Source organism: Roseibacillus ishigakijimensis (assembly GCF_016595415.1).
Classification (GTDB): domain Bacteria; phylum Verrucomicrobiota; class Verrucomicrobiia; order Verrucomicrobiales; family Akkermansiaceae; genus Roseibacillus; species Roseibacillus ishigakijimensis.
Genome location: NZ_JAENIO010000016.1, coordinates 1 through 57,671, shown reverse-complemented (window position 1 = coordinate 57,671; position 57,671 = coordinate 1). Strand labels below are relative to the sequence as shown.

The window sequence follows — 57,671 nt, the reverse complement described above, 5'->3', positions numbered from 1 at the left end:
TTGAAACGCGCTTTCGGTATCGACCTCCTGCTCTCCCCCGAGACCGCTGACGAGGTCTGGGAGCAGGCCAATGAGCGCCTGGCTGCGGCGGACTTCTCCGCCCAGGGCCTCTTGGAAAAATTCGACGTCGCCGCTGTGGGCACCACGGATGATCCCACTGACGGTTTGGACCACCATGGAGCCCACAACGCCAGCGACCACCGGACAAAAATTTACCCCACTTTCCGGCCCGACAAGGCGCTGGCGGTGGATCGACCCGACTTTTTCAGCGCCTGGGTGCAATCCTTCGGAGAGCTCATGGGCAAGGAAGTCGCTCACGTCCAGGACCTCTTGCCCCTCTTGGAACAGCGTCACGGGGAATTTCACGAAGCCAACTGCCGACTCTCTGACCACGGTCTCAGTGCCCTCCACGGCCAGCCTTGCAGCCTGAATGAGGCCGAGCGAATTTTTCAAAATTCTCTCGCCGGGGTCGCCGCCAGCCCGGAGGAGCAAGCGGCCTTCGCCGCCCTCATCATGCAAAATGCGGGCCGCTGGAATGCAAAACGCAACTGGACCATGCAGCTGCACCTCAATCCCCATCGAAACCCGAACTCGCGGCGTTTTGCCGAATTGGGGCCGGACAGTGGCTTCGACACCATCGGCGATGTTTCCCAGGGAGGCATTTTGGAGTTTCTCGACCTCCTGGATCAGCGGGAAGAGCTGCCCAAAACCATCCTCTATACGCTCAACCCGCGCGAGAACCCCTTCTTTGCCGCCGCCACCGGCTCCTTTTGCGAAGCGCCCACTCCCGGAAAAATCCAATTTGGGGCCGCTTGGTGGTTCAACGATACCAAGCAGGGAATCCTCGCCCACCTCGACGCCCTCTCCTCCCTGGGCCTCCTCTCCCACTTCGTCGGCTTCCTCACCGACAGCCGGAGCTTTCTGTCCTATCCCCGCCACGAATACTTCCGCCGCATTTTGTGCAACCTCATCGGCAGTGAAGCTGAGGCCGGCGAGATTCCGAGCGATCTCTCACTGCTGGAGCCCCTCATCCAGGGACTCAGCTACACCAATTGCGCCAAGTATCTCAACTTGCCCCAACCCTGAAAGCGTGCCTCGGCGGGGAAGAGGGCGAGCCGTGGCCCCGGATCCCCTACGGAAGTATGCGAAAGGCCACGTCCTCCGCAACGTAATGGATGCCACCGATGAACCACGTTTTCCGCCCCTCCCACCGCCTCCGGCAAGGCCGCCAGGCCTTGGCTCTCCTCCTTAGCCTCGCCTTCGTGTTGCCCCTCCCCGCCCAAGACGAGCCCACCCCGGCAGCCCGCGAGGCGCTCCCGCCCGTGCTCCTCATCGGCGATTCCATCTCGCTCGGCTACACTCCCTTCGTTCAGGAGCTCATGGCTAAGGAAGCAGCGGTGCGCCATCATCCGGGCAATGCCCAGCACACCGGCACCGGTCTGCGCAAGCTCGACGACTGGCTGGGTGACACCGACTGGGCAGTCATCCACTTCAACTGGGGCCTCTGGGACCTGTGCTACCGCCATCCCGAGTCCAAAGAACAGGGTCGACGGGACAAGGAGTCCGGCACCCTGACCACCCCCTTGGACCGCTATCGCGAAAACCTCAGCCAGCTCGTTGAACGGCTCAAGGACACTGGAGCCACCCTCATCTGGGCGGAGACCACCTATGTGCCTCCCGGCGAAGCCGGCCGCAAACTCGGCGACGAGCTCCGTTACAATGCCGTCGCCCGCGAGGTGATGGAAGAAAAAGGCATTGCCATCAATGAGCTCAACGCCCTCACCCGCAGCTTCACCCCCGATCTTTTCGCGGGCCCGGGCGACGTCCATTACACCCCCGCAGGCTCGCGGAAGCTGGCCCGCCAGGTCACCAAAGCCATCCGCGAAGGCCTCGCCGAAAGAACCCCGAAGGAAAGCGCGCAAGAAGCGACCCGCTAGCTGGTTCCACCCCCCCCTCCCTCAGAACTCCCTCCTCCGAATGGGCTCGGGATTAGTCCCCACGCCACGGGGCGCAAAGGATTTTTCACCATCGGCTGACTCGCCCTTCCGGAGGATCAGCCGATTTTTTTCACCACCACCCGCATGCCGTCCTCGCTCACGATGCGGACGGGAGTGCCCACTGGCAGAAAGTGACTTTCGGCAGTGACATCCAGAGTCTCCCCCTGAAAGACAGCCTTCCCGGCCGGACGAAGGTCGGTGCTCGTCTCCCCGGTCCAGCCAACGCGCGACTCGGCGAGGTGAGATTCCTCCGGGCCCTTTTCCCCACCCACCGTAGCGGGAAGGAAATGCTTCTCCAACCAAGGGATATTGGGAAGAAAGCGCATCAGGATGGCAAAGAGAACGATGGAGCCAAGCACTCCGAGGGAAAGGGAAAGCGCGGGTCCGGCAAAGAGATCCCAACCGTCTACCACCCCTCTGCCACCCTGCCAATCCTTCCATTGGAAGCGATCCACCATGGAGAAAAAGAGAGCTCCAAGAGCCATCAAAAGACCGGTGAACCCGAGCACAAAGGTCCCCGGGAGAAGAAAAATATCGACGATGATGAGCAGCACTCCCACTGCAAAGACCGCAGCCGTCTCGTAGCCCGAAAGGTTCCCGGCCACATAGTTGCCGAAAAAGAAGACCCCAAAGGCAATGATGGCAATGACGGCCCCGAGACCGAAACCAGGAGTTTTCATCTCCAGGTAGCCCGCTCCGAGCCCAATGAGAATGAGCACACCGCCAAAAGCCCCGATCCAGTAGGCAAAGCGCTCGAAGCCAGTCATCCGAGCCTCCACCACGGTAGCTCCCGTCAACCCTTCCTGGCGCAAGAGATCATCGACCGACTCCGCGATTCCTTTGGCCAGTAGCGGCTTGCCATTGAAATCGCTCGTCGCCTGTTGGGCCGTGAGGTTCAGCAATTCGCCCTCACCCACCACCACGTCGCCGAAGCGGGCCTCTTTTTTCACGATCATCATGGCCTCCACCACCGCGAAGTTGTGCCCCTTTTTCTCAGCCAGAGTGCGCACCACCGAGATGAGTTTGCCTTCGATCTTGGCCCGCATGGTCTCCTCAATTTCCATTCCGCCCCCGGCGACAACCGCTGCCGAGCCAATCGTGGACAAGGGTGCCATGTAAATTGTGTCAGTAGAAACAGCGATGAAGGCACCCGCCGAACTGGCCTCGATATTGACGAAAGCATAGGAGGGCACCTTGAGCCGGCCCAGGTCACGCATCATCAGTTCGGTAGTCTGATGGGCGAGCCCCCCGGGGGTATTGAGTTCGAAAACCACCGCCCGGGCTTTCTCTTGGTTGACCCGCTCCAAAGTGCGACGGAAGAATTTGAAAGCCTGCGTGTTAACCAAATCCTTCTCCCCAATTTTGATGACCACGACCTTACCCTGATAGCTCTCTTCCGAGGAGCGGCCCAAGGCATTGTTTTTCCCCTGTGACCATGCGGTCATGAGGAGGGCAAAAAGGACGAATGCGAAGCAAGAAATGCACTTCATGGCCGCAAGCTTACACCGCCCCCCTCTTTTTTCAGCTCAAAAGCGAGGCACGAAAAAGGGTTCGACAGCAGGGGCATTCTCAGGCATCTTTCTTTCGTCCGAGGGAGAAAGTCCATCGCTTACCGGCTTCTTCCACCTCGTTCAGCTCTGTTCGACCCGTCCGTTTGACGATTTTGGTCCACTTTCCTGAACTCCTCTGGACCTCACTCCTCCGTTTCTATGAACGCACCCTGCGGCTCCGGCCTGCACCTCCCCAACTCACAATTTCGGAATCTACCCTCTTGGCGTGGAGCCCATTGAGCGCCCCGCCCCCCTCAAACGACCTCCCCACTTTCTATTTCTCAAACTTATGGCCGACGAAATCCGCGAACTTTTTCCGAGCGACAGCAGCACGGAAGCTTTTGACAACGAAGCCTCCCCTGCCAAGAAGACTGCGACGGGCAAGAAAAAAGCGACCACCGCCCGCAAGGTGACCAAGAAGGCAACGAAGAAAACGGCCAAAAAAGCAACGAAGAAGACAGCGGCCAAGAAAGCTGCGGCTAAGAAAGGAGCCCGCAAAAAAGCGACCAAGAAGGCTAGCGAAAAAAATCCAGCGGAAGTTCCCGAGGAAAAAGCGACCGCTCCCAAAGCGACCGAAAAAGCGGTGGAGGCGGCCCCTCCAAAAAAGAAAGCCTCCCCAGCCCGCAAGGCCATTGCCACCCCCGCGCGCGCGGAGAAAGCGAGCGAACAATCTTCTCCTCCCGCCAAAAAAGCGGCCAAGAAGGCAGCCGCCCGTAAAATCCTCGCCGTTCCAGAGGACATGAAAGCGCGGAAGGAAAAGGAACCCGCCGCCGCTGAAACCCCTCCGGTTCCGGAAGAAAAGAAAGAGGAAATCCCGCGCCGCGATGGCCGCCCGATGGGTCGGGTAAAGGGCGGTCCGGTGGGCAAGGCCGCCGAGAAAGTGCGCGAAGAAGCCAAGGCCTCCGCTGAGCCGGAGAAGTCCGCTGGAGAAAAGAAAGAAAAACCCGCCGCTAAAGACACTTTTTCCGTTTCCGGTTTGCTCGAAACGACCCCCAAAGGTTTTGGCTTCTTGCGGGAACCCGGCGGCAATTACGAGCAATCGAAATCCGATGTCTTCGTGCCCCCGGACCTGGTGCAGACTCACGCCTTGCGCGCGGGCCAAGTGATCACCGGTGAAGCCCAGCAGGGCGCGCGCGGCCCCCAACTGGTCAGCATCCGCACGATCAATGGCCATGATCCCGAAGCGGCCAAAGCCTTTCCCCACTTTGATGAATTGAAAGCGATTTTTCCCGAAAAGCGGATCGGCTTGGAAACCACGCCCGAACGCTTCACCACCCGGGTCCTCGATATCCTCGCTCCCGTGGGACGGGGTCAGCGGGGCCTTATCGTTTCCCCCCCACGGGCAGGCAAGACCACCCTCCTGCTGCACATCGCGGAGGCGGTGCAAGAACTCCACTCCGAGACGCTCCACCTGATGGTTTGCCTGGTGGACGAGCGACCGGAAGAGGTGACCGAATTTCGCCGCCAGCTACCCGATGCCGAGATCTACGCCTCCTCCAATGACGAGCCCGCCCGCAATCACTGCCGCTTGGCGGAACTCTGCATTGAGCGAGCCAAGCGCTTGGTCGAGGCCGGACAGCACGTCTTCCTCGTGATGGATTCCATCACCCGTCTCGCCCGAGCCTACAACAACACCATGGGGGGAAATAAAAAGAAACGGGGCGGCCGGGGCATCCAGTCCGGAGGCATCATGGCCGGGGCCCTCGAGCAACCGCGCCGCCTTTTCGCCGCCGCCCGCAACACCCGGGAAGCCGGCTCGCTGACCATTCTCGGCACCGCCCTGGTGCAGACCAATTCCAAGGCTGATGAAGCGATTTTCATGGAATTCAAAGGCACCGGCAATATGGAACTGGTCCTCGACCGCCGCATCGCCGAGCACTTTGTCTACCCCGCGGTTGACCTGTTCAAGTCGGGCACGCGACGCGAGGAACTGCTCTTACCCGAGCACACCTTGCACAAAATCAACCTCATCCGCCGGGGCTTGGCCGGTCATCGTCCCATCGAGGCCATGGAACGTTTGCTCTTCTTCCTGAAAAAATTCCCCAACAATGCCCAGATGCTCATGGAAATCAAAGGCTGACCTCCGAACCGCTCACGGAGGCCAACCCTTGGGCCGCTAGGCGGCCACTTCCATCGTGGAATTTTCAAAAATCCAGCTGTCCGGCAGCAGGGAAAGCCGATCCACCACGCAGTCGGGTTGATAGGCGTAGTTCGCCAGTTCTTCCCGTGTAGTGTGACCGCTGAGGACCAGAGCGGTGCGATAGCCCATCTGCACGCCTCCCAGGACATCAGTATACATGGTGTCGCCCACCATGATGGTTTCGTCCGTGCGCAAGCCCAATTCTTTCCGGGCCATGCGCATCATAATCGGGCTGGGCTTGCCCACGCTGAAGGCTTCACGCCCGGTCGCTTTCTCGATCATAGCCACCATGGCCCCGCAACCGGGCCGAATCCCCTTCTCGGTGGGACAAGTGTAGTCCATATTGGTCGCGACCAGCTTGGCTCCTTTTTCAACGAGGCGCACCGCCTGCTCCACGAGTTCAAAGTTCAAGTTCCGTCCCTCCCCGATGACCACGTAATCGGGATCATCGTCGACAATGGAATACCCATTGTGATGCAGGGCATTGGCCAAGCCATTTTCGCCGATGACGAACGCGGTGCCCCGGGGCTTTTGCTGGGCCAGAAAGCGGGCCGTAGCCACCGCACAGGTGAAGATCTGTTCCACCGTAACCTCGATGCCGAGCCGATGCAGCTTCATCACGACATCACGCCGGGTCCGCTGACTGTTATTGGTGAGAAATAGATAAGGGATGGAAAGACGATCCAGCTTGGCCAAAAAGTCCTTCGTGCCCTCAATGAGTCGGTTGCCACGATAGACAACCCCATCCATATCCAAAAGAAATCCGACTGGTTTCACACCAGACAGGATTGCACGAGCCATGCCACTCTTTAGGCGCTTTTAACAAAAATTAGACAAAAAACACAATTTGTCTCAACTGGGTCAACACATTCTCAAACTTCGATCCGGCCATCGGCCACCACGAGGGTGCGGTCACCGGTTTTCGCCAACTCCCGATCATGGGTGACCACTACCAAAGTGGCTCCGATCCGATCGGAGAGGCCGAAGAGATGCTTCATCACCTCCGCCCCATTGCGAGAATCGAGATTTCCGGTAGGCTCATCGGCGAAGATGATTTTTGGCTCGTTGGCCAACGCGCGGGCGATGGCCACCCGCTGTTGCTCACCGCCACTCAACTCGGCCGGCAGGTGGTCGAGGCGCTCGCCCAGCCCCACTTGGGTGAGGAGTTCAGTGGCGCGCTCGCGCGCATCGGCCCCACCGATAAGGGCGGGGATCATGACGTTTTCGAGGGCGCTCAGTTCGGGCAAGAGAAAGAAGCTCTGGAAAATGTAGCCCAGGGTCTCGTTGCGGAAGCGCGCCTGTTCCTTGCCGGGCAACGTGTAGATATTTTGCCCGGCAATGGTCACCGCGCCTTGTTCCGGGCGTTCCAGACCAGCCAGGGTATACATCAGGGTCGTCTTGCCCGCCCCGGAAGGACCGCAGAGAAAAACCTTTTCGCCAGCCTCCACCTGGAGATTGACCCCCCGCAGAACTTCGAGGGATTTTTTTCCCAGCAGGTAGGAGCGGTGAAGATCGTGAGCTTCGATGAGTGCCATGAGTGATGCCCGATAAGCGTTTCTAGGCCAGCTCCTCGCCTTGCCAAACGCCGAAATTACGGAATTTGCGGTAGCGTTCTTCGCGCAGCTCTTCCTTGCTCATCGCGCTCAGCTCCTTAAGGTGTTGCAAAAGCACACGCCGCAGGCTTTCGGCAGTGGCGGCGTGATCATGATGCGCTCCGCCTTCCGGCTCTTCGATGACCCCATCGATGAGGCCCAGCTCGTTCAGGTCGGGAGCGGCCAATTTCATGGCCTCCGCCGCCTCGGGGGCATGCTTGCGGTGCTTCCAGAGAATGGCTGCACAGCCTTCCGGGCTAATCACGGAGTAATAGGAGTTTTCCATCATCAGCACCCGGTTGGCGATGCCGATGCCCAGGGCTCCTCCTGAGCCCCCTTCTCCCAGGACCACGGCAATGATGGGAACCGTCAAGGCCATCATATCGCGCAGATTGGCGGCGATCGCTTCCGCAATATTGCGCTCCTCGGCCCCGATGCCAGGGAAGGCTCCCGGGGTATCAATCATGGCTACGATGGGAAGCTTGAAGCGCTCCGCCATTCTCATCAGGCGCATCGCTTTGCGGTAACCTTCAGGATGGGCGCTGCCGAAGTTGTGTTCGAGATTCTCCTTGGTGTTGCGCCCCTTCTGATGACCCACCACCACGCAACGATAATCGCCGATCCGGGCCAAACCCGCCGGCATGGCCCGATCGTCTCCCACCAGACGATCGCCATGAAGCTCGCAAAACTCGTCAAAGGCTTTCCCCAAGTAATCGAGGAAGAAAGGCCGGTTGATGTGCCGGGCAATCTGCACCCGCTGCCAAGGGCTCAGATTCTCGTAAATCCGTTTCCGCGTCCCTGCCAGCTTCTCTTGCAGGGCCTGCATTTCATCCCCAAGGTCCAAATTTTGCTCTTCGGCCTTCACTCTCAGTGCCGCCAGCTCAGCTTCGAGCTCGACGATCGGTTTTTCGAATTCCAGTGGTTTTTCCATCCCCAAAAGTTTCTGTTACTGCTCGTTTTTATCCATCAAGATCTCAACTTCGTTCCCTACCCGCAAAAGGAGGGCCAGCTCTTCGATATCCGCTCGCTTGAGAAAAAAGCCGTTTCCCTCCGGCAATTCATCCGCCATCTCCGGCACGGCCCGAATCTGCCACCCCTTGTGATTGAGCCAAATGATTTTTTGAGACTCACGGTAGGAGTCGGCGCTGGTGGTCACACTTTGCGTTCCCACCATCCCCTTCTTGTCCTTGACCGAGGTTTTGATGACCGCTTTTTCCTGTGAGGGCAATCGAAAGCGCTCGATGGCATACTCCTTCACAAACTCATCACGGCGAGGATCCTCGGAAATCTGGCGTCGAACGGTCAGCGCCTGGCGCTTGAGGTCGATGCGGAGATTGAAATTGAGCGCCACCAGATAGAGTTCGTCTCCGGGATGGAGCTGGAGGCGATGCAAATTGTTGATCACCATCATACAATCGAGCGTGGTCTCGTATTTTTTGGCGATATTGAGGGGAAACTCGCCCCGCGTCACAGTGTGCTTCACCTTCCAAGCATTTTCCCCGGGAGCAAAAATCTCATCGAGGTAAATTTCCCCCAGAATGCGCCGCGCTTCCGAGGCGGCGGCCGAACCGGGACTGAAATTGATGATGAAGTGAAGCTTCTCCTTGGCGTCCTCGAGCTGCCCAGTAGCCAGCAGCTCCGCCGCCCGCTGAAAGGCACGATCCCCGGGCTCGACATCGGGGAGCTCGGCTGCCTGCAAGCCCAGCAAAGTCTCCTGCCGGTTCAGCTCGGGTTCGTAATAATGACTCCGGGCCCAGTCCAATCCAAAAAAAAGAAGAGCGAAAACGCTGAGCACCAGGAGGGCCGCCAGACTTTTGAAAATAACGGAGATTCTCATAACGCGCTTCTTCTTCTACTCTCAAAGGAGACCTTTTCTTTTGAAATCGAAAAGGTTGATCCCCTGCGACTTCGTAATCATCTCCATGGCAAAGCGCAAAAGGCAAATCTCCCAAGCGTCATCCACCCCTTCCAGGACCGCCAGCATGGGCCGCCCCTCTTCCCGGGCACTGTCCAAGAGACGGCCGCGCACCGACTCCAAGGGTTCGTGCACCAGGTCGGACCGCACGTCACTGCGCTTGAAGTGGAAGCCGTATTGAAGAATCTTGGGCATCTGCCCCTCTTGCTCCATCCAGTCGAAAAACTTCTTGGCATTCTCGCCAAATCCCTCGGTGGCAATCTCTTGATAGCCCTCGGGTCGGATAATCTGGGGCTGTGAGGCCTCGAACTCCCCCGTGCGCACCCTCACCTGCCCCACCGAATCCATCAGCTCGGAGATGAGCTGGAACTCGAAGCGAGTAGAACCAAAGGTATCGATTCGCCGATCCGGTTCGTAGAGCACCTTGGTCGTCTCCAAGGCATACTGCACACTGTCAGGGGAATGAGAGCTCAAGAGTTCGTTGCTTGTTGGGTATCAATCCGTCTCCCGCGAAGAAGGACGCCCTTCTTCTCAAGAACAGAAAAGGCGGACCCGGTTGGGATCCACCTCTTGAAAACTGGGTTTCAGGTTGTGTGAATCTTACTCGGTCGCGCCTTCAACATACGCGAGAATCTCACCCATGCTCGTGAGTTTTTCCGCTTCGTCGTCGGGCACTTCGATACCGAATTCTTCCTCAATGGCCATGACCAACTCAACGGCGTCGAGAGAGTCTGCACCGAGGTCTTCCATCAATTTGGCATCCTTAGTCACCTGATCTTCGTTCACGCCGAGTTGCTCGACGATGATATCCTTGATTCGTGCTTCGTTCGTTTTGTCGGACATGGGGTCTCTTTAGTGGTTAATGGTGTGGAGAGAGAGGATTACTTGGCGGGGAGAAGCTTGGCAATGGCGAAAATCAATCCTCGCTGTCATTTGTCGCCTCCTGCTTTCCTTCCGGCCTTGTCTCCTCGTCCTCCTCATCGGGAGCCAATTCGATCAACTCGCCGTCGAAATTCTCCAAAATGCGTTCATACAGACGCTGGGCAGGCTCGCCTTCCTCCTTCTTGAACTGCCCGTAGACCATCCCGTCGACCTTGCTCTTCTGCTCTTTACCATCCCGCTCGTAATACAGGGTGGCCAGACCCTTGGTGTCCCATTTGCGAGCATCGATGCGCTTGATGGCGGAAAAGGGAATCAGCTTCCCTCCTGGGGGAATATAGCCTTCACCGGTCACCCGCATGGTGCGCCCCAGGGTGCGCAGGAGGAAGAAAATGGCCACCAGGAGGAGAATGGTGCAAAGAATGCCGATGTAGAGCTGTTCCTTGATTTTTCGTTCACTCTTCAGTTCATCGGGGGCCTTGTCTTCCCAGGCCCGTCCCCCGGAGTTCGTAAATTTCTTCCAACCGGGAGGAGCGGCGATGTTTTTGCCCGCTTCGTAGAGTGGCTGATAGGTTTCGTAGTCGGCCAAGATTTCCGGCCAAGTGGTCGCTAGGTCCGTCTCGGCCGGCACCACGGGAGCCACTTTTTCCACCTTTTCCCCATTCTTGTCGATGGGTTGAAAGACCTTTTGCGCGCTGGCATAGGCCTCCCATTCGGCAGCACTTTTTCCGAGCTGCTCATGCTCCGCAAAGTCCTCCTTGGCTTGCTCGAAGGCCAGGTAGTAAAAGCGCTGCACATTCTTCTCCGGGTAGCCCCACTTCCAGTCTTTGAAGAACATGAAGGCCCCCACCGCAAACATCACCGCCATCGCTGCCGCTCGCCAAATGAACCACTGGGTGGGCTTGCATACCAATTCGTCGGAATCATTCATGAAATTGATCGCCAGTGTGCGAGTTCTGGCCCGAATGGCAAGCCCATCATGCCACGGATCGCGCCCCCGCCGGAGAGGACTCAGAAAGTGCGCACTCGTGGTTTACCTGTCGCCATCCCGCGATACTCTCTCCCCCACACGCATCCCATGACCACCGACGACCTGCGGGCCCAGCTCGCCACCATCAAATACCCCGGATTCTCCCGCGACATCGTCTCCTTCGGCCTCGTCAAACTGGCCGAAATGGTTGACGACGTGGCTGATATCCACCTCCAAATCCAAACCCGCGACGCCGAGATCCCCCGCAAGATTTTCAACGACATCCACGCCCTGCTCGACTCCCAGCTCGGTGGGCCGGAAAAGGTCAAGGTCGGCATCGACATCAAGGATCCCCCCGCCCAAGGCGACTCCGGCGCAGTCAAGCAGAGCCTTCCCGGGGTGAAGCACATCATCGCGGTCGCCTCCGGCAAGGGCGGCGTGGGCAAGTCCACTGTCTCGGCCAATCTCGCGGTCTCCCTCGCCAGCCAGGGGCTCAAGGTCGGGCTCTGTGACTGCGACCTCTACGGACCCTCCATCGCCCACATGTTCGGCGTCTCCCACCACGACCTGACCTCGGACGAGAACGAGAACATCATTCCCATCGAAGCCCACGGCATCAAGCTCATGTCCATGGGCTTTCTCCTCTCCGACAGCTCGCCGGTGATTGTGCGCGGCCCGCTCGCCAACCGCTACACCCAGCAATTCCTCAAGCAAGTAGCCTGGGGCGAACTCGACGTCCTCGTCCTCGATCTCCCTCCCGGCACGGGCGATATCCAGCTCACCATCGTGCAATCGGTCGCGCTCACCGGTTCCGTCATCGTGACCACTCCGCAGGAGATCGCCCTCATCGATGCCCGCAAGGCCGTGACCATGTTTGCCAAGGTCAATGTCCCCATCCTGGGCCTGATCGAGAACATGTCCTGGTTTGAATGCGACCACGGCAAGCGCTATCCCCTCTTCGGCTCCGGCGGCGGCGAACGCGAAGCGGCCCGTCTGAAGGTCCCTCTCCTCGCCCAAATCCCCTTGCAACCGGAAACCTGCCAAGGAGCCGACGCCGGCCAACCCGTAGCCTTGCAGAGCACGGATACGCCCTACCATCAAGCCGCGCAAGGCCTGCAGGCACGTCTGGACAAGCTCCAAGGCGTTTAGGACAAATCCGCCCGACTACCCCGGTCCGAAGAGCAGTCCTTCTCCCCCCAGCGGCCTCCATTTGCCTCCTCCCCACTCTTACTGCTCTCCGGCCCCCGGCCCGAGCCGTGGGAACAGAGTTTCACTGGGAGCGGGTAAGGCCTTTCCCTCGAATCCATAGGGCCACAGCACCGTCCTTACCTGCAACAAACTAACACGTTCCCCCATCGCTTTGCGGCAAAGCAGCCCCATGTCGGGAAGCTGATGAGCCAGGCAACGCAGCAAATCACAATCTATCCGGATTTCCCCCCGCCCCTTGCCCTCTGCCAGATTTGCCAAATTCAAAGCCATAGCCGTCAGAAGCCGCAAATCGGCAGGGCTCAAGCCTTGACCAGAGTCCACAATCTTTGCCGCCTCGAAGAAGGCAACGACTTCTTCCACCGTCGTGAAGGCAGCCAGCTCTCCCTCCGGAAAAATGATTTCCAAACGCGTCTCCTCTTCCCCGGCCCGCAGTTCATCGTCGTCGACAGGCCGTTCGACACCTGGCCCGTCTGTAGCTCCCTCGGCAGCAGACGAAACTTCGCGTTGGCAAATGGTATCAGCCATCGCCATGAGTTCGGATAAGGTCATCTCCGCGAGACCGGTCACCATGAATTGAGCCCCAGTTTTTCCTTGCAGCCAAGGCGCGGCTAGCAACCGACCCTGGTAAAAATAAGCCAAACGCTCCCGACCCGGCTCCAGGGCAGCTGTTGCTTTGCGCAGACGCTCCCCTCCCTCCTCATAGAGGTCAAACATGAGAACACCGGGGCGCGCATAATCAGGTGTGACCTGCCGAACATCCTTCTCGGTCACGATGGCCTCCGCTGCCACCAAAAGCACTTCTTCTCGCTCGTCGACGATCAGAGAGTGACGCTCCACGCCCTCCCCCGCAACCGCGACCACCCGGGAAATCCGGAAAACCTCACCCTGCCCGCCCCCAACGGAGAGCAGGCCAAAGAATACCAACAAGCACAAAACGGGCATCACTCCGAGATAACGAGAAGGCCTCCTGCCGACAATGTGATTTTTCTCACAAATTCACCAGCCACTCGAGAATGCTTTCCGCGGTCTTCTCGGAGAATCCCGGTAGCGCGGCGATCTCTTCCACCGTCGCCTCCCGCACCCGCGCCACGCTGCCAAACTTCTTGAGCAAAGCCGCCTTGCGCCGGGGCGAGACCCCCGGACAATCGTCGAGCAGACTCTCCTTCATCCGTTTGCGCAAGAGCAACTCGTTGTAGCCGTTGGCAAAGCGGTGGGCTTCGTCCCGGATGCGCTGCATGAGCTTGAGAGCCCCGGTCTCGTGCGACAGCAAAAGGGGCTCGCTCTCCCCGGGAAAGAAAATCTCCTCCCGTTGCTTGGCCAGCCCGACCACGGTCAACTCCCCCAAGCCCAGCCGATTGAGCTCCTCCACCGCCGCCGAAAGCTGGCCCTTGCCGCCATCGACAATGACCAGGTCGGGAATGGTGATAGGGCTTTTTCCCTCGCGGGCCAAGCGCCGCAAGGCTTCCAACGGGCGCTCCTGACTCTCGGCGACCTCGGGATTGGCCTCGCTATTCTCCGCCAGGATGCGGGCATAGCGGCGACGCACGACCTCGGCCATACTGGCAAAATCGTCCTGCCCCGTGACGCCCTTGATGCGATAGCGGCGATAGTTCTGGTTGTCGGGTGCTCCCCCGCGAAAGCGAACCATACTGGCCACGATGTGGGTGTCGGAGATGTTGGAAATATCGAAGCACTCCATGATTTCCGGCGGGCCCGGCAGCCCCATGAGTTCGCCGAGCTCGGCGAGGTCTTCGGTGGGCTTCACCGTGGTGGGCACCCCACGCCCGCGGGTGAATTGCCGGGTGGGGCTGAGGGTTTTCTCGAGATTCTGCATAATGTCGCGCAGCTTGGCCGCGCGCTCGAAGTCCATGCGGGCCGCCGCTTTTTCCATCTCCTCCTTCAGTCCCTTGAGCCGCTCGCGACGTCCCTTACCTTCCAGCAGAGTGCAGGCCTCTTCGACTCGGGCGAGGTAATCGGCTCGCTCAATTTTGCCCACACAAGGGGCGGTGCAGTTGCGGATGACGTCAGCGTTGCAATGACGGTAATCGGTCTCGCCCGGCACGCGGGGAGCACAGGTGCGCAAGCCAAACTCGCGATGCAGCCAGGCTAGCGTGCCCCGCAGAGCTCCGGAATGGGCAAAGGGGCCGAAGTAGCGCGCGCCATCGTCTTTCTTCAGCCGCGTGGTGGTGAACTTGGGCCAGGGCTCGTCGGGATTAATGCGAACGAGGAGGAAGCGCTTGTCATCGCGAAAGGCGACGTTGTAGCGCGGCCGATACTGCTTGATGAGCTTGCCCTCCAGCAGCAGGGATTCGGGCTCGTTGCGCACGACGTGAATCTCGAAGTCACAGATGGAGTCGATGAGCGCCCGGGTCTTGAGGTCGGCGCGCATTTTCTTGGAAGGCATGAAATAGCTGGAAAGACGCTTGCGCAAATCGCGGGCCTTGCCCACGTAGATGATGGAACCGAGGCGGTCCTTCATGAGGTAGACTCCGGGCTTGTGGGGCACTTCGCGCAATTGGGCTTTCAGATCGACGGCCATGGTTTCAGCGGGCGGACAGGATAGCACAGCCGGGGAATTCGGCAGGGAATTTCAAGGAAAGACTGGAACTTTGGCGGTTTTGACGCTCCTAGGGGAAGACGTGGCATCTGTTGGTTTCTGACAGGATGAATAGGATTTAGCAGGATTGACGCAGCTGTGCTTGGATGGGACAGAATTAACAGAATGGGACAGAATTCTTTTTAGGGGAGGTTTTGACGCTCCTTGGGGAAGACGTGGCCTCTGTTGGTTTCTGACAGGATGAGCAGAATTTGGCAGGATTGACGCAGCGGTGCTGGGATAGGACAGAACGGAAAAGACATATGATTAGATATGACTAATGACAATTACTGGCCAGCAAGTCTCCATCGCAATTGACGGGAAAGCCCGACGGATATCCGCACCATGGTTGTCCTTGGCCAGCTCCCCCGCTACCTCCGACCGTTAACCTTCGAATCCAAAGTCCTCGATGAGTTCGCCACCATCGGCGGCGGTGGTGGCGAGTTCGTCACAACGTTCATTCTCGGCGTGCCCGGCATGGCCTTTGACCCAATGCCAGATGACCTGGTGTTTGCTACGAAGCCGGTCCAATTCCTGCCAGAGATCGACATTGGCCAGTTTCTCGCCTTTGCCCCGCTTCCAGCCCCTTTTCTTCCAACCCTCGATCCACTTTTTATTGTTAGCATCAACGAGGTATTTGGAGTCGGAGTAAATTTCCACTTCGCAGGGCCGGGTGAGGGCGGCGAGACCAGCCATGGCAGCCCGAATTTCCATGCGATTATTGGTGGTGAGACGGTAGCCTTGGCTCAGTTCCTTGCGGAAGGATCCGCTTGTTAGAATGGTGCCATATCCTCCCCGCCCGGGATTGCCCCGGCAGGCGCCATCGGTATAAATCGCTACTTTGCTCATTGCCCTCCCCGGTGCTTGTCACCGGTTCCTTCCGGTCTGCAATCTTTTGCAGCTGCGGTCCAGTCTCCTTCCTTTCTTTTCTCAAAAATCGCGCAAAGAAGCCAAGATTGGACAGGGGGCAAGCGTATCCTCGTTCTGAGAAGGCAATCAGGCCCTCTCTTCTCCCATCTTTCCTGTTGTGATGAAATCCATCCTCGCGTTCCTCGCTTGCCTCCTCGGCACCATCCATTCTGTGGAGGCTCGTCCCAATATCGTTTTTATCTTTGCCGATGATTGGGGTTGGGGAGATCTCGGCTGCCATGGCCATCCCTTCCTCCGCACTCCCCATCTCGATCGCCTGGCGGCGGAGGGTTCCGATTTCCATCGTTTCACGGTGGCCAGCGGAGTGTGTTCACCCAGTCGAGCGGCCGTCCTGACCGGACATTTTCCCGCACGCTATCACATCGACGGGCACTTTGCTTGGGTGCCGAGCAATGCCAAGCGGGGCATGCCGGATTGGCTGGATCCCGAGGTCACCCTTCTGCCCCGTCTTCTCCAGGAGGCGGGCTACGCGACGGCCCACTATGGCAAGTGGCACCTTTCCAACAATATGATTCCGGACTCACCTCTGCCCAGTGCGTATGGCTACGACGATTACGGCGCCTTCAACTGTGCGGGAGAACAAATGCCCGTGCACGAGGACTCCCGGCGAGCGGTGACCTTCATGGAAAAAGCGGTGTCAAAAGAGACCCCATTCTTCATCAATCTCTGGGTCCACGAGCCCCACACCCCCTTTCACACCGTGCCAAAGTATGAGTGGCGTTTCCGTGAGTGGGAGAACGAAGCGGAGCGCATCTATGCCTCCGTGATTTCCCATGCCGATGACCGCATTGGCGAAGTGCTCGCGGCCCTCGATCGCCTCCAAGTTGCAGACAATACCCTGGTTGTTTTCAGCTCCGACAATGGCCCGGCCGGCAGTGGAGCCGGTGGAGAGCTGGAGCTGCAATATGACACCGCGACGGGGGCGGGATGGGGACTCGGGGCGGCGGTGGGCACGACGGGTGGTCGGCAAGGGCGCAAAGGCTCCCTCCTCGAAGGCGGCATCGGGGTTCCCTTCCTCGTCCGCTGGCCCGGGGTGGTGCCGAAGGGGCGGGTCGACAAGGAATCCCTGCTCTCGGCGGTCGACTTGCTACCCACCTTTTGTGAGGTGGCCGGGGTCAATCTGCCCGAGAACTACCGTCCCGACGGGGTGAGCCAGCTGTCGGTGCTGAAGGGAGGGAAGGCCCCCCGGCGCGAGAAGCCTTTGTTTTGGAAAATGGAGGGCCGGGGTTCCCCGCCCCAAGCCAAGTGGGCCTCCCATGCGGTCGTTCAGGATGAGTGGAAGCTCCTAAGCAACAAAAACAGCAGCCATTACGAACTCTACCGTCTCGGTAGCGATCCCTACGAAAGGGAGGACTTGCGGAGCAAACACCCCGGGGAAGCCCAGCGCCTCCTGAGGCTGCTCGAGGAATGGAAAAAGACCCTCCCCACCGCACCCAGCGGGGCCGTGTTTTCCGCCGAGCGCAAGGGCATCCGTCCCTGAGGCCGAGCTTGCGCAAAAGCCTCTCACCGCCGCAGCTCACAACAATGGGCGGCGAACCCGGCCCCAAAGGCGGTGAGCCAGTAGTGGCGGTCTCCCTCCGAAGCGCCCTCATTCAGGCGTTGCTCCAAGGCCATCATCACGCTGGGGCTGCTGCAGTTGCCGAAGTCGCGCATCACTTGCCTCGTTTCGGGCAAGTCCCGCCCGGTGGCTTCCTCCACCGCCAGCACCACCTCGCGTCCACCGGAATGAGAGAGCACGGCATCGGGCTCGCCACTGCGCGCGGCCCATAGCTCGCCCACCGCTTGTCCGGCCAGGGTGGGGACGCTGCGATGAAGCTGGTTCTTGAGAAACCCCCCGCTATTGACGAAGCGAATTTTCTCCCGCTCTTGAGGCAAATGACGAGTGGCGAATGCTCCAGCCTGCCACTGCCCGGCGCTCGCCCGCTCCTCTCCAGCCCAGATGGCACTGGCGGCAGCATCGCCGAAGAGGGCGGCACTGATGAGCACTCCGGGCTCGTCATTGAGATAAAAAGCCAGGGAGCAAGCCTCCACCGCCACCGTGGCCACGCGGGCCTGCGGATGGACGGCGAGAAAACCCTGCGCAGCCCGCCAGAGCGGCACCGCAGCCCCACAGCCGAAACCATTGACATCTTGCAAGAAGGCTTCGCCCCGCACTCCGGCAAGCTCGGCGAGGTGGCTGGCCAATCCGGGGCAAAGATAACCAGTGCAGGAGGAGACAAAGAGAGCGTCGAGCTCCCCCGCTCCCAACGCGGCTCCGTCGAGAGCCTTTTGCAAACTGGCCAAGGCCAGCCGGGGGGCCTCCCGCTCGTAATGTCGATTAAGTTCTTCCGGTCCGAGAGCAAAGAGGTCCAGGGGGTCAGGCAGGACAAAAGCGCGCCGGGCGATCCCAGAGTCGCCAGTGAGCACTTTTTCCAAAAGAGCACGGGAGCGGGGAGCCAGCGCACGCACCCGGGAAGACTCCGCAATCCGTTGCCAGACCTCGGATTGAGAAAAAACATGGGGCGGAGTGGCACTGGCGAGGGATTGCAGAAACATCAGGTCAAGAGTTGGTTAAGAGTGGCAATGGGAAGGCAACGACTCCGGGCGGCCCAAGCCAGAGAGCAACGGCCGAGAGGATGCAAAAGCACGGAGTGAAGACCCCGGGCCAGAGTGAGACGGTGGGAAAAACGCTTGGCGAGGAGGCTGCGGACTGCCTGCCGGGCCTCGGCCCACGAGCAATCCCCCCCAGCATAGCGCGACAGAGGACCCAGCGCGGACTCGGCGGCCTCCAGAGCCATAGACATGCCATTGCCAGTGAAGGGCGGCACGATGCGCTCGCTATCCCCAAGAGTGAGCAAATCGGGGGGATGGGACTGGCTGCCGAAGCGCAGACCAGAAACCCCGGTCAGCGAAGATTCGTCGGCCTCGGCCGCTTGCAAGCGCTGCCCGAGCCCCGTCAGTCCGTTGACCTGCAGATAATTTTCCAGCAAGGCGGAACCCTTGCCTTGCACCCCTCGTTGACGGTGAAAAAGCCCGCAGACATTGACGCGCCCATCCTCCACCGGGGTCAGGCCAAGGTAGCCGGCAGACCCGAGATGCATCTCCAGCCCAGCAGACAACTTGAGACCCTGGTAATGAGCCTTCAGCCCCAGCCAGGAGCTGTCCTTCTGCAAGAAGCGACCAGCGGCCCAGACCAAGCCTTCGCGAGGCTCTGCAACCAGGCGCGAGCGCTCATGAACCTCCGCCCCTTGCTCCCGGGCCCATGCCACGAGACGGCGGTCCATCTCCCAGCGGGAAAGCGCGCGCACGGGACGGCCCAAGGCCGATTGCGCCACCTTTTTTTCCCCGATAAACCAAACCATCTCGCGGTGGCAGAGCGCATCGGAAAACAAGGTGCTAAGCCCGAGGGCGTGCAGGGTGGACTCCCCCACTCCATTGAGAAACTCGCCGCAAAGCCGGTGGCGAGGATAGCTGCCGGCCTCGTGCAGGCACACCGCCACTCCCCGACGGGCCAAGGCCCCGGCCAAGGCCAGTCCGGCGATTCCTCCGCCTGCTATCTCAATGGTCCGCGCCTTCAAATTCCCTGCGACCCTCCCCCCGTTTCCTATCAGGTCAAATCAATTCGCTTCTTCCCGCCAAGCAAGGGAGCGCAGTCCCCCGCGCAGAGTCGTCCTCTCGCGCCATTGCCAATCGCCCTCCAAAGCGAGCAGCTCCCGCAGTTCCCCGCGACGGAAGCCCGCCCGAATACTCACCATCATGTCGTGTCGGGTGACGTCGTTCACGAAGGGAAAGAGCGTGCGGCCTTCCACCAGCGCCCAGGGCGAGCGCAGGGGTTCGGCAAAAAGCAGGAGACGGCTACGGGACAGCAAACGACCGAGTTCCGCCAATTGGGGTGAAGATAGGTGGTGAAGAATGAGACTGCCCACCACCACGCGCGCAGGCTGGTCTTGCCGGGGCAGAGTTTGCAGAAAATCGCCCTGCTGCCACTCCGCCCCCGGGGCGAGGTCGGCCGGGGCGGGCTGGAAATCAAAGCCGCAGCCGGGGTGACCCTGGCGTGCGAGGGCACGGAGAAGTTCGCCGTCCCCTGCCCCGAGCTCGCAGACCGCTTGACCCCGAGCCCGGCGGCGCAGCTCGCGCAAAATCCAGCGCTCATTGCCCATGAGAGCATTGATGAGGCGCAAATCGCGTCGACTGCGTTGCGCGCGCGGGTCGCTGGCGGGCAAATCATCCAGGATTTCCGGCTCGATCACCCGCTTCACGAGCCTCTCCTTTCCCGTCGCAGGATGGGGACAAAGACCTCTTCCGCGCCCGCCATTTTAACCTCATAGACAAAGGCCATGAGCTCGCCAAGACGTCCCGTTGGGAAGCCCTGGCGCTGAAACCACATCAGGTATTCGTCCGGCAGCGAGACGAGGAGACGGTCCTGATAGCGACCGAAAGGCATGCGGTAAACACAGAGGTCCTCGTAGATCTGCCGCCATTCCTCTTGATCGATGTCCCCGAATTCCATCATCTCGGGAGCATCGGGTGGCAAGGGCCGTCACGCAACTGCTTCCGCCTGGGTGAAGGCAAAAGTCTCGCGGGCATCGGCGACATGGCCTTCCACCGCTGCCGCAGCCACCATCACGGGCGACATGAGAATGGTGCGACCAATGGGAGAGCCTTGGCGACCCTTGAAGTTGCGGTTGGAGGAAGAGGCACAGATTTGGTCTCCCACCAGTTTGTCGGGATTCATGGCCAGGCACATGGAGCAACCGGCGGCGCGCCACTCGAAGCCCGCTTCCTCGAAGATTTTATCAAGCCCTTCCTGCTCGCAGAGAACAGCCGTGATTTGGGAGCCGGGCACCGCGATGGCCTTCACTCCTTCTGCCACCTTGCGGCCCTTGAGGTATTTGGCCGCTTCGCGAAAATCGGAAAGACGCCCGTTGGTGCACGATCCCATGAAGGCCACGTCAATCTTGGTGCCCTTGATGGGCGCGCCGGGCTCCAGCTTCATGTAGTCGAGGGCTTCGGCGGTGGACTCGTTGCGCTCAGGCACATTTTCCGAAACAAAGAGAGCGTGGTCCGGAGAGATGCCCCAAGTCACGGTGGGCTCGATATCAGCGGCATCGATGACCACGACATCGTCGTATTCGGCATCGGCATCGGAGGCGAAGGACTTCCAGCGCTCCACGGCCGCATCCCATTCTTCCTCCTTGGGGGCGTAGGGCTTGCCCTTGAGGAACTCGAAGGTTTTCTCATCGGGATTAACGTAGCCGCAGCGCGCGCCGCCCTCGATGGCCATGTTGCACACTGTCATGCGCTCTTCCATGGTGAAGTTGTCGAAGGTGCTGCCGGCATACTCGTAGGCATAGCCAATACCGCCCTTGGCCCCGAGGAGCTTGATGATGTGCAGAGTGACGTCCTTGGCGTAAACCCCGGGAGGCAACTCGCCATTGACCTCGATGCGGCGGACCTTGAGGGACTCCATGGCGAGAGTCTGGGTGGCGAGCACGTCGCGCACCTGGGTGGTGCCGATGCCGAAAGCGATGGCTCCGAAAGCTCCGTGGGTGGCGGTGTGGGAATCACCACAGGCAATGGTTGTGCCCGGCTGGGTGATCCCCTGCTCGGGCCCCACCACGTGGACAATGCCCTGTTTGCCGGACTGCAGGTCGAAATAGGTGACCCCGAAGTCATCACAGTTCGCGCGGATGGCATCGATCATCTTGGCCGCCAGAGGATCAGCGGGCTGGTCCTGATTCTCGGTCGGGACGATGTGATCGATGGTCGCGAAGGTGCGGTGGGGAAATTTCACTTTCAGGCCCAGATCGCGCAGCATGCCAAAGGCCTGGGGCGAAGTGACCTCGTGAATGAGATGGGTGCCAATGAACAACTGAGTCCGTCCGTCACCCAACTTGCCCACGGTGTGAGCATCCCAAACTTTCTGATACAAGGTCTTCGCCATCTTCTTGAAACCGCTTCGCGCGGGGCGGGAATGTGCACGACGAGAAAGAACTTTTCAAGAACCGCCTCGCAAGAAATTCCCGAAAAGGCAAGCTCGCCGGGGAAAACGGAGGCCCTTCCCTCCCCAGGAAGACGCCGGAAAGGGAACAGGGCGCCTATTCGAGCAAGTTCTCGGCAATGTGCACCGCATGGTCGCCGATGCGTTCAAGGGAGCGGGCCACGAACATGAGATGAATCAGTTCGCGGTAATTGGCGGGATTATCCTCGATGGCCGAGGTGAAGGTGCGACGCGCTTTTTTGTAGAGCTTGTCGATCTCGTCATCATCTTCGTTCAACTCCGCCACCAGGTCGGGATTGTTATCACTATAAGCCACAATGGCTTGCCCGAGAGCTTGGTCCGAGCGGAGATAGAGAGGCTCCAGCAAATTGACCTCCACCACTTCGCCGATGGCCAAAATCTTGGGCGTGCGCTTGGCAATCTTGACCACGTGATTGGAGACGCGCTCCAGGTTGGCCCCCACCTTCATGGAGCTGAGCACGAAGCGCAAATCGGAAGCCACGGGATGGAACCGCACGATGAGATTCATGGCATCCTCATCAATCCGGTGGGCCAGGTTTTGCATCTCATCCTGATTGGAAAGCACCCGGGCCACCTGGTCCAGCTCCCTCTTGAGAAGAGCATTGACGGAGTGACTGAGATTGGTGCGGCAGAGAACGCCAAGTTCGAGGACGTCTTCTTTCAAAGCCACGAGAGCTTCGTCGAAACTGGCCAAAATGTGTTTACCGGGCATGGATGATTTGCGTTGAGTCGTTGTCGTCATGGGGGAAAACCCCTAACCTAATAAAAATAATGTTCGCCTGTCTAGCATTAACCGAAGCGTCCACTGATGTAATCTTCTGTCTGCTTCTGGGTGGGCGTGCTGAACAAAGTGGAAGTGGCATCGTATTCGATCAATTTGCCCAGATAGAAAAAGGCGGTGTTGTCGGAGATTCGTGAAGCCTGTTGCATGCTGTGGGTCACGATCACGATGGTGTATTTTTCCCGCAATTCGGTGATGAGCTCCTCCACCTTGGCGGTGGCAATGGGATCGAGGGCCGAACAAGGCTCGTCCATCAGAATGACCCGTGGTTGCACGGCGATGGCCCGGGCGATGCACAGGCGCTGCTGCTGCCCGCCGGAGAGGCCAAAGGCACTGCTGTGAAGCCGGTCCTTGACCTCATCCCAGAGCGCGGCTCCCCGAAGACTTTTCTCCACGATTTCCTCCAGCTTCTTTTTGTCGTTATTGCCCTGGATGCGCGGCCCATAGGACACGTTCTCGAAGATGGACTTGGGAAAGGGATTGTATTTCTGGAAGACCATGCCCACTTGCTTGCGCAACTCGATGACGTCCACTTCAGGAGCATGGATATCCTGCCCCATGATTTTGATAGCGCCACTGGTGATGCGGGCGGTATCAATGAGGTCGTTCATGCGGTTGAAACAGCGCAGAAAGGTAGACTTGCCACAACCGGAAGGCCCGATGAAGGCGGTCACCTTTTTCTCAGGGATATCGAGCGAGATGTGGTCGAGAGTGTTGGTCTTGCCACCATCGTAGCTGAAGCTGACGTCCGTGCACTCGATCATGGTGCGGCGTCCTTCAATCTCGCCCACCGCGGGTTTGGCGGGCGTCTCTTCACCCAAAGTTGCAGTATCTTGATTCATCTTGATTACCATTTCAATTTACTCCGCATGCGGATGCGCAACCACACCGAAAGACCGGCGAAGGACATCACGAATAGCATGAAAACGAGGACCGCGCCATCCTGCATGGGGCGGGTGTATTCCGATTGCGGAATGCGCGCCGCAACGGTGTAGATGTGGTAAGGCAGGGCCTGCACCGATTGCGAAAGGAAGTCGAAAAGCCAGCCCAAGCCGGAGCGATTGATGCCCTCCCAGGGAAGGAGGGAGCGTTCCGCCAAGGCTGCAGTGAACATGATGGGTGCGGTCTCCCCCGCTACCCGGGTGATCCCGAGCACGGAGGCGGTGAGAATTCCCGGCAAGGCATAGGGGAGCACCGCCGTGCGGATGGACTCCCACTTGGTGGCCCCCAGGGCGAGGGAGGCCTCCCGGTATCCTTTGGGCACCGCCCGCAGCGACTCTTCACAAGCGGTGATGATGACGGGCAAAACCATGACCGCGAGAGTGAAGCCCCCGGCGAGCATACAAGTCCCCCACCCCTCGAAGCTGAGATACCAGCGGCCGTTCCAGACCGCTTTGGAACGGGTAGCGTTGGCCTCCCGGACAGCCTCCTTGATTGGGGTGCCTTTTGCGATATGGATTTCGCGCTCCACCTGCTGGCGGACGGGAGGCTCCGAGAAGGAAGGCCAGAGAGGCACGCGCACGGAATCCCGCACGGCCACCACATTGGTCACCTTGGGAGCGAGGAAAACGAAGAGCATGAGGCCAAAGAGGCCGAACACGATGGAAGGAACCCCGGCGAGGTTGAGAATGGCGAGGCGGATGGAATTCATCATCGAGCCCTGCTTGGCATATTCGCTCAAATAAACACTGGCCGAAACCCCCACGAAGAGAGCCACCACCATACAGATGATGACCAGCAGAGCGGTGCCAGCCAGAGGGCCAAGCACCCCGCCCGCCGAGTAGGAATGAGTCTCCTCCTGCACGCCCTTGAGGGCCTCCGGGTTCAGTTCCTTGATTTTGAAAGCGATGGTGGAAGGCATCTCGACCTGCCCCCGCTCTTGTAAGGTGAAGCGGATGCGTTGATCGGTCACAGTCACCGGGCGCTGGTCCCGCAAGGCCATTCCTTCCAAGCCAGCGGTAAATTCCTCGAAGACGCCTTTGTCCATCAAGCCTACCACCTCTTTGTCGACCGCCACGGTCACCTCGCCCGCTTCATGTTTTTTCTCGAAAGCAAAGGTCTTGCCAGTCGCCATCTCCAGGTCCCGCAGTTTGCCCAGAGAGAGGCGGTGATGGCCCGGGGGAACGACAAAGGAAACCCGTTCCCGCGGCACCTCCAAAGGAGTCACCCCAGCAAAGTCAAGCTGGGGATTGGAGCGTTCGACGAGCTCGTAATCCTTGGGGGGAAGCTCCAAGGTCGTGCCCTCGTTGATTTTGAGCACAAAGAGGGTTTCCGGACTATTGGTCAGAAAGCTGGTGCCATACTTGGCCAGGACGGGAGCCCCGCGCATGAGAATGGTCCCGAAGATGATGCCCGCGATGAGGAGGACGAACCAGGTGGCGGACCAGAGAAGGACCCGCTGCAGTTTTTCCACCTTTTGCAGCGAACTCTCGTGATGCGCGAAGGGATTCGAGTTCGCAGAGTCGCTTTGCGAATTGTTGTCGTCCGTGGTCATTTGTTACCGAAACGTTTGAGGATTTCCTGGGAAAGGGAGTTCAAGACTAGCGAGATGGTGAAGAGCACCATCCCGACCATGAAGAGGGCGCGCCAGTGCAGGGAACCCTGCTCCACCTCTCCGGTCTCCTGCGCGATGATACCGGTCATGGTGTGGGTGGGGTCGGTGAGGACACCCAGGCCCTCTCCCCACTCAGGCATGGCAATCTTATTTCCCGCCACGAGGAGAACCACCATGGTCTCGCCAATGATGCGGCCGAAGCCGAGGAGAACGGCCGCCACGATCCCGGAGAGAGCGGTGGGCACCACGACCTTGAAAATGGTTTGCAAGCGGGTGCTGCCGAGAGCCAGAGAGGCATCCCGATAGGCCTTGGGCACGTTGTTGAGAGCATCCTCCGCCAGGGTGAAAATGGTCGGAATGGACATGAAGGCCAGCAGAAGTCCGGCATTGAGGGCGTTCAAGCGCTCCTGCATGGGAAAGCCCGGAAGCCAGGCCAGAAACTCCCACTGGCTCATCTCCCGGAGAAAATCACCCAGCACGACAATGCCGAAGAAGCCCAGCACGATGGAAGGAATGGCCTGGATAAATTCGATGGTGGGCTTGATGAGATTCTGCTCCAGGGGGCTGGCAATCTGATTGACGTAGATCGCCGACGCGACGGAAAAGGGCACGGCAATCACAATGGCGATGATCGCGATAATGCAGGAGCCGGAGAAAAGCGGCAGGAGGCCGTAGACATCATTCCAGCTGGAATTGGTCACCCACTCGGTGCCGAGGAAAAAGGTCAGAATGGAACCACCCATGCCAATTTTCTCGTCGTGGGACCACTCCTCCGCTTTTTTGCCCAGGCGCTTGAACTGCTTTTCAAACCCCTCACGCACCTTGGGCAAGTCTTCGAGAATGGCATTGGATTGTTTGGCCGCAACCTCGTCTGGAATGGCTTTGACCAAGCGCCGGGTCGTCTGAAGCAGCTCCTGGCGCAGGGCCTGGTGCTCGTCCCGGTGGTCATAGACGGGCCGGGTCATCTCCTCCGGCTCGGGGGTGGAAAGATCGACCTCGGCAGCTTGCGCCAGCATCTCGGCCTTGCGTTCGGGGTCATCAGTGAGCTTGGCCCCATCTTCGAGGGCCTTCTTGCGCCGGGGAGCGGTGCGCGCTTTCTCCACCTCGTCGCGGTTCTCGGAGGTGATGGTGCGTAGTTTGCTCCACAACTCCTCAAGCGGAGCTTGGGCAGCCACCAGCTCGGTGACGGCAGTGCCGAATTGCTCATACTCGGCTTCAGCGGCAGCCTGCTTTTCTGCAATACGCGCTTCCAACTCGGCGAGCCAGGGAGAATCCTCCCCCGTCAGATCGCGCACCATGGCTTGCTTGATGCGATTGAACTGCTTTTCCTCGGGAGTGACTTCGCTGAATGTCAGGTCCGTCACACTCAGGTCCCCAGCCGCCCGGGCCACCGCTTCCTGCAAGGCCTGGCGCTTTTCCTCGACCTCCGCCTTGGCCACCTCATAGGCCTCACCCCCGATAAATTCGAGCACCCCGACTTGCTCCTCGGCCGCCGCGAGGGCATCGCGCTCACGTTCGACTTCTTCCCGCAGAAGGGTCTTCACCTCGCGACCCACTTCCAGAAGCGCGAGTTCATCGCGCACCACACTGCGCAGTTGGAGATTGTAAGCTTGGGTGGCAGCGGAGGTGATCTTGCGATGAGCCTTGAGCTCGGCATCCATGTAGCCGACATACTCTTGCCCAGTCTCGCGATAGGCCCGCAATTCTTCCAAATGACGGGGAAAAAAGAAAAAGGCTTCTTTTGCCAGAAAGGCGGAAATCAACAAGAGGACGATAATCGCCACCATGGCATTGCCGCCGAAAAAGTAGCGGATCATATCCTGCAGACCCAGCCCCATGAAACGGAAGCCTGCTTTCTTGCGGAAGGCTTTCGCCTCACCCTGCGCGGATTGTTCGGACATTGAAGTCTTGTGCTAGGTTGTCAGAGCCGTTTGTTCAACCCGGGAACGGCCACCCGGTCATTTTTTAGCGATCGCGCCCTCCCTGGGGAATCCTCGACCACCCGCCAAAGGGAGAAGAATCAGCTCTTTGGCAATAGAAACGCCTCCCCCGGGGAGGAGAGGCGTGGAGAAAAATTTCTTGGGTGGAAGCTTACTCAGCGGCCACGAAACCGACTTTTTCGATCACCTTCTTGGCGATCTCATCAGTCATGGCCCACTCGAGGAACTTGGCAGTTTCACCGCTGGGCTCGCCAACAGTGTAGTAGTAAAGCTTGCGGGAAAGAGGATACTCGGAGGGCTTTTCCAGGCCTTTGCCATCGACCGTCACGGGCACGAGACCTTCATTTTCCGCGTAAGCCAAACCGACGTAACCGATGCCATTGGGATTGCGACCGACTTCGGAAGCGATGGCTTCGTTGCCTGCCATTTTCTGGGTGGAGGACCCGTAGTCGCGCTTGTTCATCGCCAACTCCTGGAAGCTCTTGTAAGTTCCGGAAGAGGTGTTGCGGGTGTAGACTGAGATGGCACCTTTCTTGCCACCGAGCTCACTCCAGTCGGTGATTTCACCAGTAAAAATACCTTCCACCTGCTTTTTGGTGAGGTTCTTGACGGAATTGGCTTCGTTCACCACCACCGCGATCATGTCAATCCCGGCGACGTGCTCGACGAGCTCTTTGCCTTTCGCAGTGAAGGAGTCTTTCTCTCCTTCCTTGGCGTCACGGGAGCTCATTCCGATGTCAGCAGTGCCTTCCAGCAAGGAAGTGAAAGCAGTGGAGGAACCCTCGGCCGCAATCTCGAAATCGACTGCATTGCCTTTGGCTTTGTAGACCGCAGTCAACTGGGGAACCATCTTGGCACCCAGAGTATCGGAACCTTTGATGACCACCTTGGACTGACCCAAAGCGGTGCCGCCGAGGATGAGACCCGAGGCCAGAGTGGCGATTAGAGTTTTTACTTTCATAGTGTTACTTGGAATTCGGCCCTCCCGGTGATGGTTGGGACGGCGCAAACATGGACAGAATGCCAGTCGGCGCGCTCTCTTTTAAGTGACGATTTTGTCACATTAAAATCTCCCCTTTTTGCAACCGAAGCGCTAGCTCTGTGGCTCGCGTGACAATTTCGTCACAATTCCACGTCCACGCTTTTTCAACTAACGGAGTTTAAGTTTGTGGCACCCTAGTTAAAAACCATGCACATGAAGAACACGATCCTTCCTCTCAATTGCCTTGCCCTCGCTTGCGGCGGGTTGGCCTGGGCTGGCGAAGCCCCCCTTGCCCCGGCTCCCCTTCCGGAGACCCCGGTGGCCGAAAGTCCCGCCAGTTGGTGCGACGCCCTGCAGACGGTGGGAAAAACGCCCAGCGACTGGCTCAATCCGCTCGTGCAGGACTTCTCGGTCTTCGGCCGCTTCCAGTTCCAAACCGCTTGGATCGATGGAACAGACGCCGACGGCGATGATTTCAACGACAGCTACAACGAATTCCGCCGCGTGCGGGTGGGCGCGAAGGGCAAGTTCCTCAACTACTTTGACTTCAAGGGCAACATCAACCTGGTTTCCGATGGCCGCCCCAGTGGGGACGACTTGGACTGGGGTTACGAGGGCTTTGACGAAGCTCTCCTCGGGGTTGATTTGGCGAAAGCCTTTGGCCTCGGCATGGACAGCCTGCACCTCAGCTACGGTCGCCACAAGTTCGCCATTTCCCACGAAGCGAACGAGTCCTCCAAGAAGATCATCACCGTGGAGCGCTCCGCCATTTCCAACAAGATCTACGGCGCATTGCGTCCCACCGGGGTGAAGCTGGCAGGCAGCCAGGGACCCTGGGACATGCTCCTTGGCGTCTACTCCACCGAGCCAGAAGACGAGTTCGTGGCAGGATGGGAAGAAGCCCTCGTCTATCAGGCCTCGCTGGGCTATCAGGTCAGCGACGACTTCAGCGTGCTGGTGGACTTTGTCTACAACGATTCCGACGCCGAGGATGACAGCCTCTGGGGCTACCAGTGGGCCACTTCCGTGAGCGCGGTTTATGAATCCGGCCCCTGGGGTCTGGTGACTGACTTCATCTACGGAGACAATGGCAGCTCCGGCATGGGCCAGAATAACCCCGACCGCCAGGACGACTTCTGGGGTGTAGTGATCATGCCCCACTACTGGTTACTGGAGGATCGCCTGCAAGCAGTGGCCCGCTACCAGTATGCCGGCTCCTCCGCCGACGAAGGAATCCGGGTGAATAGCCGCTACCTGCGTCGCAATGACGACACCGACGCTGCCATCAATGGGGGCCGGGGTGACGAGCACCACAGCATTTATGGTGGTCTCAACTACTACCTCTGCGACCACAATGCCAAGATCATGGCCGGGGTGGAATACGACGACCTGAGCACCCCTGCCGGTGATGTCGACGCCCTGACCTTGTGGCTCGCCTTCCGCAGCTACTTCTAATGCCCGTCCGAGGTTCTTGCTGGTCAAATCCTGAAAGCAAAGCAAGCAGGCTTGGCTCGTCCTTTTCCAACCGGAAAGACGGCCTCAATTGACCAGAAAGAGAATCTGGAGTGGGTCTTTATCCATTCACAAAAAAGGTCGCGGGAGATTCGATCCCGCGACCTGACAAACAACCGGGGGGCGGTCCTTTCCGCCTTTCCCAATCCGGACCAGCCAATCTCCGGCCTTTATTTACCGGAATACTCGCTGGAAAATCCGTAACCGACGTTAGCGAGAAGAAGGTTGAGATTGTGGCGCAAGGCAGCCGCGACATCGGCTTCTTCCAGCTCGCTTCCCCGGAAGCGTCCCCAGAGATCGCGCGTCCCTGCTTCTTCCTCCTTTTCAGCCTTGGCGAACTCGCCATCCAGCTTTCGGAAAAGCTCCAGAACCATCTTCATGTGGGTGGATCGCCAATCCACCGAGCCGATCTCGCCCTCCGGCAACGCTTGCTCCTCGGTGCGCAGAACCTGACCGGTATCATAACGATTGCCATTCATGGTGAGTCGAATCTGGGAAGCCCCCACGTAACCGGCAGGGGTGAAAGTCAACTCCAGATAGGCCACCGCATCGGCCCGCAAGGCCGAGATATGCTCCACCCGCATGGAGACGAAAATGCCGCCATCAAGATTTCGCGTCACCGTCGGCACGTGGGTGCGGTAGGTGTGATTGTCGACGGTATAGGTCGCCGTCCGCTTTTTCGACCAGCCATTCAGCTTGGTCCCCAGACTCTCGACATCAATGCCGAGCCCGAAGGCAGAACCCAGGCTGGAAAGTCCCAAGGCTGCCAGAAGTGCTACAAATTTCATAGTATTCAAGTGATTTGATAGATTGTCAACGAGCTGGGATTAGAAGGCCACCCGGCCCCCAGTGTGCCAGAGCAGATTGTTGAAGTCGCCGTCACTCTCATTCTTGAGGAGCTGATACTCCAGCCCGGTAGAGAGAATGAGATAGTCCTGGATAAAGTGCCAATCGAGACCGGCATAGAAGGAGTGAAGCTCATCGGCGGCGAGAACCTTGGAATAGCCTTCCAGCGGTTGCGTGGCGTCGCCCCGGGCATCGGCCACCCCGATGCCAATGGAAAGGGCGCCATCATCATCAGTATCGGCATAGCTGTAGCGACCGACAAAGCGCAGCGCATCCTCGAAGAGCCAGTAGCGCCCGGTGAGGGTCATCCCCCAGGCGGTGGCAATATCCCCATTGGCCAGGATGAAGTCCCCGGCAAAGTCGAAGTCCCCGCTGCTCACCTCGATCCCGGTGGAGAGAAGATGGCGATAGCCCAGGGGCACGCTGCCGTCCCGCTCGGAGCTGGTGTTATATAGGTAGTCCAAATGCCAGCGCTGATGCCCCGGAGGAGCCTCCCCTTCTTCCTCACCGGCGGCCACCACTTTGTCCCGGTCAAAGGTGTAGCTCATATTGGCAAGCACGAAGCCGCCGCCCTCGAAGTCTGGCAGGTTCCGGTCGCGGGCCCCGCTGAACCAGCCCAAGCCGAGTTCCCACGGGCCATCAACCACGCTGACCCGGGTGCCCAAGGTATTGGCCGGGGCCACCTGCTCCACCAGCGGAGAAAGACGGGGTGCAATCCGCACGGCCGGGTCCTGCTTGTATTCCTGACTGAAGGGGGGACGGAATTTTCCCCCCTCGACTTGAAGAGCTTCGTTCACTTGCACGGTCGCCTTCAGGGTATCGACGCCCTGATAACCTTCTCCGTCGGCAACCACGCGTCCTTCCAAATCGGTGTTGTAAAAGGCCCGCATCATCCCGCCGAGGCGCACCCGCTTCAGCTGGCTCTCATCCAGGTCCTCGCTTTTTCCCGCCTTGGGCTCAAGACTGCCCTGGGCCATCCCCCACTCTGCCAGGCCATCGATGGCGACAGCCTGCACCACCCGTCCATTGGGATTATCGTAAACCAGCGCGGTGGGTGCGAGGCGATTTTTCCAGCGGGAAGAGTAGTCCCGGTTGTCTCGCAAGACCTCCTTCTCGGCCGCTTCTCCCACCCCGACTTCCTCTGCCCGCGACGCAGCCAGAATGTCGTCCACGGTCGCTTCTTCAGCCGTGATTTTGCCTTCTAGCAGGTCGAGGGCTTCATTAGCGGAAAGGCTGCCCGCCAGTCCCCCGCCGAGAGCCACCCCCATGCGGGCCGTTCTTAGAAAATTCGTTCTCATTTTAGTCTTCGTCGTCATTTGCTTCCGCTTCCCGCTTCTTCTCCTGCTCCGCTCGCAAGGCCGCTTGCTCGGCCTCCTCCCGAGCCCGGGTTTCCTTCTGGCGCTCGGCAAAGATGGAGACCTGTTTGGCAAAGCGGGAGAGCCCGTCGCTGGGCTTCAGCGCCAGAGCCCGCTCGATGTAGGGCATCGCTTCCACGAACTCGCGCTGCCGGACCAGCATTTGCCCGAAGCTCCGGTTGGCCAGATACTGGGTCTGCTCATCGGCGCTATTCATGGCCAGCTTGAACTGGGCCCGGGCAAGACCGATCAAGCGGATGGCTTCCTCTTCATCCGCAGCGTTCTCTGCCAGTTGCTCATGGTAAATGCCGTTTTCCACCAAGGCTTCTCCGTTGGAGGGGTCCAGCTCCAGGATCTGCTGCACCAAGCGTCCCACTTGCAGAGGGTCACCCTCACTCTTGGCGATTTTCACCTCGGTGAGGTAAAAGCTGATTTGCTGGCTGCGGGTGAGCTGCCCGCCTTTTTTCTCGCGCACGGCGGTAATGTATTTGGCCGCCTCCCGGGGGGCGCCGTAGTCAGCGAGAATGTTCGCCGTGCGCAGGCTTCGCTCGACATCAAGACTTTCGCTCTTAGCGAGCGCGGCGAGATAAGCCCCCAAGGCCAGCACCGGCTTCTTCTGGTCTGTGTAGATGTCCCCCAAGGTGTTGAGGGTGCTCTCGTCCGCCAGGTCCTTCAAGCGCATGACCTCAAAGTTCTCCGCCGCACGCAGGGGCTGCTCCATATTCAAGTAGCAATTGGCCTGCATTTTCCAGAAATCACTCGCTTCCGGATTCACCGCCAAAAGGTCTCCCAGCATGGCGGCGGCCTCGGGCCACTTCTCCTGCTGATAGAGCGAGAGCGTCAGCCCCGAACTCCATTGGGTCTCATCGGGATTCAGGAGATAAGCCTGCCGGTAAGCTGCTTCCGCCGCCAGAGGTTTGTTGTCCTGGGTGTAGGCATAGCCCAGCAAGCCATAAACCAGCTGATCCGCTTCTCCCAACTGGATGGCCTTCTTGAGATGGGGAAGGGCCTCGGCGACCCGATCCTGTCCCGCGTAGAGAAGGGCGAGATACTTGTGCGCCCGCCGGAAGTCCGGATGCCCCTTGATGGCAAGCTTGTAAGCCCGCTCGGCATCCTCCGTGCGGTCGTTCATGAAATAGAGCTGGGCCAATTGGAAAATGAGCGCGGGGCTCACCTCCTTGGGCGCGACTCCTTCCTCCACCGGATTTTTCCGCTTTTTGATGAAATCCACGATGCGAGCCTCAGCCTCCCGGAAACGGGCATCGGAAAACAGTCCCGCCAAATCGGCCAGCAACTCGTTCTCCTCCCGGTCCACCTTGGGTTCCACGGGCGAGAGAAAGCCATACGCCCCCACAAAGCCCTTGAGGAACTCGGGGCTGCGAAACTGCTCTTTGGGAACCCGCAGGGGGTCGGCGGCGAGGGGCCCCGCCAATAGTGCTGCTAGAAGTATCGTTCTCATTATGTCTTCACCCGAAAATTGAAAGGAATGGTGGCCGTCATCACCGCCTTGCGCCCGCCTTTGATTCCCGGCTTGAATTTCCAGCGCTTGGCCGCATTGAGGGCCGCCTGGTCCAAGGCCTGGAAGCCGGAGGATTCTTTGACGGAAGCATTGGTGACCACCCCGCGCTCATCGACGGTGACCAGCACGAGCACCTTGCCACCCTGCTTCTTCTTGAGCATCTCGCCCGGGTAACGCGGTGGGGGCTTGCTGGTGGGTCGGGGCGGGGTATCCAGATCGCCTCCCCCCAGAGCATTGGGATCGTCGGCCACTTCAAAATTGGGCTTCAAGTTCAGCATCATTTTACCACCCACTCCGGCACCGAGGTCGAAGGGGATGTCGGCGATGTCCATGGGCTCGGTCTCCAGGTTCAGCTCAGGCTCGGGCTCGGGCTCCTCCTCCGGGGGAGGCGGCTCCTCTTCCAGCTCGAAGTCTTCCGGCGCCTCTTCCACATAGGCCGCCTCCATGGTGGTGGTGACTTCCTCCTTCTTCCCCTCTAATTTTTGCATCAGCGGGATCACGTAAAAGACGAGAAAGGTGAACACGAGGCCACCCACGATGGCCGCAGCGATATTCAGGGGGCGGTTTCCCCTGGGCGGCTGGTAAACATGGCGGCTGGCGAGTCGGCTCATCGTCTTATCCTTGGGTAAAGGTCACCTTCTCTCCTCCGGCCTGCCGCACTTCATCATAGACCCGGGTGCGCACCCCATGGGGAGCCTGCGGATGGGCCTGAATGATGATGGGCGTCTCCTCGTCCTGCGAAATGGCGTTGCGCACCAGCGTCCCCACCGTGTCCATGGCGATGGCCTTGCCATCATGGCCCAGGGAACTGTCTTGGGCCACCGTGATCACCACGGTGCTGTTTTCCTGCACGGCAGAGACCGCCGCCGAATCCTCCGGCAAGGGCAAGGGCACGCCGTCCTCTTCCACGAAAACCGCCGTCACAATGAAGAAAATGAGCAGAATAAAGACACAGTCGATCATAGGCGACAAATCCGGTTCCGGATCACCCTCCTCGCTGCCTGAGCCCAGTCGACCTCTTCCAAACATCAGCTTTCAGTGGAAATAGTGATCCGGTGCTTCACCACCCCGGCCTCAAGGCACTCCTTGCCGACGTCGTCCACCAGTCCGGCGTGCGCGACCGCGTCGCCCTTGATGATGACGTGGGCCTCCGCTGGGTCCGACTTCTCCAGGAGCAAAGGCGTGACCACCTGCTGCACTCCGGCCAAGCCTATGCTCTGCCCATCATAGAAAACCTTGTTGTCCGCCGTGACGGCGAAAATGATGCTGTTCTTCTCCAGCCGCTCCGCACTCTGGGCATCGGGGTCATTGACCGGCACCTTGGGCTCTTTGACGAACACAGTGGTGACGATGAAGAAGATCAACAGGATGAAAACACAGTCGATCATGGGAGAGAGGTCGGGCTTGACCTCTTCGTCGCCGCCTGCCAGGGATGGACCATCGCGTAACATTTCAGAGAGATTTAAATTTTGTGGTGACCACGGCGGCCTGCAATTGGCTGAGCACGGTCGCGATCTGATTGCGCTTTTCCCTCACCACCAGGGCAAAGAACATTCCTGGCAAGGCCACCACCAGCCCGGTCAGGGTCGTGAATAGAGCCTCCTTCATGCCCTCGGAAATCATCTCCATCCCTTGCTTGCCCCCCCCGGCTCCCAGGCCGTCGAACATCGCGAGCATACCCATCACCGTGCCCAGCAGCCCCGTCATGGGTGCGGCTGCCACCAAGGTGGTGATGATGATCAAGCGCTGGTCAATCGATCGCACCAGAACATCGAACATCTCATCGAACCGCCGCTGCACCCGCTTCACCGAAATCTTGGGACCATGAACCGCATAGCGGATGATCTCCCCCACCCGGCCCTCCGCTTCTTCGGGACAGGCGATCCACCTCTCCCATTCTTCGCGCCGGGCAGTGGTGAGATTTCCTTTCTGCACGTAGATCACAGCCGCGATGGAGGTGATGTAAAGCAAGAGCGCGACCCCTGCGAGCGCGGCCATCACCAGCCCGCCCTCCCGAAAAATGTCGATGACTTCCTGAAAATTCGCTCCCATCGTCGTTCGCCCTACGCAGCCATTTCCTTCTCCTCGAAATCCTCCTCACCGCCGGGACCATTTTCCGGATCCCGGGGCTCTTTCTCTTCGAGCTCTGTGGTTCCGTTCAAAATCGCCAAAGCCACCCCCTGCGCGGTGTCAAAGCGGGAGCGGGCATAGCTCTTGAGCATGCCGTGGATGATGATGATGGGAATGGCAACCACAAGGCCCTCCGCCGTGGTCACGAGGGCGGCCCCGATCCCTTTGGAAAAGTTCTGGGCATTGCCCGTGCCATGAATCGCCATGGCATCGAAGGTCTGCATGATGCCGAGGACAGTTCCCAGCAGCCCCATCATGGGTGCCGCCGCCGCCACGAGGGCCAGAAAAGGCAGGAAACGCTCCAAGCGGGGTTGCACCGCACTGAGTTTCTCCAAAAGGGCATCTTCCAAAATCCTCCGCTTGCCATAAAAATTCTCCACTCCGGCTTCCACCATTTTGCCGGAAAGCCCCCGGATCGCCTCAGCTTGGGCTTTGGCGCTCTCCACCTCCCTCGCCAAGAGAGCGTCGACTATCTCGTTGACCTTGGCTCGCGAAGGGATGGTGAAATTGATGATCTCGATGAGCTTGAAGAGAGCGATGAGCAAGGCCACTCCGCCGAGAGCCAAGATGGCATAGCCCACCACGCCTCCGTCTTTAGCCCGGTCACCCAGGCTCGGGGTCTCATTCTTCGCCTTCAGGGCCTTCCCATTGGTGGCATCGATGGGCAGGTCCCCCGACCCGCTCTCCACGAGAGTCCGCATCTGCACGGCCTCCTCCCCTTCAAAAAGAGAAATCTGGGGAAACCCATTGCTACCCAATCCTGTCAACCCGGCCAAATCCTTGCCCTTGGCCGCAAAATAGCCCACTGGCCCCACCACCGCGAAGTCGCCATTAACGAAATCAGAACCCACCAATCCCCGACCGACGAAGCGACGCCCCCCGGCAGCCTCTTGCAGCCGCTGCGCGCCCACCTGGAGAGCTTCCAGCCGGGCTACCATTTCCGCCGCCAGGTCCTTTTCATGACTCGCCTCTTGGCGAGCCGCTTCGATCGCATCCTGATACAACTGCACTTCGGCCGGGTGCACGCGATTGAGAAAGCCTTTGGTGTAGCCATCGAGGACATTGCGGGTGTAGTCAAATTCACCCCGCCGACTGGCCAGCTCATCGTCCAAGCGCTTTTCCTTGCCCGCAATCTGTAGTTCCTGCGCAGTCAGCTCCCGCAGCTCTTTTTCCTTTTGACGATGCTCCGCCTCCAAGGTCTGCGCCTCGATGACGAGGGGACTTTCTTCCGCCGCGATGGCTTGCTCAATGCGCAGGTAGCCCTGCTGAGCGGATTCCAGATTTTGCCGCGCCTTGACGAGCGCGTCCCCGGAAGAGACCTGCCCCAGAGCAGCGCCCGCCGAGACGGTGAAAACGAAGAGAGAGAAGGAAAACTTGGTCATGAAATTCTCAATTAGCCGATTTAGAAAACTAGCGGGCCTTGCTCAGTCGACCGTGAGAGGCAGGGTCACCATTTGGGATTCGCCAGATTGATCGGCAGCCTGGTAAAGGGCCTGCACGCGCTCGGGAAGGCCTTCCCCACTGAGTTTCGCGAAGGTCCAGCCCTCGTCAGAGCTCCGGCCCACGAGAGCCACTTCAGCCGCATCATCCACCGCGTAGGCCACTGCGAGACCGAAATAGAGCACGTTCATTTGTTTCTCCACCTCGCCCACCCGCAGGGGATGGCTGACCGCCCACAGCTTGCTGTGGAAGCGCTCGCCCTCGGTGAGAATATGGACCAAGGGCTGGATGCGGGAATTCAATCCCAGCTTCTCCTTCTCATCCGGCTCGGCGGTGCGGTGCTCGGCCAACGATTCAATGGCTGCCTTCAGCTTGGGCGAGCCACTCTCACCACTGACATAAAACTCCGGCAACAAAGGGACCACCTGGGCCACCGCGGCCTCGACAGCGGGAAGACCGGCGCGGAGGGCTTCGCGGGCCTCGTTGAATTCTTTCTGCTGGGCCAGCTTTTCTTGGGAAGACTCATCCGCCAGTGCCAGGCGAGCTTCCATTTTGGCAATGTCGGCTTCGGCCTGCTGCAGCATCACCTCCATGCCCTCGATGGAATTCTTCAGCTCCTGTTGCCGGGTCGTCCAATCCGACTCCAATTCGTGAGTCTTCTCCACGGTCCCCATCCATTGGGAAATGACCGCCCGCAGTTCCACATGTTGCTCCGCCACCGATTGCGCGGCGGCGGGTAGAATGCCCGCCAGCAAGAGGGTGAGAGCCATGCCGGATGGAAAGATGGTGTGCATTGAGCGGCGGAAATAGGGAAGAGCGAGGCAAGTCACAATCGCGCTCAGGTGACGATTTAGTCACAAAAGCGGACTTCCCTCCGAAGAAAACCTCCACCTGACGAAAAATGAAGTCACCCCGCTTGGCGATCGGGGCCTCGACCTCCAAAAAAAAGGGCGACTCTCACGAGCCGCCCTTTTTTTCACATGTCCAGGAAAGTCAATCCGATCTCAGGCAAAAATCGAGGTCACCGGGGAACCCAGGCTTTCATCGGGACCGCCCATGCGGAAGGGACGTCCGCTGGGCGAGTAAATGACCTGCGAGTGGTCAAGTCCGAGGGCATAACCGATGGTGGCGTTCAGATCCTGCAGGGTCACCGGATTCTCGTCGGGCCGGTTGCCATTTTTATCCGATTTTCCGTAAGTGGTTCCGCCTTTGACCCCTCCCCCCGCGACAACCGTGCTGAAGCAAGCCGGGTGGTGGTCCCGACCATTGTTGTGCTCGGTAACGATGTTGGGAGAGCGACCGAACTCGGTCGCGATGACTACAAGGGTGGAATCGAGAAGACCTTTGTTGCTGAGGTCTTTGATCAAAGCCGTAAATCCTTGGTCGAGCACATTGGCGCGCGCTTCCACCGCAGTGAAGTTGTCGTAGTGGGTATCCCAGCCGCCGAGAGTGACTTCGACGAAACGGACTCCCGTTTCGACCAATCGACGGGCGAGCAAACATCCCTGTCCAAAGTTGTTTGATCCGTATTCCTCCCGCAGCTGGCCGGACTCGCGATTGATGTCAAAAGCCTCCAAATCGGCACTTTTCATCAGCTTGACCGCCTCATCGTAAAGGCTTTCGTAAGCCTTCACCTGTGGGACATTGTATTTCTCGTGGAATTTTTTATTGAGGGCATCGGCAATGGCCAAGCGCTTGTCGAAGTCTTCTTCGCTCACGGTGTGAGCCCTCTTGGAATCTTTCAGGCCCTCGTTGGCCCGGCCGAGAGGAACCCCCGCGTATTCCGCGCCCATGAAGCCGGAGCTGGCGATGCGAGGACTTCCTCCGACGGAAACAAAACCCGGCAGGGTGGCATTCTTGCGCCCCTTGAGCCGCACCACCCAGGAACCAATGGAAGGGTGGGTGATGGTGCCCCGTTGCGAATAGGAGCTGTGCAACATGTATTGCCCCTGCTCGTGGGCCCCCTGTTGCGAGGTCATGGAATTGATCACGCACATCTTGTCGGCCACCCCCGCCATTTTGGGGAGGTATTGCGAGAGCGCGAACTCGCCCTTGGTCGAGATTCCTTCCACCGGGCCTTGGACATCTTTGCCAGGCTTCAAGTCAAAGGTATCAAGATGGCTCATCCCACCTGCCATGTTGAGGAAGATCACATGCTCGGCCGGTTTGGCCCGTCCTTTGGCTGCTTGCGCGAAGGCCGGAGTGGCCAAAGTCGCCCCCAGCATGGGAGCCACCGTCACGCCCAGATAAGAGCGGGCGGCATTGATCATAAACTGGCGGCGGCCAAGCTCGTCGGCCTTATTAAAGTCATTGTGCTTCATAGTCTTCTTTCCTTCTCAAATTAGTTTTACTGAACGAACAAAAACTCGTGCGTCGACAAGAGTGCCGAGGCCAAGTTGCGGTAACTTTCTTGCGATCCGTCGATGACATCGCGCATAAGGAGCTTCATTTCCTCATCCGAGGGGGACCGGCCGAGAATGGCATAGTAGAGGTAGCGGACCTTGTCGCGGTCCGAACTTCCGGCTTCCAGCGCTTTGTAGAGGGCGGCATTGGAATTGCTCACCACCATGCTCTCCACGTGCCCGTTCATAATGGACAAGACTTGAGCCATGTTGGCTTCATTGGTGCCGGAATCGAGCAAGATGCGATCCGACTGCCCAAACTGGCGCAGGAAATGATTATTGGGAGCTGGCGAGGGTAACTCGGAGGCGCGCGCCAGTCCGCTGGCCGGTCCAGGGCGCGTGCTGCCCCGCATCATTTCCATGGAGGCCATTTTACCTTCGCCCCCTCCCTTGTATTTAATTTTCTGCAGCAGATCCTCCACGTAGGACCGGTATTCCTCCGCCGACCGGATGGCGAGCAGGTCAGCCGTCAGGCTCTCCATGGTCATCTCCCCCACCAAAACCGACTGATCGTTGTAGCGCACCACATTGCCAAATTCGCGCTTGGGCAGGTCGTCGGGATTGCCCTTTACGAGAGTGACCAGGGAATCCCAGACCTGCTCGGCAGTCATCCGCTCGAGCTGGCGCCCGTTAAAGGATTGCGGCACACCCGCATCAAAGGCCTCTGGATTTGCCTCGAACTGGAAAGTCTTCGTCAGCAACAAAATGTGCTGGAAGGTCTTCAAATCATACTGGATGTCCTTCATCAGGCGCACGAGATCCTTCACCAGAGCGGGAGAGACGGTGTCTTCCACATCCTTGAACTCGTCCACGGGCTCCCAAATCCCGCGACCCATGACCCGATGCCACATCCGGTTGACGATAGTGGCATTGAAGCGCGGATTATCGGGGCTGGAAATCCACTCGGCGAAAGTCTCGCGGGCATCGCCCTCGTCCCGGCGGTCCGAGGTGCGCACCCGATCACCAAAGGGCGTCTTGCCTCCAATCATTTCTCCCGGGTCCCCATCCCGGTATTGATAATCACTGGGCAACGGAATCCGCCCGCGGCCACCCCCACCCAGGGTCGGGTAGTGAATGTTGTCGCCCAGCCAATCCACCAGGCGCCCGAAATCCGAGCGTTCTTCCTTAGCATCCCGCACTTGGCGCCAGACTTGGTCCCACGGACCACTGTTGACTTCATGCTGATCGGCCACGAAGGCGGCCAAGTGGTAAAAGTCCATGCGCTCATACTCCCCGAAGGGATCATCATGGCACTGGGCGCATTCCATCCGGGTTCCAGTGAAAATGCGCATAGTATTGGCCAAATTGTCCAGCTCCATGCCCTTGTCTCGGATGAAGTAGCCAACCGCACCATTGCCCTCCGACCAAAGCGAGCCTTTGGACGCCAGTAAATCTTGAGCCATCTCGTCCCACGGCTTGTTCTCCGCCACCGACTTGTGAATGTATTCCAAGTAGGGGGAACTGGAAACCCGCCCCTCGTCAAAACTCTCTTGAGCCCGCAAAATATCGAGAACCCAATTGGTCATGTGGCTGCGATAACCATCGGAATTCATCAGATAGCCGACCAAGGCATCGCGCTTGCTTTCATCCTCAATTTCCAAGAAGGCGCGTGCCTCATCCAAATTGGGAATCCGCCCTGCGGCCACGAGGAAGCTGCGCCGCAGAAAAGTGGCATCGTCGACCACCCCGGGAACGGCCAACTTCTTGGCCTTATAAAGATTGGCCACATGTCGGTCCACCATGAGCGCAGATTTCTGCAGGAACTCGTCATCGATTTTCGGTTTGGAGCTCAGGCCCTGAGCCACCAGCTGGCAGGGCAAAAGCACGAGGGCGCACAAACTGCCCAATAGAAATGAGGGTTTCATCATCCACAACTTACGTGCCACACGAGTAAAGTTTAGAAAAAATGGCAAAGGCTCGCGAAATCTTTGCGATTAACAGTAAACTTCGCCGCAATTTGTTCAGAAAATGACTTTTTTTCGTTCGAAAGAACCCGCTTCGGACGTTTAGTCTGGCTCAGACTTATGAATCGACGTCATTTTCTAGCTACCGCCACCGCGACTGCCTTGGTCCCCCACCTCTTCGGCCAGGAAGAGAGCGAGCCTCTCTTCAAAATCTCGCTCGCCCAGTGGTCCAACCACCGCATGCTCAAAGCAGGCAAAATCAGCAATCTGGAATGGCCGGAATACACCCGGAAGACCTACGACATTCATGCTCTCGAATACGTCAATCAATTCTTCAAGGATAAGGCCGAAGACGAAAGCTACCTCGCTGAACTCAACAAGCGGGTCAGCGACCTGGGCATGAGCAATGTCCTCATCATGATCGATGGCGAAGGCCACATCGGAGCGAAAACCGAAGAAGGGCGCAACAAGACCGTGGATCAGCACAAGCGCTGGGTCACGGCGGCCAAAACTCTCGGCTGCCACTCCATCCGCGTGAATGCCTATGGCGACGGAAGTCCCGAGGAAGCCGCCAAACAAGTCACGGACGGCCTTCACAAGCTCGCCACCTTCGCCGCCGATCACGACATCAACGTGATCGTGGAAAATCACGGGGGAAATTCCTCGAATGGCGAATGGCTCTCCGGGGTGCTCAGTGCGGTCAATCTTCCCAACTGCGGCTCTTTGCCCGACTTCGGCAATTTCCACGGCTACGACCGTTATCAGGGCATCCGCGATCTCATGCCTTTCGCCAAAGGTGTCTCGGCCAAATCCCGGGAGTTTGATGAGGCGGGCAACGAAGTGCAGACCGACTTCCAAAAGGCGATGAAAATCGTTCTCGATGCCAAATACCGGGGCTATGTGGGAGTCGAATACGAAGGCGGGAAGCACTCCGAAGACGAAGGCATCAAGCTGACCAAGGCTCTCCTCGAAAAAGTGCGCGAAGACTACCAGGGCTGAGGAATTCTCTCCTCACCAGACCCAAACGACAGGGCGGAGCACGACTTTGACGTCTCCGCCTTTTTGCTGCTCATTTTCCTCAATCACCGTGGCCACTCCGTTCTCAAATTCAACCACCACTTTGGATTTTTCCTCTTGGGTGGTGTGGGTGTAGCGACGATAGACCGCTCCGGTATACGGATCGACAACGGGCTGATAGTGCTTCACCTCCTCATATTCGGCAAATTCCAGAGTTCCGCTGACCCCCTCTTTGCTCCGGCGCAGGGTCTTTTTCGTCGGCTCGCCCATCACCCGGCAAACCTCGTCGCGAGTCATGCCGAGTGCGATCTCGCCCTTGTCGATAAGCGCGCGCACTTCCATCTCGCGGGCATAGACCTCCTTCATGAGCTCCTGCACATTGCCCTCCCGGGCTCGCAGGAGTGAGGGCTTGACCCAGCCGATGCGCCCCTGCCCCTGCACCTTGCAGGCCCGGTTATCAAATCCAATCAGCTTGACCTTTCCCTCGGTAAGCACCCCCAATTTGCGTCCTCCAGTTTTGGTGGCGTAGACATGGGCGGGGGACGCCACGGTCAATTCGACCTCCTCCCCTTCTGGAAACAAGTCCGCCACATACACGACCTCCGGATCGCTATCGATGAGAGATCGGCGCACGGAAGAACGGTCCTCCGCCAGAGCCAGCAACGGAACAAGCAAGTGGACGAGAAGAGAAATCTTTGCGTTCATATCACACTCTACCGCCATTCAACGGCGGGAAAAACGGGAAAATTCAAGCCCCTCGAAAAAAACAGCCTCCCCCATCGTCCGGGGGAAGCTGTCGCGAAAAAACCAGCTGGCAAGATGAGCCCCTTAGCGGCCCCGGCGGGGAGGGCCACCCCCCCAGCCGCGATCGCCGCCACCGCCTTGGGCCCGCTCAATGAGACCCTCCACGAACTCTTGATCCACAATTCCACTGGATTGGAGAAAACTGGTCGCCGCTTCTTGATCCGCCCGCAGATAATTGATCGCGGCCCCACCGACAGCTCGCATCCGATCGCGCTCGTCGCCGATACTGGCCGCCAGATTGATGGTTTGCTCGGGATCGGCATCTTGCGCGGAGAAGACATAAGTCTGCACCGCACGATCGCGCACTTCGTTGTCCGGCAGGGTGCCAATCACAGCCAGGGCCTGCTCGGGATTGTTGCGGGCCAAGGGAGCCATGGCCTCGCGCATGGCATCGGCCTGGGCTTCCGGACTCCCATTGGCGAGGAGATAGCTCATCGCCTCTTCCGGGTTTTCATTGGCCCAAGGCTCGATCACATCGTCAAGAATGCGGTCGCGCTGCTCGCCCTCGGGCAGCAACTTCCATTTTTCCGCCGCCATCTCGGCATCGCGCTCGGCAAGCCCCTGCACCCCTTCGGCAAGCACGGAGGCCATCTGCTCCGCAGGCAGGCCCCGGGCCCAGCTTTCCATCGCATCCCAGTCTTGCTTCGCCCACTCATCTGCGAGGGAGGCATAGGCAGCATCCTTGGCTTCGCCGTCCAGACCATTGGCCATGGTGAGGGCCGCAGCCGGATCCTTCAAGGCCACCTCGCGAATGATATTTTCCACCGCGCCATTGGACTCACGCCCCTCCAGCGTCTTGGCCCAAGCCATGGCAGCTTCCGGGTCCTGACGGGCCCACTCGGTGGCGATCGTGCCCGCCGCCCCGCCACCACGGCGTCCGCCCATCATCTGGAACTCCTGTCCATTTTCGGCCAGATATTGGGCTGCGGCCTGTGGATCATTGGAAGCCCAACCCGCCAAAATCGCGGGACGGGCAAAAAATCCTTCCCGGCCCATTCCCTCGGAAAAGGCCAAGGCACCCAGCGGATCCACTTCCGCCCATTGGGAAAAGAGAAGATAAGAAGCCAACATGCGCTCGGAAAAAGGCAATTCGTCCAAACGCTCGGCCTCGGCCGCAAATTCAGCCGGATCGAGATTACCATAGAAATCCAGCATCAGCTGCACTCGCTCGGATTGGCTGGGAACAGCGTGAATGTCGGTAATCTTCCGGATCACATCCCGGCTGGTGGAAGTCTCGACCGCCACCACCCGGGCCCGCTCGGTCTTTGTCGCGGCGGCAGCACCATTGTCGCTGTCCCCCGAACTGGCGCCCCCGGAAATCACATAGCCGCCCACTCCCCCTAAGAGAAGCCCACCCACACCTACTGCAATGAGAGAGTTGTTCATATCTGGCCCTTGAACCGCCGGGCGCGGAAAAAGTTGCAAAAAAAATGCAGAGACGGGGATCGCCCGCCTCTGCACTCAAAGAAAAAACACTCGCGGCTCAAATCCGGGTCTCGATATCAGCCTCGAGAGCCGACCACATGGCCTCGAGCGACTCCCGCACGCCCACCTTGCTAGCCGCCAAATCCGCTGGCTGGGGCGCATCCTTGCCAAAGAGGTAATACTTGATTTTGGGCTCGGTGCCACTGGGCCGCACCGCGAAGACCCGGCCATCCTCCAGCTCGACGATGATCATGGCCTGCGCGGGAATCTCATCCCCTTCTTCGTCAAAAATAGTGTCGGTATTGAAATCCCGCACCTTGACCACCGGCACGCCAGCCACTTCCGTGGGCGGATTCTCGGAATAGCTCTTCGCCAATTTGGCGATCTTGGCCGCTCCCTCCGCCCCTTCCATGTAGATGGACTTCCCGATCTCGAGATGAACGCCGTATTCCTGATAGACCTCGTCCAGCAGGTCGGTGACCTTGACTCCCTTGCTCGCAGCATAGGCCACCAGTTCGGCGAACATGACCACCGCCCCATTGCCGTCCTTGTCGTGCACGAAATCCGCGCCGAGATAGCCGTAGCTTTCCTCGCCCCCAAAGACAAAGAACTTAGAGTATTCCAAGCGCAGCTTGCGGCTCTCCTCCTCACTGAGAGAGCGATAGTCGGTCACCTTGTCCTTGGGAATCGCCTCTTCATATTTGCGCAGCTTGGCCGCGATCCACTTGAATCCGGTCAGGGTGTTGACCACCGAAATACCGTTCTGGTGGGCAATGGTGTCTTGCAGAGTGCTGGTGACGAGAGTCTTAATCAGGACGGCACGGCTCCGGTTGGATTCGGTGAGCCAGCCCTTCTCGAACATCGTTTTGATGCGATACCAGGCCATCAGGGAGCCGATTTGGTTTCCGGTCAGCAGCTCCATCTCACCGGCCGCATTGCGCACGGCCACTCCCATACGGTCGCAATCCGGATCGGTGCCAATGACGGCATCAGCCCCTTCCTTCTTGGCCAAATCGATCGCCATTTGCAGCGCTTCCGCATTCTCAGGATTGGGCGACTTGACGGTGGGGAAACGGCCATCGGGGACTTCCTGCTCCGGCACGGTGAGCACCTCGAAGCCAAGCTTCTTCAGCAAAGGAATGGTGATGTGTCCGCCCGTGCCGTGAATGCTGGTAAAGACCACTTTGGCCGAGCGGCCATCCAAAAGCTCGGGTTGCAGGAGAAGAGTCTGGGTCTCCTGCATATAGACCTCATCCGCCTCCGCTCCCAGAACAGTGACCTTGCCTTGCTGATCCGCGGGCAGAGCTTCATAAGCCGCACTTTCCAAGGCATTGACCTCGCCAATGATTCCACTCGCGGCGGGCTCGACAATTTGCCCCCCGTCGTCGAGGTAAGCCTTGAAGCCATTGTCGTGGGAAGGATTGTGACTGGCGGTAAGAATCACCCCCCCGGCAGCATTGATTTTGCGAATCTGATAGGAAATCTGCGGAGTGGCCCGAGGACCTTCGAAGAGGTAGGCATCACAGCCCAGATCCGCACAGAGCTTGGCACAATATTCCGCGTAATCGCGGGAAAAGTGGCGGGTATCATGACCGATCACGAAGCGAGGCTTGTCCTCACTGCTGTTGGCCTTCACGTAGCGGATGAAGCCCTGCATGGCCCGACCGACATTGTGATAATTCATTGTCGCAGTCCCTTGGCAAGGATGCTCGGGACGGTCGAGAGGTCCCCCCGCTCCCTGCTCGGCGGCGGTCACCACCTTGCCGATGGTGCGCCCCCGCAAGCCCCCGGTCCCAAAGGCCAGGGTCTGATAAAAGCGATCATTGAGCTCTTCCCATTGCCCTTGCGCGACCAATTCGGCCACCGCAGCTTCCGCCACCCCATCGCCCGCGCCCCGCAAGTAGCTGGTGATATTGTCCTGTGAACTGGCGAGAACCTTTCCTTCTTTCACCGCCTCTTCCAACGCTGTTTTCCAATCGCTCATAAACGCCGTTGAGGCTAGCGGGATGCCACTTTTTGTCGATGACGAAGCCCGCCAAGGCTGCTTTCCCATTCAAAAAAAAAATCCGGTCCCTTCGCAGGAACCGGATTCTTCACTAAAAGAATGACGAAAAGGCTCAGGCGCTTTCCTTGACCTCTTCGGGAGTGGAATCAGCTTCCGGCTCGTCAGCCGCTTGTTCGCCAGCGGGAGCTTCGCCTTCTTCCCCTTCTCCCTCGGGCTTCGCCTTGGGAAGGGGAGCCGGCTCTTCCACCGTGAACTCGATGTCCACCGAGCGGTGGCTTTGGAAGCCGGTGCCCGCCGGGATGAGGTGACCCATGATGACGTTTTCCTTGAATCCGGTCAGTCGGTCAATCTTACCCATGGTCGCCGCTTCAGTGAGCACGCGGGTGGTGTCCTGGAAGGAGGCTGCCGAAATGAAGGACTCGGTTTCCAAGGACGCTTTGGTGATCCCCAGCAGGACGGGCTCCGCTTCAGCAGGCTTACCACCTTGCTCGGCGAGTTGCTCGTTCACTTTCTTGAAGGTCACCCGCTCCACCTGGTCACCCCAGAGGAAGTCGGAGTCACCGGGCTCGGTGATGCGGACTTTGCGCAACATCTGGCGAATCACGACCTCGATGTGCTTGTCATTAATCTCCACCCCTTGGGCACGGTAAACAGACTGCACCTCGGAGACCAAGTGCTCTTGCAGAGCCTGGGTGCCGCAGGCTTCGAGGAGATCCTCGGGAGCCACCGGACCCTCCGTGATTTGGTCCCCGCGCTTGAGAATATCTCCCTCGGTGACGATGATCTGGCGCCCCATGGGCACGAGGTGGTCGACGGACTCGCCGCTTTCCACGTCGGTGACGATGACCTTCTTCTTCCCGCGCACGGTGCCGCCGAAGGAGACTTCACCGTCGATTTTGGCGATGACGCAGGCGTCTTTCGGACGACGGCTCTCGAAGAGCTCGGCCACCCGGGGAAGACCACCGGTAATGTCCTTGGTCTTGGCCACTTTCCGCGGAGTCCGGGCCACTTGCGTTCCCCCAGCCACTTTCTGGCCTTCCTTAACCGAAAGGTGGGCGCCGACGGGAATGGAGTAGGCGGCGAGCACTTCCTTGCTCTTCGGATCCACAATCACCACCTGTGGGTGAAGGTCTTCCTTGTGCTCGGTGACAGTCATCCCCTTCTTGCCAGTTTCCTTGTCGGTCTCGGTCTGCACGGTGATGCCCACGATCATGTCGCGGAACTCCACCTTACCGGGCTTCTCAGCAATAATCGGCACGGAGTGCGGATCCCAAGTCAGAATCTGGGAACCTTTTTTGACCTCGGAGCCTTCGGCAGCCTGAATGATGGAGCCGATGACCACCTTGTGGGACTCCAGCTCGAGGCCGTCCTTGTCGCGAATGGAAACTTTTCCGTTCTTGTTGAGAACGACGAAGTTGCCATCGACATCTTCCACCACCCGGAGGTCGATGTAGGCGATGAAGCCGTTGTTCTTGGCTGCGATGAAGGGCTGCTTGGAAGCACCAAAGGCCACCCCACCGGAGTGGAAAGTCCGCATGGTGAGCTGGGTTCCCGGCTCGCCAATGGACTGGGCGGCGATAATCCCGACCGCTTCCCCAATTTTGGCCATGGCATTGGTCGCAAGATTCAGGCCGTAGCACTTCACACAGCAACCACGGTCTGCTTCGCAAGTAAGAGCCGAGCGCACCTTGAGTTGCTCCAGACCAACGGTCTCCACGCGGTTGGCGGTCTTCTCGTCGATGAGTTGACCGGGCTTCAGAATGACTTCCTTGGTGACCGGATCAGTCACTTTCTCCAGAGAAACCCGACCATAGATGCGGGTGGCCAGCGAAGTCGACTCCTCATCACCACTGTAGATGGTGTGGAGGCTGAGACCGTTGACGGTGCCGCAATCTTCCTCGGTGACGATGACGTCCTGGGAAACATCGACAAGCTTCCGGGTCATGTAACCGGAGTCCGCAGTCTTCAGAGCGGTATCAGCGAGACCCTTCCGCGCACCGTGCGTGGAAATGAAGAACTCCAATACCGAAAGACCTTCGCGGAAGTTCGAGGTGATGGGGCGTTCGATAATCTCACCGGAAGGTTTGGCCATGAGGCCGCGCATCCCGGACAGCTGCTTGATCTGGTTCTTGTTACCCCGGGCCCCGGAATCCACCATCATGAAGAGAGGGTTGGCGAGGGTGCGGCCTTCATTGAACTCGATCTTGCGGTAAAGAGCACTCGCAATCTGGTCCGTCGCCCGGGTCCAGATGTCGACCACTTTCTGGTAACGTTCCCCATTGGTGATGATACCATTGCGGTAGTGCTTGGTCACGGTCTCGATTTCGGCGTAAGCCTTGTCGACCTCGACCTTCTTCTCCTCCGGAACCACCATGTCGATGATGCCGATGGAGATACCGGAACGAGAAGCTTCCTTGAAGCCGAGCTCCTTGAGCAAGTCGAGAGAGGCCACGGTGGCACTGCGGCCAGCAGCCTGGAAACAACGCCAGATGATGTTACCAATCTGCTTCTTGCCCACGGTCTCATTCACGAAACCAAGGCTTTTGGGCCAGATTTCGTTGAACCGCACGCGGCCAGGAGTAGTGATGATGTGACGGGACTCTTTGTCCCCCATGATGGTGTCCTGCCCATAGTTGGGGTTCCGCAGACGGATCCACTGGTGATAAGTCACTCCGCGCTGGGAAATGGCGTATTCCACCTCGTTGGTGTCCGAGAAGGACGGCAGGGACTCCTCGCTGCTCGGCTTGACCGCCGAACGAACGTAAGTGAGGTAGTAAATTCCCAGAATGATGTCCTGAGAAGGAGTCGCAATGGGTTGGCCACTGGCGGGCGAGAAGAGGTTGTTGGGCGCCAGCATGAGCTGACGGGCCTCCATCTGTGCTTCCACCGAAAGAGGCACGTGCACCGCCATCTGGTCGCCATCGAAGTCGGCGTTGTAAGCCGAACAAGTCAATGCGTGCAAACGAATGGCCGAGCCCTCGATCAGGACCGGCTCAAAGGCCTGGATGGAAAGACGGTGCAGAGTGGGAGCCCGGTTCAAGAGGACCGGATGCCCCTTGGTCACCTCGGCGAGAATATCCCAAACCTCGGTGGTCTTGCGATCGATCATCTTCTTGGCCGAACGCACGGTGTGGCAGTAGCCCAACTCCTTGAGACGGCGAATGATGAAGGGCTCGAACAAGGTAAGAGCCATCTTCTTCGGCAGACCGCACTGGTGCAGCTTGAGCTCGGGACCAATCACGATCACGGAACGACCGGAGTAGTCCACCCGCTTCCCGAGAAGGTTCTGGCGGAAGCGACCGCCCTTGCCCTTCAGCATATCGGAGAGCGACTTGAGAGGACGGTTGCCCGCCCCGGTCACCGCACGACCATGCCGACCATTGTCGAACAAGGCATCCACCGCTTCCTGCAACATGCGCTTCTCGTTGCGGATGATGACCTCGGGAGTCTTCAACTGCAGAAGGTTGCGGAGACGGTTGTTCCGGTTGATGACGCGACGGTAAAGGTCATTGAGGTCGGAAGTGGCAAAGCGGCCCCCTTCCAAAGGCACGAGAGGACGAAGATCAGGCGGAATGACCGGCAGGACATTCATGACCATCCACTCGGGACGCGTATTGGACTCGTGGAAGCCCTGGGCCAGCTTGAGACGCTTGGCGAGCTTCTTCCGATTCTGCTTGGAGCGCGTGGCCTCCATTTGCTCTTCCAGGTCCGCAATCAAAGCGGGCAAATCCACCTGCTTGAGAGCTTCTTGGAGAGCTTCCGCTCCCATCGCGGCCCGGAAGTTGTCCTCACCGTAGTCATCCTCAGCATCGCGCAACTCGGTCTCAGTCAAAAGCTGACCGAGTTCGAGCGGGGTTTTGCCCGGATCGATGACCATGTAGTCCTCGTAGTAAATCACGCGCTCGAGCTGACGGGCGGCCATATCCAGGACGAGACCGATGCGGCTGGGCATGCACTTGTAGAACCAGATGTGGCTCACCGGCACGGCCAACTCGATGTGGCCCATGCGCTCGCGACGGACGCGGCTCAGGGTCACTTCCACCCCACAACGGTCGCAAATCACACCCTTGTGCTTGATGCGCTTGTATTTGCCACAGGCACACTCCCAGTCCCGGGTGGGACCAAAGATTCGCTCACAGAAAAGACCGCCCTTCTCGGGCTTGAAAGTCCGGTAATTGATCGTCTCGGGGTTCTTGACCTCGCCATGACTCCAGCTCCGAATGGTCTCGGGATGGGCAACGGTGATGGCGACGTGATCGAAAGCCTCCGGCTTCTCATCCACCCCGTAAAGGTCACGCAAATTGGTTTCAACGCTCATAAATAGGAATTCGTATTAGGTTTCGTTCGGGGGTTAGATGGTGAGATCGTCCAAGGAGAAGTCGTCGGAGAGTCCCACCCCTTCGCCAGCTTCTTTTGCAGCCAATCCGCGACCAGGCTTCACATCGAGGCCGAGAGATTGCATTTCCTTGATCAATACGTTGAAAGATTCAGGAGTTCCCGCTTCCAGGGTGTTATCCCCTTTCACGATGGACTCATAGATTCGGGTCCGGCCCTGCACGTCGTCGGACTTCACCGTCAGAAGCTCCTGCAGGGTGTAGGCCGCGCCATAGGCTTCGAGAGCCCAGACCTCCATTTCCCCGAAACGCTGGCCACCGTATTGGGCTTTACCACCCAGGGGCTGCTGCGTAACGAGCGAGTAAGGTCCGACCGCCCGAGCGTGGATCTTGTCGGCAATGAGGTGGCCGAGCTTAAGCATGTAAATCTGCCCCACCACGACCGGCTGGTGAATGGGCTCACCGGTGCGGCCATCATAGAGCGTGCTCTTACCAGCGACGGTGCCATCCTTGCCATCACCAATCCAGTGATAGCCATCCACCTTTTTCGCTTCGCTCAGGTAGTCCCAGATTTTCTCCTCTTTAATACCGTCGAAAATAGGAGTCGCGACTTTGAAGCCGAGAGCCTTGGCCGCCACTCCGAGGTGGGTTTCCAAAACCTGTCCCACGTTCATCCGCGAAGGCACCCCGAGCGGGTTGAGGCAGATATCGACCGGAGTTCCGTCCGAAAGGAAGGGCATGTCGGCCTCAGGGACGATGATGGCCACCACCCCTTTGTTTCCGTGACGACCCGCCATCTTGTCACCCACCGAGAGCTTGCGCTTCTTGGCGACAAAGACCTTCACTTCCTTAATCACGCCGGGATCGACCTCGTCACCACTCTCGATCTGGTCGAGACGGCGCTCACGATCGGAATCGAGCTCACCGAAGCGACTCTCGAATCCAGAGATGATCTCGAGAATCTTGTTCCGGATCGGGCTGGGATCGATTTCGATGTGATCGTGGGCACTGGCCAGCTTGCGAAGAAGGGTCTTGGTGATCTTGCGGTTGGCCGGGATGATGATTTCCCCAGTCTGGGCATTGACCACGTCGAGAGGAATCTTCTCGCCCAAAAGAATGTCGGAAAGCTTCTCGGTCAGGTCGTCGGTCAGCTTGTCCTTCTTCTTCTTGTAATCGTCGTTGATCTTCTTGAGTTGCTTCTTGGCCTCGGCGGAGTTGACCTCCTCGTTGCGGGCACGGGCCACGCCATGGGAGGACATGCGGATTTCCTGCACGATACCAATGGTGCCGGAAGGAACCCGCAAAGAAGTGTCCTTCACATCGGCCGCTTTTTCACCGAAAATGGCGCGCAAAAGACGCTCTTCGGGAGCCAACTCGGTTTCGCTCTTGGGTGTTATCTTGCCCACGAGGATGTCGCCGGGATGAACCTCCGCCCCGACGCGCACAATGCCATCATGATCGAGGTTTCTGAGCGCTTCTTCACCCACATTGGGAATATCGCGCGTGATTTCTTCCGGTCCCAACTTGGTGTCCCGGGCCGCGACATCGAACTCACTGATGTGAATGGAGGTGTAGACATCATCCTTCACAATGCGCTCGGAAATCACGATGGCATCCTCGAAGTTATAACCATTCCAAGGCATGAAGGCCACCAGCACGTTACGACCAAGGGCCAATTCGCCATCCTCGGTGTTGGGTCCATCCGCCAGGACGTCCCCCACCTTCACCTTGTCGCCACGACGGGCGAGCGGCTTCTGGTTGATGCAAGAACCGGAGTTCGAGCGCATGAACTTGCGCAAGGGATAGACGAAGATGCCTTTGTCCGGCACTGTCTTGAGAACCTCGGGAGAACTGAGGAATTTCTCGTCGGAAATGGGCAGCTCGCCGTCCTTGGTGGTGACGATAAATTCCGCCGTTGCCGCAGCCACGACGCCATCGCCTTCCGCCACGATGACGGCACGGGAGTCGCGGGCAGCCTTGCCTTCCAAACCGGTGCCCACGAAGGGAGACTCGGAAACGAGAAGCGGAACCCCCTGGCGCTGCATGTTCGAGCCCATCAAGGCCCGGTTGGCGTCATCGTGCTCCAGGAAAGGAATCATTCCCGCTGCCACCGATACCAGCTGCTTGGGAGAAACGTCCATATATTGCACTGTATCGGGAGTGACTTCCAGGAATTCACCGCGCTCACGGGCAGTGATGCGCTCATGCACGAAGCTCCCATCTTCTTCAATGGGGTTGTTGGCCTGCGCAATGAGGAAGCCTTCCTCCTGGTCGGCGGTCAAATACTCGATGTTCTTGGTCACTTTGCCATCCTTCACCTGACGGTAAGGAGTCTCGATGAAGCCGAACTCATTGATCCGGGCGTAGGTGCACATCGAGTTGATGAGACCAATGTTGGGACCTTCCGGAGTTTCAATGGGGCAAATCCGACCGTAGTGGGAGGGGTGCACGTCGCGCACCTCAAAGCCCGCCCGGTCGCGGTTCAGACCACCCGGTCCCAGTGCCGAGAGACGACGCTTGTGCGTCAACTCTGCCAAGGGGTTGGTCTGGTCCATGAACTGGGAAAGCTGGGAACGACCGAAGAAATCCCGCACCACCGCGCTGAGCGCTTTCGGGTTGATGAGCTTCTGGGGAGTCATGCCCTCGATGTTGACATCGAACAAGGTCATGCGCTCCTTCACCAGACGCTCGGTGCGCGCCAAGCCCACGCGACATTGGTTGGCGAGAAGTTCGCCCACCGCACGCACGCGGCGGGAACCCAGGTGGTCAATATCATCGAGAACCCCTTCCCCGCGCTTGAGCTTGAGGAGATACTTCATCGCCGCGAGGAAGTCCTCGTTGACCATGATGCGCTCGTTCGGATCGACCTGGAGACCGAGCTTCTGGTTGATCTTGTAGCGACCAACACGAGTGAGATCGTATTTCTTGGGATCGAAGAAAAGACGCTTAAGCAGCGCACGGGCATTGGCTGCAGTAGGCGGATCGCCGGGGCGCAACTTCTTGTAAATATCCTTCAGGGCGGACTCTTCGTCGTGAGCGGGATCCTTGCGCAGCGACTTGAGAAGAATTTCGTCTTCGGTGGAATCGATCACTTCCAGAGAATTCACTCCCAACGCGAGCAACTGGTTCACCACCCCGATGGTCATGGGCTCGTAGGCCCGGGCTACCACGATTTCGCCATCATGCACATCCTCGAAGGGAACCTTGGAAGCAAGTTCGTCCTCGTCCATCCCCTCGCTCAGAGCCAGAGTCTGCACATTGTAGAAATTTTCCACAATATCCCGATCGGTGGGATAGCCCAGCGCCCGCAGGAAAGTGGTCGCCAAGAATTTACGGCGGCGGCGGCGGCGGTCGAGATAGACGTAGAGCAGATCGTTGGTGTCGAACTGGGTTTCCAACCAAGAACCGCGGTCGGGAATGATGCGGAAGGAGTGGAGAATCTTGCCGTTGAGGTGGACGGAAGTTTCGAAGCAAATACCGGGAGAACGGTGCAACTGGGCCACAATCACGCGCTCGGCACCGTTGATAACGAAGGTGCCGCGACGAGTCATCATGGGCAACTCACCCATGTAGACACGCTCCTTTTTGGTCGCGCTCTCATCCTTGAGCTTGAAAGTTACATAGAGTGCGGAACTGAAGGTCTCTCCGGTGCGGAGGGACTCAAGGGAACTCATCTTCGGCGCCTCAATGTCATAAGCCACAAAATCGAGCTCGACGGAATCGTCGTAACTCTTGATCGGGAACACCTCTTTAAAAACGGCTTGCAGACCCGTCTCCGCCCGCTGCGAAGGTGGAATGTCTTGTTGCAAGAAGTCCTCGTAAGACTTGCTTTGGACCTCGATCAGGTTTGGCGGTTCAATGACCTCTTTGATTGTTCCGAAGTAACGGCGTTCCATCTTAGGTAGTTAGTTTTGTTGGGCGGTGGCGCGAGCGAACCGCGGGCTGGTTAAATAGGGGCGGGAAACAAAAATTTCCCTATGTCAAAATTTCGGACTGTGCGGCTTCTGACGTCTGGAAAATCCTCGAAAAAATCCCTGACACCAGAAGCCGAAAAGTCCGAGGAGGCACGAAGCCCCCTCGGATTATAAGAAATCCGTTGATTACTTGAGTTCGATTTTGGCACCAGCCTCTTCGAGAGTCTTCTTGGCAGCTTCGGCAGCTTCCTTGTCGACGCCTTCGAGGAGAGCAACGGGAGCACTCTCGACCATCTTCTTCGCGTCTGCAAGTCCGAGACCGGAAACAACGCCACGAACAGCCTTAATGACTGCGATTTTGTTGCCACCTGCTTCGGCGAGAACGACGTCGAATTCAGATTTTTCTTCTTCAGCAGCAGCTTCGCCACCGCCTGCAGGCATTGCCATCATGGCAGCAGCCGGTGCAGCAGCGCTCACGCCCCACTCATCTTCCAATTTCTTCACAAGCTCAGCCGCTTCGAGGACGGTCAGCTTACCCAATTCTTCTGCAATGCTATCAATATCAGCCATTTTTTTGTTTTTGGTTGGTGTCGTCGCGGACTGGAAGCCTCCAATCCATTTCAGTTCTCACAGCCGTGAGCCCCGACTAGGGACCATTCCCTGCACAACCGCGGGCTGCGAAAACCCACGGCATCCGTTCGAAAGTCTCAAAATATCTCTTAGTTTCTCCGCCAAAACCAGTCTCCCTGCCATCTTAAGAAAGCGAGGGGCGAGATGTCTTCACCAGTGACACCCTTCGATCAAGTCTTTTTTTGGAAAAAACGCAAAAAAACGGTGATTTTTCCTCCTCAGGCAGTTTCTCCGCCCCAGAACCCCAATCCAGACGATTTTCCCCCTCCGGTTCAACGCTTCTCAGCGCGTTTGGCCTTTTGCTCGGCAATCCATGCTCGATCCTTTTTCGAGAGATGGCTTTCCTTGGTGCGATAGCGTTCGCCATTGGCCCCGATAAGAAGGAGTTCTCCCTCGTCATAGGCCGCCAGGCGAGCCAGCAGGCGCAGATCATTTTTACCTGTCCAGCGTCGATAACCGTCCTTGACCAAGCGCTCCTCGAAAACCCGCTGGCGCTCCGCACTATTGATCGCCGCCGTCCGCAAGAGTCCCCAGACATATTCATCAGTCCCGGCCCGATAGCCCCTTTCATTCATCACCACCGAGCCATCAGTGGCAATCACCATAATGGTCGGAAAGCCTTTCACCTTGTAGCGCGATTTCAACGACTCAAGATACCGTTCCTTCTTCAGGGCCAGGGCCTGCTTGTCCCTATCGGCCGCGTTCCGATCCTTGACGTTGAAGTCGAGCCGCAGACGCACGAAGTGCTCGCCTGCCCACTCCGAAAAGTCCGGTCTTGCCAAGAGTTCGCGCTCCAGCCCAGCCGAGGCCGGGCTCCCCCCGCTCCGTGGCCCCGGGGTGTTGGTGAAGAGAATGAGCAAAGGCTTGCCCTCCGACAAAGAGAGCTGCTTGGCCACGGTGTGGCTTTCCTGCCAATCTTTTTTGATGACTCCGAAAAGACCTTCGATCGCTTTTTCCGAGGCCGCGATATCATCCGGATCGGTAAAAATCATTTCCTCTTCGGTCGGCAGGCCCACGATGCCTCCCGCCAAGGCCGGATCCTCGCCCGCCTCCAGGACCCGCTGCTCCGCCTCGGTCACCCCCGTCCGCACCGTGCCTCCTCCCCCGGCGCGCAAATGGGAGGGGACCTCGGGGATTTTTCCAAACTTGTCTTTCTCCTCCTCCGACTGGAAGCGTGAACGCAAGCCACAAGAGGTAGAGAGAAACCCGAGCACGAGGAGAAGGCAAAACCGGAACGTCACCCCGCCAAGCTAGCGGTTTTCTTTCCTCCTGACAACCTCCAGCTCCGCTACCGCCTTCCCTTTCCATGCAAAATCAGCGGGCAAATTGCACTTCCTCCCTTTCAATTTGAACGATTCGGCCAGCCTGACATTTCACCTCTCAAAATGAAATCCCCTCGTCGTCAGAGTCTTTCATTTCCTACGACCGACTGGCGAAGCAATTGCTCAAAACCGGGCCAGCGAATGAATCGCTGAACCCGAATTGAAAATCCAAATGAAAACACACCTATTGACCACCGCCGCTTTGCTTCCTTTCGCCTCCCTCCAGGCAGGCGAAACCGTCACTCCGGTTGTGCCTCAAGAACCCGCCACCCCCGTGGTCTACGACAGCTATTCCGACCTCGACTGGTTCTTTGGCGGCAGCGCCGGCTTCCTCATGGACGCGGAGGAAGGCTTCTACTCTGCCCATCTCGGTAAGGAATTCTACCGCAGCAACAACTTCACCCACTCTCTTTACCTTGAGGTCGGTTACTCCGATTTGGAAAATGACGGTAACGAACTCGATCTGGAAGACGCCTTCAACTTCGACCCCGGCGATAGCTTCACCGGAGATGCTGACATCGAAGCCACCTTCATCCCCATTACCCTGAACTATAAGGTCGACTACATGTTCAACGACCGCTTCAGCATCTTTGCGGGAGCCGGAGCCGGCGTTGCCCTCCTTGATATCGACGGCGATTTCAACGATAGCCCCAGCCAAATCAACGAGGACGGCAACGACAGCGAGACCAGCTTCTACGCGCAAGCCTTTGCCGGAGCAGAATATCGCTTGAGTGAGAACTTTTCCCTCTTCGGGGGCGCCCGCTATATGTTTATCGACGATTATGAGGTGACCACCGACAGTGGCACGACCGTCGATGTCGATGAAAATGACGACGTCCTCGTCGAGCTGGGCGGACGCTTCCGCTTCTAACTTTCCCCGAACACCTCCCCCCTCACAAAAACCCATCCCCCCCCCACTAAAAAAGCTCTGGCTAACCCGGCCAGAGCTTTTTTCTGTGAAATCCCCAACTTGTCGAGCTCGGGGGATGTCCCACAGGTCGTTAAAACTCTCGGTGGTCGTTGGCGTGAGATTGGCTATTTATTCGTCGAGTTCAAGGTTGGTGTTGAGGCTTCTG

At 58.7% G+C, this 57,671-nt stretch carries 47 protein-coding genes (1 of these 47 running past the window's edge); 8 read left to right on the top strand and 39 right to left on the bottom strand.

Going from position 1 to position 57,671, the window contains the following annotated elements:
- Positions 1–1,086: the 3' portion of a glucuronate isomerase gene (gene uxaC, locus JIN78_RS08035; protein WP_200391440.1), read on the top strand. 321 nt of this gene lie to the left of the window's left edge; the window shows 1,086 of its 1,407 coding nt (coding positions 322–1,407); the start codon falls outside the window, past its left edge; the stop codon is at positions 1,084–1,086.
- Between the two features lie 98 nt (positions 1,087–1,184).
- Positions 1,185–1,937 carry an SGNH/GDSL hydrolase family protein gene (locus JIN78_RS08030; RefSeq protein ID WP_200391439.1) on the top strand — a complete coding sequence of 251 codons (753 nt, stop codon included), beginning with the start codon at positions 1,185–1,187 and terminating at the stop codon, positions 1,935–1,937.
- A 116-nt stretch (positions 1,938–2,053) separates the two neighbouring features.
- Here JIN78_RS08030 and JIN78_RS08025 read toward each other — a convergent pair whose 3' ends face one another.
- Positions 2,054–3,487 (bottom strand): NfeD family protein, encoded by a 1,434-nt coding sequence (locus tag JIN78_RS08025; RefSeq protein WP_200391438.1) that lies wholly within the window; start codon positions 3,485–3,487, stop codon positions 2,054–2,056.
- 349 nt (positions 3,488–3,836) lie between these two features.
- Between JIN78_RS08025 and rho the strand changes: the two genes are divergently transcribed.
- Positions 3,837–5,627: a transcription termination factor Rho gene (gene rho / locus JIN78_RS08020; RefSeq protein ID WP_200391437.1), complete on the top strand. Its 1,791-nt coding sequence runs from the start codon at positions 3,837–3,839 to the stop codon at positions 5,625–5,627.
- 36 nt (positions 5,628–5,663) lie between these two features.
- Here rho and JIN78_RS08015 read toward each other — a convergent pair whose 3' ends face one another.
- The 7 genes from JIN78_RS08015 to JIN78_RS07985 form a co-directional block, all read right to left on the bottom strand.
- Positions 5,664–6,437, bottom strand: a complete 774-nt coding sequence (locus JIN78_RS08015) for an HAD-IIA family hydrolase (protein WP_200391436.1) — start codon at positions 6,435–6,437, stop codon at positions 5,664–5,666.
- A gap of 122 nt (positions 6,438–6,559) precedes the next feature.
- A complete protein-coding gene (locus JIN78_RS08010) occupies positions 6,560–7,222 on the bottom strand; it encodes an ABC transporter ATP-binding protein (RefSeq protein WP_200391435.1) in 663 nt (220 codons plus the stop codon).
- Between the two features lie 22 nt (positions 7,223–7,244).
- On the bottom strand, positions 7,245–8,216 hold the full coding sequence (locus JIN78_RS08005; protein ID WP_377174281.1) for an acetyl-CoA carboxylase carboxyltransferase subunit alpha: 972 nt from the start codon (positions 8,214–8,216) through the stop codon (positions 7,245–7,247).
- A gap of 9 nt (positions 8,217–8,225) precedes the next feature.
- On the bottom strand, positions 8,226–9,116 hold the full coding sequence (locus JIN78_RS08000) for a LysM peptidoglycan-binding domain-containing protein (protein WP_200391433.1): 891 nt from the start codon (positions 9,114–9,116) through the stop codon (positions 8,226–8,228).
- A gap of 21 nt (positions 9,117–9,137) precedes the next feature.
- A complete protein-coding gene (locus JIN78_RS07995; RefSeq protein WP_200391432.1) occupies positions 9,138–9,668 on the bottom strand; it encodes a hypothetical protein in 531 nt (176 codons plus the stop codon).
- Between the two features lie 126 nt (positions 9,669–9,794).
- On the bottom strand, positions 9,795–10,037 hold the full coding sequence (locus JIN78_RS07990; protein ID WP_200391431.1) for an acyl carrier protein: 243 nt from the start codon (positions 10,035–10,037) through the stop codon (positions 9,795–9,797).
- A 73-nt stretch (positions 10,038–10,110) separates the two neighbouring features.
- Entirely contained in the window at positions 10,111–11,004 is an 894-nt protein-coding gene (locus JIN78_RS07985) for a hypothetical protein (protein WP_200391430.1), read from the bottom strand.
- A 147-nt stretch (positions 11,005–11,151) separates the two neighbouring features.
- Here JIN78_RS07985 and JIN78_RS07980 point away from each other — a divergent pair, with 147 nt between their 5' ends.
- Complete coding sequence (locus JIN78_RS07980) at positions 11,152–12,192, top strand: Mrp/NBP35 family ATP-binding protein (protein WP_200391429.1); 1,041 nt, start codon at positions 11,152–11,154, stop codon at positions 12,190–12,192.
- Between the two features lie 78 nt (positions 12,193–12,270).
- On the opposite strand, the gene JIN78_RS07975 is transcribed toward JIN78_RS07980, so the two are convergent.
- From JIN78_RS07975 to rnhA, 3 genes are all read right to left on the bottom strand, one after another.
- Complete coding sequence (locus tag JIN78_RS07975) at positions 12,271–13,194, bottom strand: hypothetical protein (protein ID WP_200391428.1); 924 nt, start codon at positions 13,192–13,194, stop codon at positions 12,271–12,273.
- A 46-nt stretch (positions 13,195–13,240) separates the two neighbouring features.
- On the bottom strand, positions 13,241–14,791 hold the full coding sequence (locus JIN78_RS07970; protein WP_234037871.1) for an excinuclease ABC subunit UvrC: 1,551 nt from the start codon (positions 14,789–14,791) through the stop codon (positions 13,241–13,243).
- Between the two features lie 441 nt (positions 14,792–15,232).
- Positions 15,233–15,697 carry a ribonuclease HI gene (gene rnhA, locus JIN78_RS07965; RefSeq protein ID WP_200391427.1) on the bottom strand — a complete coding sequence of 155 codons (465 nt, stop codon included), beginning with the start codon at positions 15,695–15,697 and terminating at the stop codon, positions 15,233–15,235.
- Between the two features lie 181 nt (positions 15,698–15,878).
- Here rnhA and JIN78_RS07960 point away from each other — a divergent pair, with 181 nt between their 5' ends.
- Positions 15,879–17,258 carry a sulfatase family protein gene (locus JIN78_RS07960; protein ID WP_200391426.1) on the top strand — a complete coding sequence of 460 codons (1,380 nt, stop codon included), beginning with the start codon at positions 15,879–15,881 and terminating at the stop codon, positions 17,256–17,258.
- A gap of 23 nt (positions 17,259–17,281) precedes the next feature.
- On the opposite strand, the gene JIN78_RS07955 is transcribed toward JIN78_RS07960, so the two are convergent.
- The 10 genes from JIN78_RS07955 to JIN78_RS07910 all read right to left on the bottom strand — a co-directional run bounded on the left by JIN78_RS07955 (position 17,282) and on the right by JIN78_RS07910 (position 28,015).
- A complete protein-coding gene (locus JIN78_RS07955) occupies positions 17,282–18,313 on the bottom strand; it encodes a type III polyketide synthase (protein ID WP_200391425.1) in 1,032 nt (343 codons plus the stop codon).
- On the bottom strand, positions 18,313–19,335 hold the full coding sequence (locus tag JIN78_RS07950; RefSeq protein ID WP_200391424.1) for an FAD-dependent monooxygenase: 1,023 nt from the start codon (positions 19,333–19,335) through the stop codon (positions 18,313–18,315). Before JIN78_RS07950 ends, JIN78_RS07955 begins: the two co-directional genes overlap by 1 nt.
- A 39-nt stretch (positions 19,336–19,374) precedes the next feature.
- Positions 19,375–20,016, bottom strand: coding sequence for a class I SAM-dependent methyltransferase (locus tag JIN78_RS07945; protein WP_200391423.1), 642 nt, complete (start codon positions 20,014–20,016; stop codon positions 19,375–19,377).
- Positions 20,013–20,270 carry a DUF3820 family protein gene (locus JIN78_RS07940; RefSeq protein WP_200391422.1) on the bottom strand — a complete coding sequence of 86 codons (258 nt, stop codon included), beginning with the start codon at positions 20,268–20,270 and terminating at the stop codon, positions 20,013–20,015. The genes JIN78_RS07945 and JIN78_RS07940 overlap by 4 nt, the downstream gene beginning before the upstream one ends.
- Before the next feature lie 27 nt (positions 20,271–20,297).
- On the bottom strand, positions 20,298–21,701 hold the full coding sequence (leuC, locus tag JIN78_RS07935; protein WP_200391421.1) for a 3-isopropylmalate dehydratase large subunit: 1,404 nt from the start codon (positions 21,699–21,701) through the stop codon (positions 20,298–20,300).
- Between the two features lie 154 nt (positions 21,702–21,855).
- A complete protein-coding gene (gene phoU / locus JIN78_RS07930) occupies positions 21,856–22,521 on the bottom strand; it encodes a phosphate signaling complex protein PhoU (RefSeq protein ID WP_200391420.1) in 666 nt (221 codons plus the stop codon).
- A 47-nt stretch (positions 22,522–22,568) separates the two neighbouring features.
- Positions 22,569–23,402, bottom strand: a complete 834-nt coding sequence (gene pstB, locus JIN78_RS07925) for a phosphate ABC transporter ATP-binding protein PstB (protein ID WP_200391419.1) — start codon at positions 23,400–23,402, stop codon at positions 22,569–22,571.
- 5 nt (positions 23,403–23,407) lie between these two features.
- A complete protein-coding gene (locus JIN78_RS07920; RefSeq protein WP_200391418.1) occupies positions 23,408–25,054 on the bottom strand; it encodes a PstA family ABC transporter permease in 1,647 nt (548 codons plus the stop codon).
- On the bottom strand, positions 25,051–27,015 hold the full coding sequence (pstC, locus tag JIN78_RS07915) for a phosphate ABC transporter permease subunit PstC (RefSeq protein WP_200391417.1): 1,965 nt from the start codon (positions 27,013–27,015) through the stop codon (positions 25,051–25,053). Before pstC ends, JIN78_RS07920 begins: the two co-directional genes overlap by 4 nt.
- Before the next feature lie 190 nt (positions 27,016–27,205).
- Positions 27,206–28,015, bottom strand: a complete 810-nt coding sequence (locus JIN78_RS07910; protein WP_200391416.1) for a phosphate ABC transporter substrate-binding protein — start codon at positions 28,013–28,015, stop codon at positions 27,206–27,208.
- A gap of 234 nt (positions 28,016–28,249) precedes the next feature.
- On the opposite strand from JIN78_RS07910, the gene JIN78_RS07905 reads away from it, so the two are divergent.
- Positions 28,250–29,491: a porin gene (locus JIN78_RS07905; protein WP_200391415.1), complete on the top strand. Its 1,242-nt coding sequence runs from the start codon at positions 28,250–28,252 to the stop codon at positions 29,489–29,491.
- A 227-nt stretch (positions 29,492–29,718) separates the two neighbouring features.
- Here JIN78_RS07905 and JIN78_RS07900 read toward each other — a convergent pair whose 3' ends face one another.
- The 11 genes from JIN78_RS07900 to JIN78_RS07850 form a co-directional block, all read right to left on the bottom strand.
- Positions 29,719–30,336 (bottom strand): hypothetical protein, encoded by a 618-nt coding sequence (locus tag JIN78_RS07900; RefSeq protein WP_200391414.1) that lies wholly within the window; start codon positions 30,334–30,336, stop codon positions 29,719–29,721.
- A 39-nt stretch (positions 30,337–30,375) separates the two neighbouring features.
- Entirely contained in the window at positions 30,376–31,692 is a 1,317-nt protein-coding gene (locus JIN78_RS07895; protein ID WP_200391413.1) for a hypothetical protein, read from the bottom strand.
- Position 31,693: 1 nt separating this feature from the next.
- Positions 31,694–33,208 (bottom strand): tetratricopeptide repeat protein, encoded by a 1,515-nt coding sequence (locus JIN78_RS07890; RefSeq protein ID WP_200391412.1) that lies wholly within the window; start codon positions 33,206–33,208, stop codon positions 31,694–31,696.
- Positions 33,208–33,879 (bottom strand): energy transducer TonB, encoded by a 672-nt coding sequence (locus JIN78_RS07885; RefSeq protein ID WP_200391411.1) that lies wholly within the window; start codon positions 33,877–33,879, stop codon positions 33,208–33,210. Before JIN78_RS07885 ends, JIN78_RS07890 begins: the two co-directional genes overlap by 1 nt.
- 4 nt (positions 33,880–33,883) lie before the next feature.
- Positions 33,884–34,297, bottom strand: a complete 414-nt coding sequence (locus JIN78_RS07880; RefSeq protein WP_267907038.1) for an ExbD/TolR family protein — start codon at positions 34,295–34,297, stop codon at positions 33,884–33,886.
- A complete protein-coding gene (locus JIN78_RS07875) occupies positions 34,297–34,719 on the bottom strand; it encodes an ExbD/TolR family protein (protein WP_200391409.1) in 423 nt (140 codons plus the stop codon). The genes JIN78_RS07880 and JIN78_RS07875 overlap by 1 nt, the downstream gene beginning before the upstream one ends.
- A 1-nt stretch (position 34,720) precedes the next feature.
- On the bottom strand, positions 34,721–35,320 hold the full coding sequence (locus JIN78_RS07870) for a MotA/TolQ/ExbB proton channel family protein (RefSeq protein ID WP_200391408.1): 600 nt from the start codon (positions 35,318–35,320) through the stop codon (positions 34,721–34,723).
- Between the two features lie 11 nt (positions 35,321–35,331).
- The gene (locus JIN78_RS07865) at positions 35,332–36,780 is read right to left on the bottom strand and encodes a MotA/TolQ/ExbB proton channel family protein (RefSeq protein WP_200391407.1); all 1,449 of its coding nucleotides are present in this window, start codon (positions 36,778–36,780) and stop codon (positions 35,332–35,334) included.
- Positions 36,781–36,822: 42 nt separating this feature from the next.
- Positions 36,823–37,632, bottom strand: coding sequence for a DUF3450 family protein (locus tag JIN78_RS07860; protein WP_200391406.1), 810 nt, complete (start codon positions 37,630–37,632; stop codon positions 36,823–36,825).
- Between the two features lie 210 nt (positions 37,633–37,842).
- On the bottom strand, positions 37,843–39,159 hold the full coding sequence (locus tag JIN78_RS07855) for a DUF1501 domain-containing protein (protein WP_200391405.1): 1,317 nt from the start codon (positions 39,157–39,159) through the stop codon (positions 37,843–37,845).
- Between the two features lie 26 nt (positions 39,160–39,185).
- Positions 39,186–41,105, bottom strand: a complete 1,920-nt coding sequence (locus tag JIN78_RS07850; protein WP_200391404.1) for a DUF1549 domain-containing protein — start codon at positions 41,103–41,105, stop codon at positions 39,186–39,188.
- 159 nt (positions 41,106–41,264) lie between these two features.
- Between JIN78_RS07850 and JIN78_RS07845 the strand changes: the two genes are divergently transcribed.
- The gene (locus tag JIN78_RS07845) at positions 41,265–42,143 is read left to right on the top strand and encodes a sugar phosphate isomerase/epimerase family protein (protein ID WP_200391403.1); all 879 of its coding nucleotides are present in this window, start codon (positions 41,265–41,267) and stop codon (positions 42,141–42,143) included.
- A 12-nt stretch (positions 42,144–42,155) separates the two neighbouring features.
- Here JIN78_RS07845 and JIN78_RS07840 read toward each other — a convergent pair whose 3' ends face one another.
- The 7 genes from JIN78_RS07840 to JIN78_RS07810 all read right to left on the bottom strand — a co-directional run bounded on the left by JIN78_RS07840 (position 42,156) and on the right by JIN78_RS07810 (position 56,514).
- A complete protein-coding gene (locus JIN78_RS07840; protein ID WP_200391402.1) occupies positions 42,156–42,866 on the bottom strand; it encodes a hypothetical protein in 711 nt (236 codons plus the stop codon).
- Positions 42,867–42,989: 123 nt separating this feature from the next.
- Positions 42,990–44,351, bottom strand: coding sequence for a hypothetical protein (locus JIN78_RS07835; protein ID WP_200391401.1), 1,362 nt, complete (start codon positions 44,349–44,351; stop codon positions 42,990–42,992).
- A gap of 97 nt (positions 44,352–44,448) precedes the next feature.
- Complete coding sequence (locus JIN78_RS07830) at positions 44,449–46,374, bottom strand: phospho-sugar mutase (protein ID WP_200391400.1); 1,926 nt, start codon at positions 46,372–46,374, stop codon at positions 44,449–44,451.
- Between the two features lie 133 nt (positions 46,375–46,507).
- Positions 46,508–50,713, bottom strand: a complete 4,206-nt coding sequence (gene rpoC, locus JIN78_RS07825) for a DNA-directed RNA polymerase subunit beta' (RefSeq protein WP_200391399.1) — start codon at positions 50,711–50,713, stop codon at positions 46,508–46,510.
- A gap of 33 nt (positions 50,714–50,746) precedes the next feature.
- Positions 50,747–54,625: a DNA-directed RNA polymerase subunit beta gene (gene rpoB / locus JIN78_RS07820; RefSeq protein ID WP_200391398.1), complete on the bottom strand. Its 3,879-nt coding sequence runs from the start codon at positions 54,623–54,625 to the stop codon at positions 50,747–50,749.
- A 204-nt stretch (positions 54,626–54,829) separates the two neighbouring features.
- A complete protein-coding gene (rplL, locus tag JIN78_RS07815) occupies positions 54,830–55,213 on the bottom strand; it encodes a 50S ribosomal protein L7/L12 (protein ID WP_200391397.1) in 384 nt (127 codons plus the stop codon).
- A 332-nt stretch (positions 55,214–55,545) separates the two neighbouring features.
- Positions 55,546–56,514 carry a thioredoxin family protein gene (locus tag JIN78_RS07810; RefSeq protein WP_200391396.1) on the bottom strand — a complete coding sequence of 323 codons (969 nt, stop codon included), beginning with the start codon at positions 56,512–56,514 and terminating at the stop codon, positions 55,546–55,548.
- A gap of 253 nt (positions 56,515–56,767) precedes the next feature.
- Here JIN78_RS07810 and JIN78_RS07805 point away from each other — a divergent pair, with 253 nt between their 5' ends.
- Positions 56,768–57,466 carry an outer membrane protein gene (locus JIN78_RS07805; protein ID WP_200391395.1) on the top strand — a complete coding sequence of 233 codons (699 nt, stop codon included), beginning with the start codon at positions 56,768–56,770 and terminating at the stop codon, positions 57,464–57,466.
- The last annotated feature ends 205 nt before the right edge of the window (positions 57,467–57,671 follow it).

Excerpts from the sequence above, each read along its gene's own strand:
- JIN78_RS07850 (WP_200391404.1), bottom strand. The coding sequence starts at position 41,105 with ATGAAACCCTCATTTCTATTGGGCAGTTTGTGCGCCCTCGTGCTTTTG.
- JIN78_RS07975 (WP_200391428.1), bottom strand. The coding sequence starts at position 13,194 with ATGCCCGTTTTGTGCTTGTTGGTATTCTTTGGCCTGCTCTCCGTTGGG.
- JIN78_RS07955 (WP_200391425.1), bottom strand. The coding sequence starts at position 18,313 with ATGTTTCTGCAATCCCTCGCCAGTGCCACTCCGCCCCATGTTTTTTCT.
- JIN78_RS07970 (WP_234037871.1), bottom strand. The coding sequence starts at position 14,791 with ATGGCCGTCGATCTGAAAGCCCAATTGCGCGAAGTGCCCCACAAGCCC.
- JIN78_RS07960 (WP_200391426.1), top strand. The coding sequence starts at position 15,879 with ATGAAATCCATCCTCGCGTTCCTCGCTTGCCTCCTCGGCACCATCCAT.
- JIN78_RS07830 (WP_200391400.1), bottom strand. The coding sequence starts at position 46,374 with ATGAGCGATTGGAAAACAGCGTTGGAAGAGGCGGTGAAAGAAGGAAAG.
- JIN78_RS07980 (WP_200391429.1), top strand. The coding sequence starts at position 11,152 with ATGACCACCGACGACCTGCGGGCCCAGCTCGCCACCATCAAATACCCC.
- JIN78_RS07990 (WP_200391431.1), bottom strand. The coding sequence starts at position 10,037 with ATGTCCGACAAAACGAACGAAGCACGAATCAAGGATATCATCGTCGAG.
- JIN78_RS07940 (WP_200391422.1), bottom strand. The coding sequence starts at position 20,270 with ATGATGGAATTCGGGGACATCGATCAAGAGGAATGGCGGCAGATCTAC.
- JIN78_RS07855 (WP_200391405.1), bottom strand. The coding sequence starts at position 39,159 with ATGAAGCACAATGACTTTAATAAGGCCGACGAGCTTGGCCGCCGCCAG.
- JIN78_RS07880 (WP_267907038.1), bottom strand. The coding sequence starts at position 34,297 with ATGTTTGGAAGAGGTCGACTGGGCTCAGGCAGCGAGGAGGGTGATCCG.
- JIN78_RS07845 (WP_200391403.1), top strand. The coding sequence starts at position 41,265 with ATGAATCGACGTCATTTTCTAGCTACCGCCACCGCGACTGCCTTGGTC.
- JIN78_RS07985 (WP_200391430.1), bottom strand. The coding sequence starts at position 11,004 with ATGAATGATTCCGACGAATTGGTATGCAAGCCCACCCAGTGGTTCATT.
- phoU (WP_200391420.1), bottom strand. The coding sequence starts at position 22,521 with ATGACGACAACGACTCAACGCAAATCATCCATGCCCGGTAAACACATT.
- JIN78_RS07895 (WP_200391413.1), bottom strand. The coding sequence starts at position 31,692 with ATGAGAACGAATTTTCTAAGAACGGCCCGCATGGGGGTGGCTCTCGGC.
- JIN78_RS07860 (WP_200391406.1), bottom strand. The coding sequence starts at position 37,632 with ATGCACACCATCTTTCCATCCGGCATGGCTCTCACCCTCTTGCTGGCG.
- pstC (WP_200391417.1), bottom strand. The coding sequence starts at position 27,015 with ATGTCCGAACAATCCGCGCAGGGTGAGGCGAAAGCCTTCCGCAAGAAA.
- JIN78_RS07805 (WP_200391395.1), top strand. The coding sequence starts at position 56,768 with ATGAAAACACACCTATTGACCACCGCCGCTTTGCTTCCTTTCGCCTCC.
- leuC (WP_200391421.1), bottom strand. The coding sequence starts at position 21,701 with ATGGCGAAGACCTTGTATCAGAAAGTTTGGGATGCTCACACCGTGGGC.
- rnhA (WP_200391427.1), bottom strand. The coding sequence starts at position 15,697 with ATGAGCAAAGTAGCGATTTATACCGATGGCGCCTGCCGGGGCAATCCC.
- JIN78_RS08000 (WP_200391433.1), bottom strand. The coding sequence starts at position 9,116 with ATGAGAATCTCCGTTATTTTCAAAAGTCTGGCGGCCCTCCTGGTGCTC.
- JIN78_RS08010 (WP_200391435.1), bottom strand. The coding sequence starts at position 7,222 with ATGGCACTCATCGAAGCTCACGATCTTCACCGCTCCTACCTGCTGGGA.
- JIN78_RS07875 (WP_200391409.1), bottom strand. The coding sequence starts at position 34,719 with ATGTTACGCGATGGTCCATCCCTGGCAGGCGGCGACGAAGAGGTCAAG.
- rpoC (WP_200391399.1), bottom strand. The coding sequence starts at position 50,713 with ATGAGCGTTGAAACCAATTTGCGTGACCTTTACGGGGTGGATGAGAAG.
- JIN78_RS07905 (WP_200391415.1), top strand. The coding sequence starts at position 28,250 with ATGAAGAACACGATCCTTCCTCTCAATTGCCTTGCCCTCGCTTGCGGC.
- JIN78_RS08015 (WP_200391436.1), bottom strand. The coding sequence starts at position 6,437 with ATGGATGGGGTTGTCTATCGTGGCAACCGACTCATTGAGGGCACGAAG.
- rpoB (WP_200391398.1), bottom strand. The coding sequence starts at position 54,625 with ATGGAACGCCGTTACTTCGGAACAATCAAAGAGGTCATTGAACCGCCA.
- pstB (WP_200391419.1), bottom strand. The coding sequence starts at position 23,402 with ATGAATCAAGATACTGCAACTTTGGGTGAAGAGACGCCCGCCAAACCC.
- JIN78_RS07840 (WP_200391402.1), bottom strand. The coding sequence starts at position 42,866 with ATGAACGCAAAGATTTCTCTTCTCGTCCACTTGCTTGTTCCGTTGCTG.
- JIN78_RS07920 (WP_200391418.1), bottom strand. The coding sequence starts at position 25,054 with ATGACCACGGACGACAACAATTCGCAAAGCGACTCTGCGAACTCGAAT.
- JIN78_RS08030 (WP_200391439.1), top strand. The coding sequence starts at position 1,185 with ATGAACCACGTTTTCCGCCCCTCCCACCGCCTCCGGCAAGGCCGCCAG.
- JIN78_RS07870 (WP_200391408.1), bottom strand. The coding sequence starts at position 35,320 with ATGGGAGCGAATTTTCAGGAAGTCATCGACATTTTTCGGGAGGGCGGG.
- JIN78_RS07890 (WP_200391412.1), bottom strand. The coding sequence starts at position 33,208 with ATGAGAACGATACTTCTAGCAGCACTATTGGCGGGGCCCCTCGCCGCC.
- rplL (WP_200391397.1), bottom strand. The coding sequence starts at position 55,213 with ATGGCTGATATTGATAGCATTGCAGAAGAATTGGGTAAGCTGACCGTC.
- rho (WP_200391437.1), top strand. The coding sequence starts at position 3,837 with ATGGCCGACGAAATCCGCGAACTTTTTCCGAGCGACAGCAGCACGGAA.
- JIN78_RS08025 (WP_200391438.1), bottom strand. The coding sequence starts at position 3,487 with ATGAAGTGCATTTCTTGCTTCGCATTCGTCCTTTTTGCCCTCCTCATG.
- JIN78_RS07900 (WP_200391414.1), bottom strand. The coding sequence starts at position 30,336 with ATGAAATTTGTAGCACTTCTGGCAGCCTTGGGACTTTCCAGCCTGGGT.
- JIN78_RS07865 (WP_200391407.1), bottom strand. The coding sequence starts at position 36,780 with ATGACCAAGTTTTCCTTCTCTCTCTTCGTTTTCACCGTCTCGGCGGGC.
- JIN78_RS07885 (WP_200391411.1), bottom strand. The coding sequence starts at position 33,879 with ATGAGCCGACTCGCCAGCCGCCATGTTTACCAGCCGCCCAGGGGAAAC.
- JIN78_RS07910 (WP_200391416.1), bottom strand. The coding sequence starts at position 28,015 with ATGAAAGTAAAAACTCTAATCGCCACTCTGGCCTCGGGTCTCATCCTC.
- JIN78_RS07835 (WP_200391401.1), bottom strand. The coding sequence starts at position 44,351 with ATGAACAACTCTCTCATTGCAGTAGGTGTGGGTGGGCTTCTCTTAGGG.